The 57,671-nt window shown below is 57.1% G+C and carries 46 protein-coding genes and 2 pseudogenes (1 of these 48 running past the window's edge); 16 read left to right on the top strand and 32 right to left on the bottom strand.

Features of this window, described 5'->3' with window-relative positions; translation table 11 throughout:
• From CGA21_RS08450 to CGA21_RS08435, 4 genes are all read right to left on the bottom strand, one after another.
• Positions 1-189, bottom strand: partial view of a TRAP transporter substrate-binding protein gene (locus CGA21_RS08450; protein ID WP_020799405.1) — the 5' end (the start) only. Its footprint begins 783 nt before the window's first position; only the first 189 of its 972 coding nucleotides appear in the window; the start codon lies at positions 187-189; its stop codon lies off the left edge, out of view.
• Positions 190-256: 67 nt separating this feature from the next.
• Positions 257-1,144, bottom strand: coding sequence for an SMP-30/gluconolactonase/LRE family protein (locus CGA21_RS08445; RefSeq protein ID WP_188263975.1), 888 nt, complete (start codon positions 1,142-1,144; stop codon positions 257-259).
• Positions 1,145-1,193: 49 nt separating this feature from the next.
• Positions 1,194-2,018: an NAD-dependent epimerase/dehydratase family protein gene (locus CGA21_RS08440; RefSeq protein WP_179056806.1), complete on the bottom strand. Its 825-nt coding sequence runs from the start codon at positions 2,016-2,018 to the stop codon at positions 1,194-1,196.
• Positions 2,019-2,265: 247 nt separating this feature from the next.
• Positions 2,266-3,564, bottom strand: a complete 1,299-nt coding sequence (locus tag CGA21_RS08435) for an OprD family porin (protein ID WP_411157063.1) — start codon at positions 3,562-3,564, stop codon at positions 2,266-2,268.
• Between the two features lie 291 nt (positions 3,565-3,855).
• On the opposite strand from CGA21_RS08435, the gene CGA21_RS08430 reads away from it, so the two are divergent.
• Positions 3,856-4,476 carry a TetR/AcrR family transcriptional regulator gene (locus CGA21_RS08430; protein WP_110752012.1) on the top strand — a complete coding sequence of 207 codons (621 nt, stop codon included), beginning with the start codon at positions 3,856-3,858 and terminating at the stop codon, positions 4,474-4,476.
• A 42-nt stretch (positions 4,477-4,518) separates the two neighbouring features.
• On the opposite strand, the gene CGA21_RS08425 is transcribed toward CGA21_RS08430, so the two are convergent.
• The 5 genes from CGA21_RS08425 to hydA form a co-directional block, all read right to left on the bottom strand.
• Entirely contained in the window at positions 4,519-5,574 is a 1,056-nt protein-coding gene (locus CGA21_RS08425; protein WP_188263974.1) for an RHS repeat-associated core domain-containing protein, read from the bottom strand.
• Positions 5,575-5,717: 143 nt separating this feature from the next.
• Complete coding sequence (locus CGA21_RS08420) at positions 5,718-6,947, bottom strand: RHS repeat-associated core domain-containing protein (RefSeq protein ID WP_223194072.1); 1,230 nt, start codon at positions 6,945-6,947, stop codon at positions 5,718-5,720.
• A complete protein-coding gene (preA, locus tag CGA21_RS08415) occupies positions 6,913-8,187 on the bottom strand; it encodes an NAD-dependent dihydropyrimidine dehydrogenase subunit PreA (RefSeq protein ID WP_110752016.1) in 1,275 nt (424 codons plus the stop codon). The genes CGA21_RS08420 and preA overlap by 35 nt, the downstream gene beginning before the upstream one ends.
• Positions 8,188-9,555 carry an NAD(P)-dependent oxidoreductase gene (locus tag CGA21_RS08410; RefSeq protein ID WP_110752018.1) on the bottom strand — a complete coding sequence of 456 codons (1,368 nt, stop codon included), beginning with the start codon at positions 9,553-9,555 and terminating at the stop codon, positions 8,188-8,190.
• A 192-nt stretch (positions 9,556-9,747) separates the two neighbouring features.
• A complete protein-coding gene (gene hydA / locus CGA21_RS08405; RefSeq protein ID WP_188263973.1) occupies positions 9,748-11,187 on the bottom strand; it encodes a dihydropyrimidinase in 1,440 nt (479 codons plus the stop codon).
• Between the two features lie 547 nt (positions 11,188-11,734).
• On the opposite strand from hydA, the gene CGA21_RS08400 reads away from it, so the two are divergent.
• The gene (locus CGA21_RS08400) at positions 11,735-13,219 is read left to right on the top strand and encodes an NCS1 family nucleobase:cation symporter-1 (RefSeq protein ID WP_110752022.1); all 1,485 of its coding nucleotides are present in this window, start codon (positions 11,735-11,737) and stop codon (positions 13,217-13,219) included.
• Positions 13,220-13,354: 135 nt separating this feature from the next.
• Positions 13,355-14,638, top strand: coding sequence for a Zn-dependent hydrolase (locus CGA21_RS08395; protein WP_110752024.1), 1,284 nt, complete (start codon positions 13,355-13,357; stop codon positions 14,636-14,638).
• A gap of 54 nt (positions 14,639-14,692) precedes the next feature.
• Here CGA21_RS08395 and CGA21_RS08390 read toward each other — a convergent pair whose 3' ends face one another.
• From CGA21_RS08390 to CGA21_RS08350, 9 genes are all read right to left on the bottom strand, one after another.
• On the bottom strand, positions 14,693-15,838 hold the full coding sequence (locus CGA21_RS08390) for an XdhC family protein (RefSeq protein WP_188263972.1): 1,146 nt from the start codon (positions 15,836-15,838) through the stop codon (positions 14,693-14,695).
• Between the two features lie 131 nt (positions 15,839-15,969).
• Complete coding sequence (locus CGA21_RS08385; protein WP_188263971.1) at positions 15,970-17,358, bottom strand: amidohydrolase family protein; 1,389 nt, start codon at positions 17,356-17,358, stop codon at positions 15,970-15,972.
• Between the two features lie 12 nt (positions 17,359-17,370).
• Positions 17,371-18,732 carry a nucleobase:cation symporter-2 family protein gene (locus CGA21_RS08380; RefSeq protein ID WP_188263970.1) on the bottom strand — a complete coding sequence of 454 codons (1,362 nt, stop codon included), beginning with the start codon at positions 18,730-18,732 and terminating at the stop codon, positions 17,371-17,373.
• A gap of 247 nt (positions 18,733-18,979) precedes the next feature.
• Positions 18,980-20,026 (bottom strand): CobW family GTP-binding protein, encoded by a 1,047-nt coding sequence (locus CGA21_RS08375; protein WP_110752032.1) that lies wholly within the window; start codon positions 20,024-20,026, stop codon positions 18,980-18,982.
• A 71-nt stretch (positions 20,027-20,097) separates the two neighbouring features.
• Complete coding sequence (locus CGA21_RS08370) at positions 20,098-20,727, bottom strand: UbiX family flavin prenyltransferase (protein WP_110752034.1); 630 nt, start codon at positions 20,725-20,727, stop codon at positions 20,098-20,100.
• Entirely contained in the window at positions 20,724-22,109 is a 1,386-nt protein-coding gene (locus tag CGA21_RS08365; RefSeq protein WP_188263969.1) for a UbiD family decarboxylase, read from the bottom strand. Before CGA21_RS08365 ends, CGA21_RS08370 begins: the two co-directional genes overlap by 4 nt.
• A 133-nt stretch (positions 22,110-22,242) precedes the next feature.
• Complete coding sequence (locus tag CGA21_RS08360) at positions 22,243-23,148, bottom strand: amidohydrolase family protein (protein ID WP_008059304.1); 906 nt, start codon at positions 23,146-23,148, stop codon at positions 22,243-22,245.
• Positions 23,149-23,152: 4 nt separating this feature from the next.
• Complete coding sequence (locus CGA21_RS08355; protein ID WP_110752037.1) at positions 23,153-24,082, bottom strand: amidohydrolase family protein; 930 nt, start codon at positions 24,080-24,082, stop codon at positions 23,153-23,155.
• A gap of 311 nt (positions 24,083-24,393) precedes the next feature.
• Positions 24,394-25,284, bottom strand: coding sequence for a LysR substrate-binding domain-containing protein (locus CGA21_RS08350; protein ID WP_188263968.1), 891 nt, complete (start codon positions 25,282-25,284; stop codon positions 24,394-24,396).
• A 118-nt stretch (positions 25,285-25,402) separates the two neighbouring features.
• Here CGA21_RS08350 and CGA21_RS08345 point away from each other — a divergent pair, with 118 nt between their 5' ends.
• The 5 genes from CGA21_RS08345 to CGA21_RS08325 all read left to right on the top strand — a co-directional run bounded on the left by CGA21_RS08345 (position 25,403) and on the right by CGA21_RS08325 (position 31,069).
• The gene (locus tag CGA21_RS08345) at positions 25,403-25,867 is read left to right on the top strand and encodes a (2Fe-2S)-binding protein (RefSeq protein WP_020801001.1); all 465 of its coding nucleotides are present in this window, start codon (positions 25,403-25,405) and stop codon (positions 25,865-25,867) included.
• A complete protein-coding gene (locus CGA21_RS08340; protein ID WP_188263967.1) occupies positions 25,867-28,071 on the top strand; it encodes a xanthine dehydrogenase family protein molybdopterin-binding subunit in 2,205 nt (734 codons plus the stop codon). The genes CGA21_RS08345 and CGA21_RS08340 overlap by 1 nt, the downstream gene beginning before the upstream one ends.
• A gap of 5 nt (positions 28,072-28,076) precedes the next feature.
• Positions 28,077-28,970: a LysR family transcriptional regulator gene (locus CGA21_RS08335; RefSeq protein ID WP_110752043.1), complete on the top strand. Its 894-nt coding sequence runs from the start codon at positions 28,077-28,079 to the stop codon at positions 28,968-28,970.
• A 169-nt stretch (positions 28,971-29,139) separates the two neighbouring features.
• On the top strand, positions 29,140-30,630 hold the full coding sequence (locus CGA21_RS08330; protein WP_188263966.1) for a helix-turn-helix transcriptional regulator: 1,491 nt from the start codon (positions 29,140-29,142) through the stop codon (positions 30,628-30,630).
• A gap of 187 nt (positions 30,631-30,817) precedes the next feature.
• Complete coding sequence (locus CGA21_RS08325) at positions 30,818-31,069, top strand: DUF1652 domain-containing protein (RefSeq protein ID WP_110752047.1); 252 nt, start codon at positions 30,818-30,820, stop codon at positions 31,067-31,069.
• Positions 31,070-31,557: 488 nt separating this feature from the next.
• Here the strand turns inward: CGA21_RS08325 and CGA21_RS08320 are convergent, their stop codons facing one another.
• The 10 genes from CGA21_RS08320 to CGA21_RS08275 form a co-directional block, all read right to left on the bottom strand.
• Positions 31,558-32,325 (bottom strand): SDR family oxidoreductase, encoded by a 768-nt coding sequence (locus CGA21_RS08320; protein WP_110752049.1) that lies wholly within the window; start codon positions 32,323-32,325, stop codon positions 31,558-31,560.
• 116 nt (positions 32,326-32,441) lie between these two features.
• Positions 32,442-33,509, bottom strand: a complete 1,068-nt coding sequence (locus CGA21_RS08315) for a phosphotransferase family protein (RefSeq protein ID WP_188263965.1) — start codon at positions 33,507-33,509, stop codon at positions 32,442-32,444.
• A gap of 143 nt (positions 33,510-33,652) precedes the next feature.
• Positions 33,653-34,621, bottom strand: a complete 969-nt coding sequence (locus CGA21_RS08310) for a 2-hydroxyacid dehydrogenase (RefSeq protein WP_179054168.1) — start codon at positions 34,619-34,621, stop codon at positions 33,653-33,655.
• 161 nt (positions 34,622-34,782) lie between these two features.
• Entirely contained in the window at positions 34,783-35,379 is a 597-nt protein-coding gene (locus CGA21_RS08305; RefSeq protein ID WP_110752054.1) for a TetR/AcrR family transcriptional regulator, read from the bottom strand.
• 29 nt (positions 35,380-35,408) lie between these two features.
• Complete coding sequence (locus CGA21_RS08300; protein ID WP_110752056.1) at positions 35,409-35,792, bottom strand: tautomerase family protein; 384 nt, start codon at positions 35,790-35,792, stop codon at positions 35,409-35,411.
• Between the two features lie 818 nt (positions 35,793-36,610).
• Positions 36,611-38,479 (bottom strand): TniQ family protein, encoded by a 1,869-nt coding sequence (locus CGA21_RS08295; protein WP_188263964.1) that lies wholly within the window; start codon positions 38,477-38,479, stop codon positions 36,611-36,613.
• The gene (locus tag CGA21_RS08290; RefSeq protein WP_188263963.1) at positions 38,476-39,417 is read right to left on the bottom strand and encodes a TniB family NTP-binding protein; all 942 of its coding nucleotides are present in this window, start codon (positions 39,415-39,417) and stop codon (positions 38,476-38,478) included. The genes CGA21_RS08295 and CGA21_RS08290 overlap by 4 nt, the downstream gene beginning before the upstream one ends.
• On the bottom strand, positions 39,410-41,323 hold the full coding sequence (locus CGA21_RS08285) for a DDE-type integrase/transposase/recombinase (RefSeq protein ID WP_188263962.1): 1,914 nt from the start codon (positions 41,321-41,323) through the stop codon (positions 39,410-39,412). Before CGA21_RS08285 ends, CGA21_RS08290 begins: the two co-directional genes overlap by 8 nt.
• Positions 41,320-41,973, bottom strand: coding sequence for a hypothetical protein (locus CGA21_RS08280; RefSeq protein WP_188263961.1), 654 nt, complete (start codon positions 41,971-41,973; stop codon positions 41,320-41,322). Before CGA21_RS08280 ends, CGA21_RS08285 begins: the two co-directional genes overlap by 4 nt.
• Positions 41,974-42,324: 351 nt before the next feature.
• Positions 42,325-43,065 (bottom strand): hypothetical protein, encoded by a 741-nt coding sequence (locus CGA21_RS08275; protein WP_188263960.1) that lies wholly within the window; start codon positions 43,063-43,065, stop codon positions 42,325-42,327.
• A gap of 711 nt (positions 43,066-43,776) precedes the next feature.
• On the opposite strand from CGA21_RS08275, the gene CGA21_RS08270 reads away from it, so the two are divergent.
• The gene (locus tag CGA21_RS08270; protein ID WP_188263959.1) at positions 43,777-44,685 is read left to right on the top strand and encodes a hypothetical protein; all 909 of its coding nucleotides are present in this window, start codon (positions 43,777-43,779) and stop codon (positions 44,683-44,685) included.
• Between the two features lie 117 nt (positions 44,686-44,802).
• Here the strand turns inward: CGA21_RS08270 and CGA21_RS08265 are convergent, their stop codons facing one another.
• Positions 44,803-45,783, bottom strand: a complete 981-nt coding sequence (locus CGA21_RS08265) for a DNA-binding protein (RefSeq protein ID WP_188263958.1) — start codon at positions 45,781-45,783, stop codon at positions 44,803-44,805.
• 175 nt (positions 45,784-45,958) lie between these two features.
• Here CGA21_RS08265 and CGA21_RS08260 point away from each other — a divergent pair, with 175 nt between their 5' ends.
• Entirely contained in the window at positions 45,959-46,867 is a 909-nt protein-coding gene (locus tag CGA21_RS08260) for a site-specific integrase (protein ID WP_188263957.1), read from the top strand.
• A 102-nt stretch (positions 46,868-46,969) separates the two neighbouring features.
• On the opposite strand, the gene CGA21_RS08255 is transcribed toward CGA21_RS08260, so the two are convergent.
• A complete protein-coding gene (locus CGA21_RS08255) occupies positions 46,970-47,329 on the bottom strand; it encodes a response regulator (RefSeq protein WP_317451687.1) in 360 nt (119 codons plus the stop codon).
• Between the two features lie 281 nt (positions 47,330-47,610).
• Here CGA21_RS08255 and CGA21_RS08250 point away from each other — a divergent pair, with 281 nt between their 5' ends.
• Entirely contained in the window at positions 47,611-48,465 is an 855-nt protein-coding gene (locus tag CGA21_RS08250) for a hypothetical protein (protein ID WP_188263956.1), read from the top strand.
• A gap of 551 nt (positions 48,466-49,016) precedes the next feature.
• On the top strand, positions 49,017-49,727 hold the full coding sequence (locus CGA21_RS08245) for a hypothetical protein (protein WP_188263955.1): 711 nt from the start codon (positions 49,017-49,019) through the stop codon (positions 49,725-49,727).
• A 166-nt stretch (positions 49,728-49,893) separates the two neighbouring features.
• Here the strand turns inward: CGA21_RS08245 and CGA21_RS29935 are convergent.
• A pseudogene (locus tag CGA21_RS29935) lies at positions 49,894-50,057 on the bottom strand (integrase); the annotation flags it as partial.
• A gap of 234 nt (positions 50,058-50,291) precedes the next feature.
• Here CGA21_RS29935 and CGA21_RS08240 point away from each other — a divergent pair.
• The 4 genes and pseudogenes from CGA21_RS08240 (at position 50,292) to CGA21_RS08225 (ending at position 56,527) form a co-directional block, all read left to right on the top strand.
• The gene (locus tag CGA21_RS08240; protein ID WP_188263954.1) at positions 50,292-51,812 is read left to right on the top strand and encodes a DUF2235 domain-containing protein; all 1,521 of its coding nucleotides are present in this window, start codon (positions 50,292-50,294) and stop codon (positions 51,810-51,812) included.
• A gap of 406 nt (positions 51,813-52,218) precedes the next feature.
• Positions 52,219-52,863, top strand: coding sequence for a hypothetical protein (locus tag CGA21_RS08235; RefSeq protein WP_188263953.1), 645 nt, complete (start codon positions 52,219-52,221; stop codon positions 52,861-52,863).
• Between the two features lie 121 nt (positions 52,864-52,984).
• Positions 52,985-53,131, top strand: a pseudogene (locus tag CGA21_RS08230) (integrase); the annotation flags it as partial.
• Positions 53,132-53,350: 219 nt separating this feature from the next.
• Complete coding sequence (locus tag CGA21_RS08225) at positions 53,351-56,527, top strand: hypothetical protein (protein ID WP_188263952.1); 3,177 nt, start codon at positions 53,351-53,353, stop codon at positions 56,525-56,527.
• Here CGA21_RS08225 and CGA21_RS30355 read toward each other — a convergent pair.
• The gene (locus tag CGA21_RS30355) at positions 56,408-56,770 is read right to left on the bottom strand and encodes a DUF4942 domain-containing protein (protein WP_411157064.1); all 363 of its coding nucleotides are present in this window, start codon (positions 56,768-56,770) and stop codon (positions 56,408-56,410) included. The genes CGA21_RS08225 and CGA21_RS30355 overlap by 120 nt on opposite strands.
• Positions 56,771-57,671 lie beyond the last annotated feature (901 nt).

Here is a 57,671-nt window from a genome sequence, read left to right as displayed (position 1 = left end):
GAACATCTTGAAGGTCAGCTTGCCGTCGCTGTCGGCCACCAGGGTCTTGCCCAACTGTTCTTCAGCGACCACGGTGGGGTAGCCCGCGGGATGGATGTCGGCAAACTTGATTTCCAGCGCATGGGCGGCGCTGCTGAGGGTGAAGGCCAGAGGGAGTGCTGCGGCGAGCAAGGTGCGTTTGAAGTCCATCGGGGGTGTCTCCAGTTTTGTTGTTTTTGTTATTCAGGGCACAGCGGTGTAGCGCCAACAGTTGCGTTCATTGCTTGAAGTGCGGCTCGGGCAATCCCTTGACGCCGGGGTCCAGGGCGAACACGCCACCGGCCAGCGAATGCTCGTCGTGGTTGTCTCCCGGGCGAATCGAGGTCACGAACAAGGTGTCCAGGCGACTGCCACCGAAGGCGCACATGCTCGGTTTTTTCACCGGTACGGCAAGGGAGCGGTCCAGTCGACCGTCGGGGGTGAAGCGGTGGACCAAGCCGGCGTCATTGCCGCAGATCCAGTAACAACCCTCGGCATCGACCGCCGCGCCATCAGGGCGACCGGCATATTGATTCATGTCGATGAACACGCGGCGGCTGGAAGGGGTGCCGCTGTCGATGTCGTAATCGAATGCCCAGACCTGCTGCACCAGCGGATGGGAGTCGGACAGGTACATCGTCCGGCCGTCCGGGCTGAAGGCCAGGCCGTTGGGTACGATCAGGCCGTTCAATTGTGCCTGGAGCGGGCCTTGTTGCCCGGCGCCATATCGATAGAGCGTGCCCACGGCGGCATTGGCGCCCATGTCCAGCACCATGCTCCCGGCCCAGAAGCGGCCCTGGCGGTCGCAGCGACCATCGTTGAGGCGCATGTCCGGACGGGGGTGATCGACGTGGGCCAGGGGGGCGCTGTCGAGGCTGCCGTCGGCATGTGCATGCAGATGGAAGAACCCGCTCTCCATGCCGGCAATCCAGCCGCCATCGGGGTGACGGGTGATGCAGGCGAGCATTTGCGGGGCTTTCCAGGCGTGCACATGACCGGTTTGCGCGCTCCAGCATTGCAGGCCCCCGGCGGGAATATCGACCCAGTACAGGGCGTTTTCCTCGGGGACCCAGACCGGGCTTTCACCCACCGTATTGCGCGCATCGACAATCAGTTCGGCTTGCATGGCAACTCATTCCCTTGGCTGTTGGTGGTTGGGCTCGTGGCCGGGGCGATCAGTCGCCGAACGGGCCGGCAACGCAAAAGGCACCGCCCTGGTAGATCCGCGCCGGGTCATCGGCGGCCGGCAGCGGCTGGGCTTCGACTTTTTCACGGAACACTTCGGAAGTGTCCTGCGGGGCATAACCCAGGGCCGTGGCGTAACGGTTGTCCCACCAGACGTCCTTGTTGTCGGAGGCACCGTAGACCACGGTGTGGCCCACGTTGGGGGTGTAGAGCGCACGTTCGAGCAATTGGGTGAGGTCACCGAAGCTCAGCCAGGTGCTCATCATCCGGCGGTTTTGCGGCTCGGGGAACGAGGAGCCTATGCGCACGCTGACCGTTTCGATGCCGTAGCGATCGAAGTAGAACGTGGCCATGTCTTCGCCGTAGGACTTGGACAAGCCGTAGTAGCTGTCCGGGCGGCGAGGGGAATGGGCGTCGATGACTTCATCCTGCTTGTAGAAGCCGATGACGTGGTTGGAACTGGCGAAGATCACGCGCTTGACGCCATGACGGCGTGCCGCTTCATAGATGTGGAATACGCCGCAGATGTTGGCGCCGAGGATTTCCTCAAAGGAGCGCTCGACCGACACACCGCCAAAATGCAGGATCGCATCCACGCCTTCGACCAATTGGTGCACGGCGTGCTTGTCGGCGAGGTCGCACGGCACGACTTCTTCGCGATCGTCGATGGCGGGGGCGATGTCGGCGATGTCGGACAGGCGAATGACGTTGGCGTACGGGCGCAGGCTCTCGCGCAGGACTTTGCCCAGGCCACCGGCAGCACCGGTCAGCAACAGGCGATTGAAGGGTGTTTGGGCGGTTGCAGTGGTCGTCATGGGAATTCCTGGACAAACAGTTGTTGTTATTGAGTCGTTGTAGGTTGTCGTACGACTATGCTGAAGTATCGGTAGGCTTTCCGGTTTTTGTCAACGCGACATTGGTGGAAATTGACGGAGGGTCAACCCGATCAATGCCCTGGTAAATCTCGATCCCTGTAGGAGTTGGCTTGCCAGCGATGGCGATCTGGCGGACGCCATCGCTGGCAAGCCAGCTCCTACAGGGGCATTTGTTGATCCTCTGCTCTTACAACAACGAAATCGGATAGCTGATGAAAATCCGGTTTTCATCGAACTCGTTGGTGCTGAAGTCCTTGCGAATACTCGCATTGCGCCATTTGACGTTGAGGTTTTTCAACGCGCCGCTCTGCACCGTATAGGCCAGTTCCGATTCGCGGCCCCATTCCTTTCCGTCAGTGATGGTGCCGGTGTGCACGTTGTCACCGCTGATGTAGCGGTTCATCAGCGTCAGGCCGGGAATGCCCAGGGCCACGAAGTTGTAGTCGTGACGCACCTGCCAGGACTTCTCCCTGGCGTTGTCGTAGCTGGAGTTGTAGCTGTCGTTGGCCAGGGTGCCGCCACTGGTGCCATTGACCCGCATCCACACGTCGTCGCCGCTGAGTTTTTGCAGGCCGACATAAAAGGTGTTGCCACCGTACTTGGCCGAGAGCAGGGCGAAGGCGGTCTTGTTATCGAGGTCACCGGCCAGGGCGCTGCCGTCTTCCTTGCCGATGAAGTAGCCGAGGTTGGCGCCCAGGGTCCAGTCGCCGATTGGCTGACTGTGACTGAGGTTGAAGTACTGCTGCTGGTAGATGTCGCTGAGTTCGGCGTACCAGACGCCGACCTGGGTGCGTTTTTCGTTGAAGGCGTATTCACCGCCGCCGAAGTTGAAACGATCGGAGCTGAAGGCGGCCGATTTACCGTTCATGAACATGTCTTCCATGCTCGCGTCGTTGCGCGGGCTGTTTTGACGGAACTGCCCGCCGTAGAGCGTCAGGCCGCTGATCTCGGTGGACGTCACCTGGCCACCGCGGAAGGTTTGCGGCAGCGAGCGGCCGTCGTCGGATCGCAGGATCGGCAACACCGGCATCCATTCGCCGACCTTCAGTTCGGTTTTCGAGATCTTGCCTTTGAGGGCCACGCCCAGGCGCCCGAAGTTGTCGGCCGGGCGGCCGTCACCATGGACCGGCAGCAACTGCGTTCCCGTGGTGCCTTTGCCGCCGTCGAGCTTCTGCGAGTACAGCCCCAGCACATCCACACCGAAGCCCACCGGGCCCTGGGTATAGCCGGATTTGGCGTCGAGGATGAAGTTCTGTGTCCACTCCTCAGCCTTGCCCTGAGGGTAGGCCGGGTTGGTGTAGTTGCGATTGAAGTAGGCGTTGCGCAGGTTCAGCGTGGCCTTGGCGTCATCGGTGAAGCCTTCGGCCTGGCAGGTCATTGGCAGGGCAAGGGCCAGGCTGGTGCAACCGAACAGACTCAGCGTCTGCAAACGGGTAACGGACGGGCGTGGGGTACGGACGGACGAATCGCGGACGAGCTTGCTCACTGTGACGCTCCCTTGCTGCTTTTTGTTTTTATTGTTGTTATACGTCGTCGTACAACATTGGCGCAGATATTTGCGGGATTTTCAGGGGTTGTCAATCAGAAGTTATACGATGACTTAAGGGAGTACGTTCCACTGGGGATAAGGGGTTATCGGGGTAGAAACCGCAGGAAGGGTTGAAAGGTATGAAATGCGGTCAGAGGTGCCCTGACCATGCGCCGGAATCGACAGTCCCCTGTCGCCGCGCGGTAGAGCGGTGCTAGTCTTGTTTAATGTTGTTGTCAGGGAGCCCTCATGGGCAATCACAAGATCGAGATTCGTCGCAGTAACGTCGAGAAAATTCTGCTGGGGGCCGAGAAGGTCTTCGCCGAAAAAGGCTTTGGCAGTACCGCCATGGCCGACATCGCCGCCGAAGTGCAACTGCCGCGCTCCAACCTGCATTACTACTTCAGCACCAAGACCGAACTGTACAGCGCTGTGCTGTTGGACCTGCTGGAAGTATGGAAGCAGGACGCCCTGTGCTTCGAGATGTTCGACGACCCCCGCGTGGTGCTCAGCAGCTACATCCGCGCCAAGATGAACCACTCGCGCAGCCGACCCTACGGCTCGAAGGTCTGGGCCAACGAAATCATCCATGGTGCGCCGACCCTGGGCGCGAAGCTGGACGCGAGCCTGTACGACTGGGCCAAGATGAAGGAAGCGAAGATCCGCCAGTGGGTCGAGGATGGCCGCATCCTGCCGGTGGAGCCTTCCAGCCTGCTGTACATGATCTGGGCCTCGACCCAGCACTATGCCGACTTCGATCACCAAGTGAATATTTTGAATGATCATCAGCCGTTGTCGGACATGCAGTTCGAGCGGGCGGTGCAGACGGTGACGAGTGTGATTTTGCGGGGGATTGGGTTGGAGCCGTAATCTTCCTGCAATGGTCAAATTGTGTCATGAGGTTTCTCATTATCATCTGTGAATGTTGTCATCGAGATTCCTTATGACATGGGCTTTAAGTTTCAGCTCAATCGACCTGTAGTTTGCAGCTCGACGGTTGATATCAACTTTCGAATGAGTCCGTTCATTTGCATCTTCAAAGGCGTGTTTAGCTGATTGAAGTTTTTCCACCATTTTTCTTGGGGCCGTTGGATAAACATCAGGCTGGCTTACGTGGCGATCATAACGCTTGGCATCGGTGACTAGTTGTCGGTATACCTTGGCGTTCGTCGAAGGGTTTGAGTCTTTTGGTGCGTACCTTTGTGTTTTTCTGAGGGGCGGCACCGGCACCTCTTGAGAGGCAAGTGCTGAAGTGTTGCGGGGTTGCGAAGGCGACGCCGGGACAGATTGATTTAAAAGTGCGTTCGGTCGAGGATTCAATGCTACTTTGCCAGGATTCTTGGTGATGGCGGAAGTTGTATTCCTGGTTGTGTTCAGCGGACTTCTGATAACAGGTGTTGGAATATTCCGACCACGAAGTATGACCGCGAGTTTTATATTGCCTGTCGGATCAACGAAATTTGTCGGGTCTCCACCACAATAAGCATACTGGTTTATACCCGCTCTCTCATCAAAAGGGCTCAACTCATCCGGGCTATTAAATCGCATCAGTACAGGATTAAAAAAGCGATTGCCCTGTCCCAGTGGGTAGTGACCCGTTATAGCGTCAGGACACTCCCCGTTGAACCCGATCAAGGTACTTAAACCACTTTTGGCCGGATGATAACCGTAGGCGGCATATGAAAGTTGCTGCGGATTATTGCTTGAGAGCGTTTTCAGCAGTGAATCTGCCTGGTCGGTTGCCAGCAGCGTGGTTTCGGTCACACCGGCTTCGTTCTGTTGCTGCGCCAAAGGTTGGGCTTCACGGCGCAGGATTGTTCGCTGCGTCTGCTGTCCCAGTTCTGTAGTCAGGAGGTTATCTTGATAGAAACGCTGCGTGCTGCCGCTCGCCAGTATCCCTACGCTTGTTAGGCGGTTGAGGGGGTCGTAGTGATAGAGGCGGAGAATTTTCAACGATGAGACCGACATGACGAGTTCCACGCTTCGAATTGACTGTATTTGAGCTTCGAGGATATCTCGTGTGGCGTCTACTAGCAGAAATGATAGGTGAGGAGGATTCGGGTGTTTAGGTAAGATGATGAGCTTCGACCACCAATATCTTCAATGCAGTGTTAGTTCCTGATTTGGTGATTGAGCTTGTGTTGTTCTACGCTGAATTTCTTGATCTTGAGCTCTAGCTTTTTCAGTTGTTTCTGTCGAAGTGACCGATTGAGGCGCGGATTAGAATTTAGTTTTCTGGTTAGTTCTTCCCACTGTGTTCTCAACGCCTCCGTAGAAGTCGTTTGGAAGTCCGGATTTTTTACAAGTTCGTGGTACTCGATTTCATGCCTGTTCAGCTTGTCTGTGTATGATGTGCGCCTGGGATAGATGTTTGTGGTTTTATTGGCCGGTTGAGTAGTCTCGAGTGTGTGCGGAAACGGCTGCGCCGTACTGATAGGTGGTGACTGGTCGGATGGTAAGTTTGAGATTCCATTAATGGGATGAGTCGATAGTGAGCCACTTGCCACATGAGCTCGGCTTATGGTGGTAGATGTTGGTTTAATTTTATGAAGCGGTTTTTTGACGATGACCGCAGCGCTCTCCCAAGGTCGGAAGAAGCGAACATTTCCTGTTGGATCGTAATAATTTATCGGATCTCCCCCGCAGAACGCGTACGGATTAATCCCGCCCTGGCCAAAAGGGCTTAACTCATCCGGACTGTTAAAACGCATCAATACCGGATTAAAAAATCGATTGCCTTGGCCGAGTGGGTAGTGGCCCGTTGTAGCGTCAGGACACTCCCCGTTGAACCCGATCAATGCACTTGAACCACTAACGGGCGGATGATGACCATAGGCAGTATATGAAAGTTGCTGCGGATTATTGCTTGAGAGCGTTTTCAGCAGCGAATGCGCCTGGTCGGTTGCCAGCAGTGTGGTTTCGGTCAAACTGACTTCACGTCGATTCTGCGCCAATGGTTGGGCTTGATGGCGCAAGATTGTGCGTCGCATCCGCAGTCCCACCTCGGTAGCCAGATGGTCCTTCTGGTAGAAACGCTGTTCCATGGTGGCTTCCAGGAGCCCCACGCCCGTTAGCCTGTCCAGGGCGTCATAGGAATAGAGGCGCAAAACTTTCGGTGGTGAGACTGACATGACGAGGTCCGCGCTGGCGATTGAGTTTGTGCCAGCTTCGAAGATGTTCCCGGTGGTGTCTACTAGCACAGCTGATAGGTGAGGAGTCTTGACGCTCCAGCTGGCCTTATCGCGGGCAGCCTCGCTTGTAGGAGCGAGCCTGCTCGCGATGGCGTCATCCCAGGCGCTGAAAACGTTAAGGGCTGACGTGATACGGATTTCTCGGATCATGATTCCAGTCGAGAAACGGCTTGCCGTTCTCCATCGGGACCATCTCGATACAGTCCTGCACCGGGCAGGTAATCTGGCACAGGTTGCAGCCCACGCATTCATCCTCGATCACCTGGTACTTATGCGTGCCGTCCGCTTGCTTGATGCTGGCAACCGCCTGGTGCGAAGTGTCTTCGCAGGCGATGTGGCAGCGTCCACAACCGATGCACGCCTCCTGATCAATCTTCGCGATTACCTGATAGTTGATATCCAGGTACTTCCAGTCGGTGGTATTGCCCACCGCACGCCCCGAAAACTCGGCGATGTTGGCGTAACCTTGACTGTCCATCCAGCGCGACAGACCATCCTTCATCTCCTCGACTATCCGGAAGCCATGCAGCATTGCCGCCGTGCACACTTGCACCGAACCGCTGCCCAGCGCAATGAATTCGGCGGCATCGCGCCAGTTGCCGATGCCGCCAATGCCGCTGATCGGCAGGCCATGGGTCTGCGGGTCGCGGGCGATTTCGGCGACCATGTTCAAGGCGATCGGCTTGACCGCCGAGCCGCAATAGCCGCCATGGGTACTTTGGCTGCCGACAATGGGATTGGCGACCATGCGCTCCAGGTTGACGCTGGTGATCGAGTTGATCGTATTGATCAACGACACCGCATCCGCACCGCCACGGTGCGCCGCGCGGGCAGCTACGCGGATGTCGGTGATGTTCGGCGTCAGCTTGACGATCACCGGCAATGAGCAATAGGTCTTGCACCAGCGGGTGACCTGCTCGACGTATTCCGGGACTTGGCCGACCGCCGCGCCCATGCCGCGCTCGGGCATGCCGTGGGGGCAACCGAAGTTCAGCTCGATGCCGTCGGCACCCGTGGCTTCCACCAGCGGCAGGATGTGTTTCCAGGATTCTTCGACGCAGGGCACCATCAGCGAGACGATCAGCGCGCGGTCCGGCCAGTCCTTTTTGACCTGGGTGATTTCCCGCAGGTTGATCTCCAGCGAGCGATCGGTGATCAGTTCGATATTGTTAAAGCCCAGTACCTCCCGATTAGCCCCGAAGTGTGCCGAATAGCGCGAAGAAACGTTGACCGCTGCCGGGTCTTCCCCCAGGGTTTTCCAGACCACGCCACCCCAGCCGGCCTCGAAGGCGCGGACCACATTGTAGGCCTTGTCGGTCGGCGGTGCAGAGGCCAGCCAGAACGGGTTAGGGGACTTGATGCCAGCAAAGACAATCGACAGATCGGCCATTTATGCAGCCTCCACATTGAGCATCAGTTGAGCGTTGATCGCCTCGGCGGCGCGCTTGCCGTGCTGTACTGCCTGAACGGTGAGATCCTGGTCGAGGCTGGTGCAGTCGCCGCCGGCATACACGCCAGGAATACTGGTGCGCAGATGCTCGTCCACCTGGATGCGATCACCCTCACGCTTGAGTTCCCGGGCCAGCGGATCGCTGAGTGCGCTGCTGTCGAAGGCCTGGCCGATGGCCTTGAATATCGCGTCGGCAGCCAGCTCAAACGTTTCGCCAGTGGTTTGCAGGCGACCTTCAACCAGGTGGGTTCGAGCGAATCGCATGCCGCGCACCTGGCCCTTTTCATTGAGCAGGATTTCCTCCGGTTGGGCCCAGGTCAACAGGCGTACCTGATTGGCCTTGGCAATCTCCTGTTCATGGTGGGTGGCCCCCATGTCCTCGACACCACGGCGATACACCAGGTTGACGTCATGGGCGCCGAGCCGGGCCATCTGCACCGCCATGTCGATGGCGGTGTTGCCGGCGCCGAGCACGATGCAGTGGTCGGCCAGCGGCAGTTGGGTCAAATCGTCGGCCTGGCGCAGCTCGCGGATATAGTCGGTGGCGGCTACCAGGCCGGGCGCGTCTTCATGCAGTAGGCCAAGCTGTTTACTGGCCGCCAGGCCGAGGCCGAGGAACACCGCGTCAAATTGTTGATGCAGGTCGCTGAGGCTGAGGTTTTCCCCGAGTCTGTGCCCATGGCGGATTTCGATGCCGCCGATTTCCAACAGGAAGTCCAACTCCTTTTGTGCGTAATCGTCCACCAGTTTGTATTTGGCGATCCCGTATTCATTCAGGCCACCGGCCTTTTCCCTGGCCTCGAAAATCACCACGTCATGGCCGTGCATCGCACTGCGGTGGGCGCAGGACAACCCGGCGGGGCCGGCCCCGACCACGGCGATGCGCTTGCCGGTGGCGGCAGCGCGGGAGAATGGATGCTGGCTGAAATGCGCGTTGTCCACGGCATAACGTTGCAACAGGCCGATCAAGACCGGTGCGCACTCATGGGCGTTGTTGCGCACGCAGGCTTGCTGACAAAGAATCTCCGTCGGACAGACCCGGGCGCAACTGCCACCGAGGATGTTGGCTGAGAGGATTTTCTGCGCCGCGCCCTGTACGTTGTCCTGGTGAATGTTGCGGATGAACGAGGGAATATCTATTTCACTCGGGCAGGCATTCACGCAGGGTGCGTCGTAGCAATACAGGCAGCGCGAGGCCTCCAGATGGGCCTGGCGATCATTGAGTGGCGGCGCCAGGTCGGTGAAATGGCCGGCGAGGGCGGCCGCGTTCTCGCTGGGATGGGGGAGGTGGGTCAGGGTCTTGATCACGGTATGGGCCTCACGGTAATTGAGGTGCTGCCTCTGTTGGGCATTACTCAGTGCTACGCCATCCCCTGTAGGAGCTGCCGCAGGCTGCGATCTTTTGATCTTGATCTTGGAAGCAAAATCAAAAGATCGCAGCCTTCGGCAGCTCCTACAGGGTTCGCATTCCAGATGTGGGAGCGATCGAAGGCCTTGATTTCAGCGTTTGACCGCCACCGGCTGATTCAACTCGGCCCGCTTGCTCAGCAAATCGAACACCGCCGGGTAAGCCGGCCGTTCGATGTAGCGCCCGGCACCGCGCTCGGCCCGCAGATCGCCATCGGCCCAGACCACGCGCCCCTGGCTGATGGTGTGGCTCGGTACACCGCGAACGGTCTTGCCTTCGAAAATATTGAAGTCGACCTGCTGGTGATGGGTCTTGGCGGAAATTGTCCGCGTACCTTGCGGATCCCACAGCACCAGGTCGGCATCGGCACCGACACGGATTGCGCCTTTGCGGGGGTAGAGGTTGAAGATTTTCGCGGTGTTGGTAGAGGTCAGCGCCACGAATTGCTGCATCGAGAAACGCCCAGTGTTCACGCCTTCATCCCACAACACCGCCATGCGGTCTTCGATGCCGGCGGTGCCGTTGGGGATCTTGCTGAAGTCGTCTTTGCCGGCGGCTTTTTGCTCAGCGCAGAAGCAACAGTGATCGGTGGCGGTGGTGTGCAGGTTACCTGCCTGCAAACCGTGCCAAAGGGCCTCTTGATGACCGCGCGGGCGAAACGGCGGGCTCATCACGTAGCCGGCGGCGGTCTGCCAGTCCGGATGCTGGTAGACGCTGTCGTCCAGCAGCAGGTGCCCGGCCAGCACTTCGCCGTAGACCGGTTGACCCTTGGCGCGGGCATAGGTGATTTCGTCCAGCGCCTCTTTCGTCGATACATGCACCAGGTACAACGGCGTGCCGAGGGTTTCGGCAATGCGGATGGCGCGGCTGGCGGCTTCGCCTTCCACCTGCGACGGGCGCGACAGTGGATGCGCCTCCGGCCCCGTCATGCCCTGGGCCATGAGTTTGCGTTGCAGGTGATACACCAGCTCACCGTTTTCCGCGTGTACGGTCGGCACCGCGCCCAGTTCCAGGCAGCGCTCAAAACTCGCCACCAGGGTGTCGTCTGCCGCCATGATCGCGTTCTTGTAGGCCATGAAATGCTTGAAACTGTTGACCCCGTGATGAATCACCAGCTCGGCCATTTCTTCGCGGACCTGTTCGCTCCACCAGGTGATGGCGACGTGGAAGCCGTAGTCGGACGCCGACTTCTCGGCCCAGCTACGCCACTGATGGAAGGCCTCCATCAATGACTGCTGCGGATTGGGAATCACGAAGTCGATGATCGACGTGGTGCCACCGGCCAGGCCCGCCGCCGTGCCACTGAAAAAGTCTTCGCTGGCCACGGTGCCCATGAAGGGCAGTTGCATGTGGGTGTGGGGGTCGATGCCGCCGGGCATCAGGTACTGACCGCTGCCGTCGAGTATCTCGGCACCTGCTGGAACGTCGAGGTCTTCGCCGATGGCCTTGATCACGCCGTCTGCGCAATACACGTCGGCGCGATAACTTTCATCATGGGTAATAACGGTAGCGCCACGGATCAACAGAGACATTCCGAGTTCCTCGCAGGCATGACCGACTGATGCCGGTTCTAGATGTTTTATATGACGCCAGCGTTAACCGGATTATTCCTGTCATCGCTGTCAGGATTAAAAGCTAGTCTGAGTTATGGGAATGAGCAAGAATATTTTTTATAAGCTTATGACTGTTTTAACTATTTGATAAATAAAGTAAACATCCTATTTTCACCAAAATGGTGAGGCCGCTCACCATTTTGACGCACTTGACAGGATCTAAATATGGTCAAGATTTCTTATGTGAAATCAGCCGTTTGAGGATGGTCTATGGTTGATGCGCGACTGTGAGAAAAATATCGATGCACCAGATTGAGTCCTGACTGTTCGGACATTGGCGCAGATCGTTCCCAGTGGCGTGACAAGTCGCCGAGGGTTACCTGGTTGATCCAGTAAAACTGATAAACATCAGTTGTTTACAGAGTGTTTATGGAACTGCCCGATGCGCATGCGGGGCAACCGGCACGTTTATTGAAGCCGCCAGCCCCTGATGAGCAAAAATAATTCAAAGATCAGTGGAGCGGCCATGCAACAGATCAGATCGCAAGTGAACGAGCGCGACGGCTTGTTCGAGCTGGAAGCCGGTAGCGATGTCCTCGACAGTCCCCGTTACAACCACGACATCGCACCGACCAAGGTGCACGAACGAACCTGGAACAAATGGCACATCACGGCATTGTGGGTGGGCATGGCGATATGCGTGCCGACCTATACCCTGGGCGGAGTGCTGACGGCGTACTTCGGCCTGAGCGTCGGTGAAGCGCTGCTGGCGATTCTGTTCGCCAACATCATCGTATTGATCCCGCTTACGCTCAACGCGTTTCCCGGCACCAAGTACGGCATCCCGTTTCCGGTGTTGCTGCGTTCGTCCTTCGGCATCTTCGGCTCCAACATCCCGTGTCTGATCCGCGCCCTGGTGGCGTGTGGCTGGTTCGGCATCCAGACGATGTTCGGCGGCCTGGCAATCCATCTGTTCCTCGGTTCGGTGTTCGAGGGCTGGAAATCCCTTGGCGGCACTGGCGAGGTCATCGGCTTCATGGTGTTCTGGGCGCTGAACCTGTGGGTGGTGATTCGCGGCGCCGAGTCGATCAAATGGCTGGAAACCCTCTCGGCACCGCTGTTGGTGCTGGTGGGGGTGGGGTTGTTGGTGTGGGCCATGCCCAATGTATCGATGTCCGAGCTGCTGGCGATCCCGGCCAAGCGACCCGAAGGCGCGGGCGTGGCCAGTTACTTTGCGGCGGGGCTGACCGCGATGGTCGGCTTCTGGGCCACGCTGTCGCTGAACATACCCGACTTCAGCCGCTACGCGAAAAGCCAGAAAGACCAGATTGTCGGGCAGATCATTGGCCTGCCACTGACCATGTTCCTGTTTGCTTCCCTGGGCGTGGTGATGACCGCCGCCTCGGTGAAGCTGGTGGGTGTGACGGTGTCCGACCCGGTGACCCTGATCGGCCATATCCAAAGCCCGGTGTGGGTGGCGCTGGCCATGGCGCTGATCATCATCGCTACGCTGTCGACCAACACCGCAGCCAACATCGTGTCGCCCACCAACGATTTCCAGAACATCGCCCCCAAGGCGATCAACCGGACCAAGGCGGTCATGCTCACCGGGCTGGTCGGGCTGGCGCTGATGGCCCATGAACTGCTGAAAAAGCTCGGCCTGATCGTTTCCGACCTCAGCCTGGAAACGGTCTATTCCAACTGGTTGCTCGGCTATTCCAGCCTGCTGGGGCCGATTGCCGGGATCATGGTGGTGGACTATTTCCTGATCAAGAAACAGCAGCTGGATTTGGCCGGGCTGTACCGCGACGACGTGTATCCGGCATGGAACTGGAACGGTTTTCTAGCCTTCGGGGTGCCGGTGGTGTTGACGCTGCTGTCCTTGGGCAGTGACGTGTTCAGCTGGTTCTACAGCTATGGCTGGTTTACCGGCTCGGCCCTGGGTGGGGTGATTTATTACGGGCTATGCGCGATGCGCCCGAGCCCCGTGGTTGCCAAGTCAACCCTGTAATGATCGTTCCCGCGCTCTGCGTGGGAATGCAGCCCGGGACGCTCTGCGTCCCAAGCCTGGACGCAGAGCGTCCATGGATGAATTCCCACGCGGAGCGTGGGAACTATCAGATCCATACAGCCTCAGGAGATCCCCATGAACGCAGCCGTAGACGTTCTGCAGTCCACCCATCAGCACATCAACCGCGACCGTCTGTGGCAGTCGCTCATGGAGCTGGCCAAGCTCGGCGCCACGGTCAAGGGTGGCGTCTGTCGCCTGGCCCTGACCGACCTCGACCGCCAGGCCCGCGATACGTTCGTAAGGTGGTGCGAGGACGCCGGTTGCACCGTCAGTATCGACGCCGTCGGCAATATTTTCGCCCGTCGCCCGGGGCGCAACCCGGACCTGCCACCGGTGATGACCGGCAGTCACATCGACACCCAGCCCACGGGGGGCAAGTTCGATGGCTGTTTCGGCGTGCTCGCCGGCGTGGAAGTGCTGCGTACCCTCAATGACCTGGGCATCGAAACCGAAGCGCCGCTGGAAGTGGTGGTGTGGACCAACGAAGAAGGCTCGCGCTTTGCGCCGTGCATGATGGGCTCCGGCGTATTCGCCGAGAAGTTCACCCTGGAAGAAACCCTGGCCAAGGTCGATGCCGAGGGCGTGACGGTAGGCGAAGCGCTTAATGCCATTGGCTACGCGGGAACTCGCAGGGTCAGCGGCCACGCGGTGGGCGCCTATTTCGAGGCCCACATCGAACAAGGTCCGATTCTCGAAGACGAACGCAAAACCATCGGCGTGGTCATGGGCGCCCTCGGACAGAAATGGTTCGACCTGAAACTGCGTGGCGTCGAGGCCCACGCCGGCCCAACGCCGATGCACCTGCGCAAGGACGCCCTGGTCGGCGCGGCAGTGATTGTCGGTGCGGTCAACCGCGCGGCCCTCGGTCACCAGCCCCATGCCTGTGGCACCGTCGGTTGCCTGCAAGCCTACCCCGGCTCGCGCAACGTCATCCCGGGCGAGGTGCGCATGACCCTGGACTTCCGTCACCTGGAGCCGTCGCGACTGGACTCGATGATCGCCGAAGTGCGTGAAGTCATAGAAACCACTTGCGACGAACACGGCCTGACCTATGAGCTGATACCCACCGCCGACTTCCCACCGTTGTACTTCGACAAGGGCTGCGTCGAAGCGGTGCGCGGCGCGGCCCAAGGGCTGGGTCTGTCGCACATGGACATCGTCAGCGGCGCCGGGCACGACGCGATCTTCCTTGCCGAACTCGGGCCGGCCGGGATGATATTCGTGCCATGCGAAGGAGGTATCAGCCACAACGAAATCGAAAATGCCGCGCCGGATGACCTGGCGGCCGGGTGTGCGGTGCTGTTGCGGGCGATGCTGGCGGCTTCGGCGGCGGTGGCAAAGGGGGCTCCGGCTGCCTGAGATGCAATAGATCGCAGCCTGCGGCAGTTCCTGCAGGCTGCGATTGTTTGATCTTCAAACGGTTGCCGTATTTTCGAGCTTTTCACTGACCACAAGATCCGCATGATGAATCGGTTTGCCCCGATGCCTGAGCATCCCGCCTTGGCGTTGGTTCATCACCGCCGTCATTTCGGCGAGTATTGCCAGCGCCACGCTTTGCGGCGCATCGCCACCCAGGTCGAGGCCCATCGGGTAGTACAGTGCAGACGTGCTGGTGCCGATTTGCGCCAGCAGGCGTTCGGTACGTTCTTTGGGACCGAGTTGGCCGATGTAGGCGGGCGCGGCTTGCAGCGCCAGCCCGAGCCAATGGCGGTCCTGGCGGTAGCTGTGGGTCATTACCGCGACGGCGGCGCCATCGATCAGCGGGGCCAGGTCGAACGGGTTGTCGAGGCTGGCGAGGATAACTGCGTCGGCTTGCGGGAACCGTTCGGCGCGGGCGAAGTGGCTGCGGCTGTCGATCACACTGACGTGCCAGTCCAGCAACTTGGCCATGCGCACCAGCGGCTGTGCGTCGTGGCCGGCGCCGATAATCACCAGGCGGGGTGGCGGGGCGATGTACTCGAAAAATACTTCGACTTCACCACGGGCGTTGCTGTAGAGGCGTATCGAAGACTTCTTCTGCATCAGGGTCTTGTGCAGACCACGGCGCATGGCACTGTTCAGTTGCAGGTTGCGCAGGCTGCCCTCGGTATCCGACAGCAAACGGTCACCCACCCGTGCAGATGCATCGCGAGAGCTGGCAATCACGGTGGCCATGGCGGCCGGTAGTTGACTGTCGCGCACCCGTCGCAGCAGATCGATGGCTGGCGCAGGCGACTTTGCCCGAAGGCGTTCGAGCATGACGAATACCGTGCCGTTGCAACCCAGGCCAAAGGTCAGGGCGCTTTGCTCGTCGTCCTCGTCCTCGGTGGCGCCCGTGCTGTAGCGGCGCACCACCGGTTCACCGGAGTCTGTGAGCCACCAGGCTTTTTTCGCCAGGTCCTGCTCCAGGCAGCCGCCGCTGACGGTGCCAACGGTGCGGCCGTGTATGGGGATGAGCATCCGCGCACCGGGACGGCGGTAGGCCGAGCCTTCCACCTTGACCACGGTGGCGAGGATAGTTTCTTCGCCCTGGCGGGCGGCGGTGTCGATGGCTTGCAAGAGTTCATTGAGGCCGGACATGGAATCAGTTCCTGAATACGAAGGAGACCCTGTAGGAGCTGCCGCAGGCTGCGATCTTTTGACTTTGCTTTAAGATCTAGATCAAAAGATCGCAGCCTGCGGCAGCTCCTACAGGAATGCGGGGTGGTGGATCAGTCGTCGATGTTCATCAACTGCCGCACCCCATCCCACGCCTCGGCCCGCATCCGCTGCACATCCAGCCCCGCAATCACGCCGTTATCGACCACCACCCGACCGCCGACCAGGCTGTACTTCACTGCGATCGGCTCACCCGCCACCACTGGCGCGACCGCAATGTCGTGGAAACCGAAGAACCGCGGATGGTCGAGACCGTAGAGCACCAGGTCCGCCGCCTGGCCGATTTCCAGGGTGCCAACCGCCCCCAGCCCCAGCACCTGCGCACCCCCGGCCGTGCCCCAGTGAATGACGTCTTCGGCGGTGGTGGCCGAGGCGCCTTGCTGCGCCCGGTGAATCAGCCACGCGGTGTTCGCTTCGCCGACCATGCTGCCGGATTCGTTGGAGGCCACGCCATCCACCCCAAGGGAGATCGGCACCCCGGCCTCGAACATCTGCGGCACCGGCGCGACGCCGCTACCCAGGCGTGCATTGCTCACCGGGCAATGGGCAATGCCGGTGCCGGTTTGCGCGAGCATGCGGATTTCACCGGGCTGCATGTGCACCGCATGGGCGAACCACACGTCCGGGCCGAGCCATTCGTGTTCGGCGACGAACTCCACCGGCAGACAGTTGTATTTTTCACGGCAGAAATTCACGTAATTCTGTGTTTCAGACAGGTGCGTGTGCAGGCGCAAACCGAGGCCGCGGGCGGTGTGGGCCAGTTCGCGCAGCAGTGTCGGCGGCAACGAAAAAGTCGGGGTGGTCGGCGCGACCACGACCCGGCGCATGGCGTCCGGGGTGTCCTGGTGATAGCGGGATTTCAGTCGTTCGATGTCACCGACCATCTGGTCGAGGGTTTCCGGTTGCAGCGCGGTTTTCGAGAACCCCGGGTGGGCGCTGGCCGACTCCAGCGCGCCGCCCCGGCACAAAACGAAACGCAGGCCGAACTGATCGGCCATATCGAACAGCAGGTCACCGGTCTCGGTGGTGCCGTTGGCATGGTAGAGGTAATGGTGATCGGCGCAGGTCGTCACCCCCGACAGCAGCAGTTCGGCCATGCCCAGTTGTGCGGCGATCCGCGCCAGTTGCGGCGTGAAGCGATTCAGACGCGGGTAAGGCACGCTGGCCAGCCAGCCTTGCAGGTCCTGGTTCAGTCCTTCAGGGACGGCCTTGAGCAAGTTCTGGAACAGGTGATGGTGGGTGTTGATCCAGCCCGGATACACCACCGCGTGGCGCGCATCGATCAGCCGTTCGCCGGGTTGCACTTGAAGGCCTTCGGCCATTTCGGCGATGCGCCCGTTGACGACGCGGATGTCCACGGCGCCGGCCCGGGCGCGCGGGCCACGCAGGCCGGTCATTACTGCCTGCGGGTTCTTGATCAGGATGTTTTGCAGTTGAGTCATGGTCGGCTCCAGTCAGAGGCTGTGGGTGGCGGATTTGCTGGCGGCGGCATCAGGCACGCTGACGCCGTTGAGGGTGGCGTTGAGCAACACCGACACCAGGCAGGCGATCACCACGCTGCTGTGCAGGAAAGGCTGCGACCACTCGGGCAATTGCTTGAACAGGGCCGGGGCCAGCACCGGCACGAGGGCGGCGGCGAGGGTGAAGCCGACGATCAGCACGTTGTAGCGATTACGCTCGTAATCGACCTTGGCCAGGGTCTGGATCCCTGCTGCCGCGACCACGCCGAACATGGCGATCCCGGCACCGCCGAGCGCCGCAGTCGGCATTGAGGCAATGATCGCCCCGGCCTTGGGCACCAGCGCCACCGAGCACATGAGCAGGCCGCTGATGGCGACCACCCAGCGACTGCGCACACCGGTGAGGATCACCAGCCCGACGTTCTCCATGAAGGCAATGAACGGAAACGCCGCGAACATTCCGGCGATGGTGCTCGCCAGCCCATTGGCGCGCAGGCCGTTGATCACCTGTTTCTCCTCCACTGGTTTGTCGACGATGTCGCCGATGGCCACGAACAGCCCCATCGATTCGACCATCTGCACGATCATCACCACCACCATGGTGGCGATGGGGATCAGGCTGAAGGTCGGCAGGCCGAAGTAGAACGGGTAGGGCACGGTGAGCCACGGCGACTCCTGCACGCTGTGAAAACTGCCCATGCCCAGCCCGTAAGCCAGCGCCGCGCCCACCAGCATGCCCACCAGCACCGCCATGTTGCGCAGCATCGGGCTGCCGTACCGGTTGACCAGCAGGATGCTGAGCAACACCACCGCTGCGACGGCCAGGTACGTCGGCGCCCCGAAGTCGGTGGCATGCCGCCCGCCGCCGACCCATTCATAGGCGATCGGAAACAGCTGCAGGCCGATTACGGTGACGATGCAACCGGTGACCACCGGTGGAAAAAAGCGCCGTAATCGACCTACGAACGGTGCGATCAGCATGGTGAAAATCCCCGCGCCGATCACCGCTCCGCAGACCCCGGCGAACCCGACATCCGGGTTGGTGCCGATGGCGATTACCGGCCCGACGCTGCTGAACGCCACGCCCTGGAGAATTGGCAGGCGCACGCCGAATTTCCAGAAACCGACGGTTTGCAGCAGGGTGGCGATGCCCGAGCAGAACAGCGTGGTGCTGATCAGCACCACCGTGTCGGCCTGGGACATTTTCAGGGCGCTGGCGACAATCAACGGCACGGCAATGGCGCCGATGTACGAGACGGCCATGTGTTGCAGGCCGAGAGTGAGCATTTGCCGCACCGGCAGAACCCGGTCGACGGGGTGGATGGTGGGTGTTGCGGGGGTATTGGCTGACGACATGGGGAATCACCTCTAGCTGTTGTTATTCGGTACAGAGGGGTATTCGTTCTGATGCCCGTTCAACGGCACCTAATTCCTTGTAGGAGCTGGCTTGCCAGCGATAGCGGATTGTCAGTCGACAAAGAGGGTGACTGTTAAGCCGTCATCGCTGGCAAGCCAGCTCCTACAGGGTTTGGGTCGTTCTGAAAAATGGGCATCAGTCATTCATGTGCCCGGAACCGCCATCCACCGGCTCCGATGCCTTTTTTCAGCCTGCCAGGCAGGCGGCAAAGCCCTGGTTCAGGGCCGCGCGGTCCAGGTCGCGGCCGATGAACACAATCTTGCTGGAGCGCGGTTCGGCGCCCCATGCGGTGGAGGCACGGAACTCGACGAGGCTGTGCACCCCTTGCAGCACGTAGCGCTGGTCCTGATCGGCTACCGCCAGCACGCCCTTCATGCGATACAGGTTGTCGGCCTGCTCGTTGCGCAACTGTGTGATCCAACGATGGAAGTCGCCCAGGTTGACCGCCCCGTCCACGGTGATGCCCACCGACGACACGCTCGGATCATGGTCATGGTCGAGATCATCATGTTCGTAGTGATGGTCATCGGCGTGGTGATCGTGCTCGGCACCGATTTCCATGAGTTTCTGCGTGGACTCGAAGGCACCGATGCCAAGGATTTTCGACAGGTCGATTTCCGCGTAGCTGGAGGTCATCAGGTCCGCCGTAGCATTCAGGTTCCGAATCTTGCCGCTCAGGGACGCCACTTCATCCTCACTGACCAGATCGACCTTGTTGATCACGATGCGGTCGGCACAGACGATCTGGTCCACGGCCTGGTTGTCCACGCCGTCGAGTTGCAGGTCTTCCAGGTGCTGGGCGATGTGCCTGGCATCGACCATCGTGACAATGGCGTCGAGTTCCACTTCATCGGCGATCGGGTCATTGATGAAAAAGCTCTGGGCCACCGGGTAGGGGTCGGCCAGGCCACTGGTCTCGATCAGGATGTGATCGAGGCGCACCGGGCGCGCTACCAGTTCACGGACGATGCGCACCAGGTCTTCGCGAACCTCAGCGGTGCAGCATACGCAGCCGTTGACCATCTCGTAGATTTCTTCGGTTTCGGAACTGAGCACCAGGTCGCCGTCGATGCCGACCTCACCGAACTCATTCTCGATCACGGCGATCTTGCGGCCGTGGTTCTCCTTGAGGATGTAGTTGAGCAGGGTGGTTTTGCCGGCGCCGAGGAAGCCGGTGAGGATGGTCACCGGGATTTTGGTGTTGGGGCTTGGGGCGTTGAAGGGGGTGTTCATGTGAGGCTCCTTGAATAACTGATTGGAGTGCTTTCAACTGTGGGAGCGAGCCTGCTCGCGAATGCGGCGTTTCAATCAGCGAAGTTGGCGGCTGATTCACCGCTTTCGCGAGCAGGCTCGCTCCTACAGGGGTTTGTGGGTTCTCGCCAGCGCATTGCGGTGCCGGCGTCGAGGCCGAACAGGTCGAGGACGCGGCCGAGGCTGTGGTCGACCATTTGCGCCAGGTCTTGCGGGCGGGCGTAGAAGGCCGGAACAGGTGGGGCGATGATGCCGCCCATCTCGGTGACCGCCGTCATGTTGCGCAGGTGGGCGAGGGTCAGCGGGGTTTCCCGGGCCATCAGCACCAGCGTGCGGCGTTCCTTGAGCGTGACGTCGGCGGCCCGCCCGATCAGCCCTGAAGAGGTGCCGGTGGCGATTTGCGCCAGGGTGCGCATGGAACAGGGCGCGACCACCATGCCCAGGCAGCGGAACGAACCGCTGGCGATGCCGGCCGCTACGTCATCGGCGCGGTGGTAATGGCTGGCCAGCGCCGTGACGTCGGCCAGTTTGTAATCGGTTTCGTGGGCCATGGTCAGCAGCGCGGCGCGGCTGATGACCAGGTGGCTTTCAACGTCCAGCTCGGCGAGCAATTGCAGCAGGCGTACGCCGTAGATAAAACCCGACGCACCGCTGATGCCGACCACCATGCGCTGGCGGTTCATGATTGCAGGCCTGCGAGCAGTTGGCGGGCGCGGTCGACCGTATCCCGTTCAAGTTGCGCCTTGATCCCGTCGAAGCCTGAGCCGCGGGTAGCGTCCAGGCCCATGCGCGAGGTAGTGCCGTTGACGGACGATGACGGGTCCAGCGGGCTGCCAGGCAAGCCATCGATGACGAAGATGTCCTGGTGCGGCTGGAAGTGCGTGGCCAGCGCCCACAGCACTTGACTGTCGTCGCTGATATCGATGTCGCTGTCCACCGCGATCACGGTCTTCAGGTACGGGTCCCAGCCGAGCAGGGCCAGCATGATCTGTCGCGCTTCGCCGTCGCGGCTTTGCTCCAGCGCGACGTAGCAATGAAAATGGGTGCCCGAATTCGGGTAGTGCACCGCGGTGACGGCGGGGAAGCGCGCCTTGAGCTTTTCGCTCATCTCCGCTTCCCGGGGCAGTCGCGCCAGGGTCAGGTGTTCGGCGTAGCGGCCGCCGACCACGTCCACCAGCCAGGCGTCCTTGCGCCGCATCAGGGTATCGACCCGCAGTACATTGTTGGTCGAGCGATCCGAGGAGTAACCGCTGAACTCACCGAACGGACCTTCTTCGGCATAGGCCGTGGGATCGATCGCACCTTCGAGGACAAATTCTGCGCTGGCCGGGACGCCGATCCCGTAGCGCGGGGTCTTCACCAGCTCCAGCGGCGCGCCGAACAATCCGCCCGCCACGGCGCGCTCATCGCTGCCGAACGGCAAGCGTGCGGCCGCCGCGAGCATGAACAAAGGGTGCGCGCCGACCACCATGGCCACGCGCAATTCTTCGCCACGCTCGCGGGCGGTTTGCAGCATGCGCCACAGATGGCCCCGTGAGTGCAGGCTGGTGGCGAGGGTCTGCCGGGCGTGGCGCATCGAGCGGTGGTAGCTCATGTTGGCGATGCCGCTGAGCGGGTCCTCGGCAATGATGATCGCGTTGGTGATGTAGGGACCGCGATCACTGGCGAAATGCTTGAGCATCGGCAACAGCGCCAGGTCCACGGCTTCGCCTTCGTAGATCTCGTCCAGCACCGGGCCGCTTTCCACGTAGCGCGGGGCGATGGGGTTGTTGGCGCGTTGCTGGAACGTCTCGTGCAGTTGCGCCGGGGCAACGCCGAACAGTCGTGCGATACGGGTGCGGGAGGCAAACAGGTTGGTGGCCACTGGCACGCCGAAGTTGCCGACTTTTTCGCAAATCAACAGCGGATCGCGGCCCTGGTTGGCCAGGGCATCGACCAGGGCGGTGACGTCCTGATCGGCTGAAAGGGAATGCTGGACGGTGAGCACATCGTCCGGGTATTGCCGGCGATAGGCGTCTAGAAAAACATGAAAATCCTGGGTATCGCCGAGCGTCGAGAGGGTCATGGTTTCACCTCGGAAAATCGTTACGGTCCCCCGTAGGAGCCGGCTTGCTGGCGATAGCGCCGGGTCATTCAACGACGATGTTGACTGATAAACCGCTATCGCCAGCAAGCCGGCTCCTACAGGGGAGGCAGCGTTACAGATACGTCGTGGTCAGGCGAATGTCCGCCTCGGCCAGGTCCTTGGGTGGCGGCGTCGGTTCGATGCCGCACAACCGGGCGATGTTGTTGCCCAGGTAATCCTCAAGGTGGTCCTCGTCGATGCCCAGGCCTTGTGGTGCGGGCGAGCACAGCACCTCAAGCTCGCGCAGCCACATGCCCGGCTCGTTCGGCGGCGAGTCGGTGCCGAACACGATCTTGTTGCGTGGCAGGTCCTTGGCGAACTCGACAATCCGCGACTGGAAGCACCAGCCCGATTCGCAGTACACGTTCGGCGTGTCCATGGCCATCCAGAACGCTTCGAACGAGTAGTTGCCGCCGGTCTGGATACCGAAGTGGCCAATGATGAAATTGACCATCGGGAACTCACGGATGATCGGGTAGAACATGGTTGGAATGGTGTACGGGCCGTCACCGGTGTGGATCAGCACCACGATGTTGTACTTGGCACACACCTTCATTGCCGGACGCAGCCAGTCCAGCGCCCGGTCCGGGCGATAACCGTGCATGTTGGCGTGCAGCTTGAGCATCTTGAAGCCGTATTCCTTGATGTGGAATTCCAGCTCCGCCGCACCGTTTTCCGGCCCCCAGCGCGGGTTGAAGTTGAAATTGCCGATGAAACGGTCGGGGTATTTCACGCACAGTTCGGCGACGTAGGACATGTAGTCCCGCACACCCTCGCGGCCACGGCGGTTGCCGTCGCGGTAGCCGGTGTTGCCCGGCGGTGGCTGGATGAAACCCATGTCGATGCGGCGCGGCTTGCCGTTGATCATGTACGGGCCGTCCATCAGCTTGAGCATGCGCTCGCCGGTGAAGGGTTCGCCGGTGTGGCGCCAGGCCTCGTCGACCAGGTTGGTGGGGTGCAGATGGGTATCGATGATCATCGGTTCAGCTCCTGGCCAGTTGCGTGGTGACGGGACGCTTGAGTTGCGCCTCTGCTTCGGAAACGGAGCGCGGCGGCGGTGTCGGTTCGAGGCCGATCATCCGTGCGGTGTTGTTGCCCAGGTACGCTTCGAGGGTGTCTTCGTCGAGGTTCAGGCCTTGCGGCGGTTCGTGGCACAGCACTTCCAGCAGGCGCAGCCACATGCCCGGTTCGTTCGGCGGCGTATCGGTACCGAAGAGAATCTTGTGGGTGGGCAAGACCTTGGCAAACTCGACGATCCGCGATTGCAGGCACCAACCCGATTCGCAGTAGACGTTGGGCAACTCCATCGCCCATTGCATCGGTTCGAACACGTAGACGCCACCGGTCTGCACGCCGAAGTGAGCCATGATGAAATCGACGTTGGGAAACTCCTTGATCATCGGCACCCATTCCGACGGGATGCTGTACGGCCCGTCGCCGGTGTGCAGCTTGACCGGGATGCCCAGCTCGGCACACTTCTCGAAGGCCGGGCGCACCCAGTCCAGGGCGCGGTCGGGACGGTAGGCGTGCATGTTGGCCTGCATCTGGACCATCTTGAAGCCGTGTTCCTTGACGTAGCGCTCGATGGCCTCGACGCCGTTCTCCACGCCGCAGCGCGGGTTGTAGACGAAGCAACCGATGAAGCGATCCGGGTAGGTCTGGACCATTTTCAGCGTGTAGGCCATGTAGGCGTCGATGGATTCGCGCCCGCTGAGTTCACCGTCGGTCCAGGTGTAGATGGTGTTGCCCTGCGGGGGCTGGATGAAGGCTTTGTCGATGCGGCGAGGTTTGCCGTTGACCATGTACGGGCCATCCATCATCTGCAGCAGACGCTCGCCGGTGAACGGGTCACCGTCATGCCTCCAGGCGAGGTCCACCAGATCGGTGGGATAGCAACTGATATCGATGATCATTGAAGTCGATCTCCTGATAGCGGGGAAAGGAACCTTGCGGTTCGCTAGCAGCCACGTCCGGGCAATCGGCCATTTCTATGCGCAAAGACTCGCGCATTCCCTCGCCTGGTCGCATCCGGCTCGGAACGCTGGCTGCTTGGGGAGGAGTATTGGAAGGGGGGGTAGGGTTCGTACAATATTAATTGGGCGAGGGGTTGATATGCGTTCGATATGGGGGAATAAGTGGTGGATGTACTGGCCTCTTCGCGAGCAAGCCCGCTCCCACATTTGAAATACATACTCCTGTGGGAGCGGGCTTGCTCGCGAAGGCGTCAGTGTTGTGTACGCAAAGCCAACTGCTTGACCGCCTCAACCACCGGCGCCACTCGCTCGGCCTGGCCCGGCGGCCACACCGCATACAGGTTGTAATGCGCCGCAATCTGCGCCTCGTTCAACATCACCAGACGCCCGCTGCGCAACGCATCCGCCGCCAGCAGTCCGCGCACCAATCCTGCGCCGACCCCGGCCTCGGCCGCCGCGATCAGATTGGCCGCGTTATCGAACACCACCCTTGCCGCAGGCTCGACGGGAGGCATGCCCGCCGCGTCCAGCCAAGGAATCCAAGAGCGTCGCGTATAGCCCAGCAACGGCAGTTCGAGGATCTGTGACGGGCTCAGCGGTAACTGCAAACCGTGCCGCTCAAGTAGTCGGGGCGACGCCACCGCCATCACCCGATCCCCGCAAATCTGCGTCATCTCGCAGTCGTCCCAATCGCCATAACCGTAGCGCAGGGCCAGGTCCACGCGTTCAAATGTGCTGCGGTCCGAGCGCGGCATCGACAACAACACCACCTCATGCTCGGGCAACAGGTCCAACAGCTGTGGCAAGCGCGGATTGAGCCAGCTCTGGGCCAGTTCGCTGTCTACGTCGATCGTCAGCCTCTGCGCCACACTGCGGTTCTTCACCGAAGACAGCGCCCGGTCGATTTGCGCCAGGCCGTCGGACAGCACGCTGGCAAACAACTGCCCGGCGTCGGTCAGGTTGCTGCCACCCCCTTCGCGCACGAACAGCGGCTGACCGATGAAGTCTTCCAGGGAGCGGATCTGCTGGCTGATGGCGCTGTGGGTCAGGTCCAGTTTGCGCGCGGCGCTGGAGAAACTGCCGCTGCGGGCGGCCTGGATAAAGGCACTCATGGACTGCACCGACGGGTATCGCTTGTACATGCTGTTAGTCCTACTTACACAGGATGGCAGAAATCGTCGCTGGCCCGATTTTCACCAGGCTTCCAATAATCGAGCACCAGGCCTGCACAAAGACGGGCCGCTCTCTTGGAGCCTGACAATGATCGAATTCACGGTAAACGGCGAACGACGCGAGCTGGTAGAGACGTCCCCCTCCATGCCCTTGTTATGGGTGCTGCGTGACCATTTGAAACTCACCGGCACCAAGTTCGGTTGCGGCATGGGCCTGTGCGGCGCCTGCACTGTGCATCTGGACGGTGTCGCGGTGCGGTCCTGCCAATTGCCGGTGGCCGCCGTGGCGGGGCATCGGATCACCACCATCGAAGGCCTGTCGCCCACTGGGCAGCATCCGCTGCAACTGGCCTGGGTTGCCGAAGATGTGCCGCAATGCGGTTACTGTCAATCCGGTCAGATCATGTCCGCCGCCGCGTTGCTCAGCAGCGGTGCAGAAGTGAGCGACGACTCGATCCGCAATGCCATGTCCGGCAACCTGTGCCGCTGCGGCACCTACGGGCGGATCAACAAAGCGATCAAGCGCGCAGCCAACGCGCCGAAGGAGGCGTGATGTCGATTTCACGGATGGATCTCTCGCGACGTACGTTTCTCAAGCAAACCGCGACCGCTGCCAGCGGCCTGGCCATCGCGTTTTACCTGCCCTGCGGCTTGTCTGCGACAGACCCCATGGCCCCGGCACCGGCCAGTGACTTCGAACCCAATGCCTGGGTGCGCATCCTGCCCGACGGCACGGTGAAACTGGTGGTGCACAAGCACGATTCCGGCACTGGCACGCACACCGCGCTGGCCGCGTGCGTGGCCGAGGAGCTGGACGTCAACCCGATGACTGTGCAGGTGATCTCGCCGGAAAATCCGTTCTTCGAAACCTACATTCATCCGATCTGGAAGGTCTTCTCCACCGGCGGCAGTACCAGCGTGTCGCTGGAGTACGAGCGCCTGCGCATGGCCGGGGCGACGGCGCGCACGCTGCTACTCACCGCCGCCGCCAGGCAGTGGAAAGTCAGCGCCGACACCTGTACCACAGAGGAGGGGCGCGTCGTGCATCCGGCGAGCCAGCGCAGCCTTGGTTACGGTGAGCTGGCCGTGGTTGCCGCGCATCTGCCGGCACCGGCCAAGGTCACGCTCAAGGAACCGGCGCAGTTCAAGTACATCGGCAAGCTGCGGCACAAGCGCGACGCCCAGGCCAAGGTCTGCGGGCGCTTCAAATACAGTATCGACGTGGAGCTGCCGGGCATGTTGGTGGCGGTGATTGAGCGCGCGCCCGTGGTCGGGGCGAGTGTTGTATCGGTGGACAGCACGGCGGCGCTGCAGGTGTCGGGGGTGCGCAAGGTGATCAAGGTGCCGGGCCGTCCCGACGTGCTCGGCGGTAACGTCGAAGGCGTGGCGGTGTTGGCGGATCATTACTGGGCCGCGCATCAGGGCCGCGCGTTGCTCGAGGTGCAATGGAGCGACTCGCCGCTGGCCGGTTTCGACAGCGATGAACTGCACAAGGTCCAGGCAGCTGCGCTGGCAGACAAGGGCGCACAACGGGTCCGTGCAATGGCTGCCGGGGACGTGAGCGGACAATGGCCGAACGCCGCGAAACTGCTCGAAGCCGAGTACCGCATGCCCTACAAGGTGCAGAATCCGCTCGAGCCGATTTGTATCACTGCACAGGTCAAGGACAACGCCATCACCTGGTGGGGCGGCGTGCAGGTGCCTTCCTCGGCCCTGGAGGCGGCGCAAACGGTGTGCCAGATCGCCCAGGACAAGGTCACCCTCCATGAGTTGGTGTCCGGCGGCAGCTTCGGTGCGCGGGAAGCCAAGTACTGGTTGTTCGAAGTGGCGTACCTGGCGCAGCAAACCAGGGTGCCGGTAAAACTGATGAACAGCCGTGAAGACGAAATGCGTTCGTTGTTCATGCACCCGGCCACGCTCCATCGGGCCAAGGGGGCGCTGGACGCCCAGGGACACTTGACGGCGTTGCAGCTGGAGGCCGTGTCACCCGCCTCGCCAGAGCAGTGGGAACCGGGCTACTTCGAACGTCCCGATAAAATGGACTACAGCACTACCGAGGCCATCACTGCGTGGGATTTTGCCTATCGCCCGGCAAACCTCGACCTTACCTGGGTCAGGCACGAAACCCGGGTGCCCAGCGGCTGGTATCGCTCGGTGAGCTTCATCCCCAACGTGTTCGCCGTGGAGAGCTTCATGGATGAGCTGGCCCATGGCGCAGGGCAAGACCCGTTGGCCATGCGCCTGGCCAACATGCAGGATCGGCCACGGCACGTTGCGGTGCTCAAAAGCGCTGCCGAGCGCGCCGGTTGGGGCCAGCCCCTGCCTGAAGGGACGGCATTGGGGATCGCCACCAACCAGGGCTACAGCAGTTTTATCGCAGTGGTTGCACGGGTGTCGAAACAGGATGGCGCGGTCAAGGTCGAGAAGCTCACCTGCGTTGTCGATTGCGGTCTGGCCGTTTCGCCCGGCGGCGTCGAAGAACAGATCTACGGCGGCCTGATGTGGGGCCTGGGGCACGCCTTGTTCGATCGCCTGGACATCAGGCAGGGCAGGGTGGTGCAGAGCAACTTCCACGATTACCGGGTAGCGCGCATGTCGGACATGCCGGCGCTGGACATCCTGCTGGTCGAAGGTGATCCGGGCAAGCCCGGTGGTGTAGGCGAGCTGGGCAGCCCATCGGTGGCCCCGGCCATCGCCAATGCCCTGTTCAGCCTGACCGGCGTGCGCCAGCGCTCGACGCCCTTGAACCTGGGGTAGTTGGCATGGACTTGCGCCTGTTGCGCTACTTCATGGCGCTGGCCGAAGAGCTGCATTTCGGCCGGGCCGCCACCCGCTTGCACATTTGCCAGCCTCCGCTGAGCCAGCAGATTCGGCTGCTGGAGGAGGAACTCGGGACGCCGCTGTTCGAGCGCAGTCATCACCGGGTTGAGCTGACCGCCGCTGGGCAGGTGCTCAAGGAACAGGCACCGCTGGTGTTCGAACAGCTCAACCGTGCGCTCGACCTGACACGGCAAACCGGTCGCGGCCAGTTGGGCGAGCTGGAAATCGGCATGATCAGTTCGGTAATGGTCGGTGTGCTGCCTCGGGCCTTGCACCTGTTTCGCGAACGTTATCCGCAGGTGAGCTGGCGCCTGCATGAGATGACGCCGGCGGCGCAGGTCAAGGCGCTCAAGGAAAAACGCATCGACGCCTGCGTGTTTCGGGTCGGCTATGACGATCCGCAGTTGCGCAATGAACTGCTGATCTACGAGCCGATCCGGGTGGTCATGCCGGTCGATCACCCGTTGGCCGCAAAAGAGCTTCTGGCACCCGCGGACCTGGCGCCCGAGCCGTTCGTGGCGCTGGAGCTCAAGCAATCGCGGTTTGCCGATTTTCTCTACCAGTGCTGTATCCAGGCCGGATTCACGCCGCAGATCCGCCAGCAAGTGATCGAGGTGCAAACCTTGCTCAGCCTGGTCCGCGCTGGTTTCGGCGTGGCCTTGTTGCCGGCCTCCATCGAACAGCTGGCGCCGGCAGGCCTGGTGTTCCGGCGCCTGACCCCGGCGTTGCCGGAGGTGCCGTTGTACGCTACCTACCGAGCGGACGACGATTCACCGGTGCTCAAGCTCTTTCTCGATACGCTGCGTGAGCTGGTCTTGCAAGACCGGTTGTCTTGACACACAACCTTGTGGGAGCGGGCTTGCTCGCGAAGGCGGTGGATCAGTCCCTGAATCTGTTGAATGACACACCGCCTTCACGAGCAAGCCCGCTCCCACACGTTCTTTGCACTATCCGAAAAACGGGCGGTCGGAGACTTCACAGAGTCACCCAACTTGTGGAGTCGCAATGAGCCAGGACGTCCTGACCACCGAAACCAATCGCCGCCAGTTGCAGCAGATCATCGCCGGGCTGACCGACGGGGTTATTCTGCTGGACCCCGATCAGTGCATTCTCTGGGCCAATGACGCCGCGCTGGCGATGCACGGCGTCGAGCGCATCGGCGATCTGGGGGCCAATGCCAAGGAATATGCCAAGCGCTTCGCGTTGCGGTATCGCAATAACCATCCGGTCCCGGCGCACAGCTACCCGATCAACCGCGTGGCACGCGGCGAGACCTTCAACGATGTACTGGTAGAGGTGACGCCAGCGGCGGATGACGGGCCCATGTGGGTCCATCGCGTGCGCAGCCTGGTGCTGGCTGACAACCGAGGCGAGCCGGAATCGCTGGTATTGATCATGGACGATGTCACCGACTGGGCAAGCGCCGAGCAGCGTTTCGAAAAAACCTTTGCCGCCAACCCGGCGCCCGCGGTGATTTGCCGTCTCAGCGATTTGCGTTATATCAAGGTCAATCCGGGGTTCCTCGAGATGACCGGTTATGCCCGTGACCAGGTGATCGGCACGTCGACCTACGAGCTGGATGTGCTGGCACAGGCTGAAAACAGGGATCTGGCGAAACAATGCTTACGCGACGGCAGCACGATTCCCCAGATGCAGGCCGAATTGCAATTACCCGCAGGCGGTAACAAGCAAGTGATCGTCGCCGGCCAGCCCCTCGAGCTGCATGACGAACCCTGCATGCTGTTTTCCTTCGTCGACATGGAGCCCCGGCGCAAGGCCGAAGTGGCCCTGCGCCAGAGCGAGGAGCGGTTTGCCAAGGCCTTTCGCCTGACGCCGGTGCCAACCTTGGTGTGCAGCGCCAGCGACCAGGTGGTGATGGATGTCAATGACGCGTTCCTCGATACCCTTGCGTACTCCAGCGACGAGGTGTCCGGCAAAACCATCGCCGAGATCGAGATCTTCCATGATAAGGGGGCTCGCACGCGGTTCTTTACCACCCTGGAGAAAACCGCAAGGCTGGACCGCGTTGACGTGCGTGTGCGCAGGAAAGACAACGAGCTGATCGATTGCGCCGTTTCCGCCGACACCGTGAACATCCAGGGTAGTCCTTGCTACCTGTTGGTGTTGATGGACATCACCGAGCGCAAACGCACCGAGCTGGAATTGGTGGCGGCCATTGAGGAGGTGATGAAAGATGCCTCGTGGTTCAGTCGCACGCTGATCGAAAAACTCGCCAACGTGAAGAACGTCAACGCACCGCAGTTACCCAGCGTCTCCTTTACCGACCTGACAGCTCGGGAGCGCGACGTGCTGGAACTGATCTGTGCAGGCCTGGCGGACAAGGAAATCGCCGCGCGCCTGAAACTGGCGACGAATACCGTGCGCAACCACGTTGCGACCGTGTATTCCAAGCTTGACGTGCACAGCCGCAGCGAGGCGATTGTCTGGGCGCGCGAACGCGGACTGTTTTCCAGTGCATGGCGTCCAAAGCCTTGAGGGTAAGGTGCAAATGCACTACTCGAGGGGGTGCAAACTCAGGTTCTGGCAGGCAGGTGGCAAGCCTTAGGCTAGGAGCGGGCGAATGACGTTTACAGATCATTCATCCTCCCCTGGTCGTAAAAGGAACAGCCATGCTCGACGAACGCATTACCCACGCACTGGATGGCCGCGGTGGGCTGTCGCAATGATTTATGTGGCGCAGCTGCGCACGCAGCTTGAACGGACCTTTTCGCCATTGGCCTGTGAATGCAGTATCACTGGCGATCATACCTTGACCATCAAGCTCTACCACCCGGTGTCGGGACAAGTCGATCTGGTGGTCAGCGGATTGAACGTAACCCTGCTGCAGACGCCCGAATCGGTGGCGACGCTTATCGAAGAATTGAGGTATGAACTGGAGTGCAACAGCCTGCAGCGCCCGGATCCGGTAGTGTAGGAATTGCCAGCTTTGAGATGCCCGGACGAGTGAATACGCGATAAAACTGTACAAAAGTGATTTTTCTCCAGCCGCGCCGTGAACTTTCCAGCGGTGTTCTGTTGTCACACAAACGTGTACATCCTTTTTCGCGGGTCAGCCTATGAAAAGTCTTGGGAAACGCGTTTTTGCTCCTGTGGCACTGTGTGCCGTGATTATCGGTGGCTGCTCCAGTCCGCCGCCGCCTCCACCTGCTGCACCACCACCGCCGCCTGAAACGACCTGCCAGACCTCGGATAGCACCCAGGTAATGGGCGATATGCGGGCGGAAGGGGAGGTAAAACGCGAAACAACCGTGACGCGGTGCGTCACCCAGTAAAAACGTACATCCCTCCTGTAGGAGCGAGCATGCTCGCGATGGTCGTTAACGATAACGTTGGGAACCTGACAACCCGTGTCGTTCTCAGGTCCATCGCGAGCATGCTCGCTCCTACAGGGGATGCATCAGATCAGGACAGGAACCCACCGTCGACGTTCAGCGAAACGCCCGTGGTGTAGCTCGATGCGTCGCTCGCCAGGTACAGCACGGCACCGGCCATCTCGCTTGGATCTGCCACGCGCTTGAGCGGGATCTGCTGCAGCGCAGTGTTCAGGATCGCCTCGTTCTTCACCAGCGCCGACGCAAACTTGGTATCTGTCAAGCCCGGCAGCAGGGCGTTGCAGCGGATGCCAAACTGCGCGCATTCCTTGGCGAACACCTTGGTCATGTTGATCACGGCTGCCTTGGTCACCGAGTAGATACCCTGGAAGATCCCGGGAGAGACGCCGTTGATCGAGGCGACATTGATGATGCTGCCGCCGCCGTTTTCGCGCATCAGCTTGCCGGCTTCCACTGACATGAAGAAGTAACCGCGGATATTGACGTCGACGGTCTTCTGGAAGGCGCTGAGGTCGGTGTCCAGCACATTGCAGAATTGCGGGTTGGTCGCGGCGTTGTTGACCAGGATGTCCAGGCGCCCGAACTGCTCCTTGATGTCGGCGAAGACCTGGCTGATCTGTTCCATCTCGCCGATGTGGCAGGCAATGGCGGTGGCTTTGCCCCCGGCGGCGATGATCGCGTCCGCCACGTGCTGGCAGCCCTCGAGTTTACGGCTCGAGACGATCACGTGGGCGCCTTGCTGGGCCAGCAGTTTGGCGATGGCTTCACCGATGCCGCGGCTGGCGCCGGAGACGAATGCGATCTTGCCGTCGAGGTCGAACAACTGAGTCTTGGACATGATTTTTCCTTGTTATGGAGCCGAAATCGCCTTCTGTAGGAGCCCGGCTTGCCGGCGAAGGCGTACCTGATGTCGCCTTCGCCGGCAAGCCGGGCTCCTACAAGTGGTGTGGGGTATCAGAGGCTGGATGTGTCGATGACCTGCAAGCTCATCTGCTCCAGCAGTTTGTTCATGTGAATGAACTGGGCGAAGCGTTTGTCCTGGGTCTGGCCATGGTAGAAGCGGTAGTAGATTTGCTGCACGATACCGGCCAGGCGGAACAGGCCGTAGGTGTAGTAGAAATCGAAATTGTCGATTTCGATGCCTGAACGCTGGGCGTAATAGTCGACGAATTCGCGACGGGTCAGCATCCCTGGTGCGTGGCTGGGCTGACGGCGCATCAACTGTACCGGCGCCGGATCACCGGCTTCGATCCAGTAGGCAAGGGTGTTGCCCAGGTCCATCAACGGGTCGCCCAGGGTGGTCAGTTCCCAGTCGAGCACGCCGATGATCTGCATCGGGTTGTTCGGGTCGAGGATGACGTTGTCGAAGCGGTAATCGTTGTGCACGATGCTGGAGGTCGGATGATCGGCCGGCATCTTGTCGTTGAGCCAGGCTTTCACTGCTTCCCACTGCGGCGCATCGGAGGTCAGCGCTTTCTCGTAACGATCGCTCCAGCCTTTGATCTGCCGCGCCACGTAGCCTTCGGGCTTGCCGAGGTCGCCCAGGCCGTAGGCGTTGTAGTCGACACGGTGCAGTTCGACGAACTTGTCGATGAAGCTCTTGCACAGCGCTTCGGTCTTTGCCGAGTCCAGCCCCAGTTCCGGCGGCAGTTCGGAGCGCAGGATGATGCCGTTGACCCGCTCCATCACATAGAACTCGGCACCGATCACCGCTTCGTCCGTACAGTGCACGTAGGCTTTCGGGCAATACGGAAAACCTTCGCGCAGTTGATTGAGGATGCGGAATTCGCGCCCCATGTCATGGGCAGACTTGGCTTTGTGACCGAAGGGCGGGCGACGCAGGACAAACTCCTGTTCGGGGTACTCCAGCAAGTAGGTGAGGTTGGACGCACCGCCCGGGAACTGGCTGATCCGTGGCAGGCCGCTCAAGCCCGGAATATGGGCCTTGAGATAGGGATCGATCAGGCTGGCATCGAGTTCTTCGCCGGCGCGGGTGCGGGTGGATTGGTCAGTAAGCGTCATGCTTATCCCTTCTGCTTATTCTGGAGGCCTGAAACTATTGGCTAATCTAATGCGCGCACCCGGCACCCACAACCTCGAACAGCCCTTATAGGTGAGCGTGTTGCCGGGCAATCATTGCTTTTGATACACCTGTTTGAATTGCTTTACTGGACGGCTTGAGTAACCACACCCTGGGGCAATTCGATGGGGGTCAGCACGGGCTGGCCGGAAAAATACGCCACGAGGTTGCGCCCCACCAGTTCCACGGTGCCTTGGGTGGCCTCCGGGGAAAGCCCGGCCACATGCGGGCTGAGGATGACGTTCGCCAGGGCCTTGAGGGCATCAGGCACCTTGGGCTCGGCATCGAAGACATCCAGCGCGGCACCGGCGATCCGTCGCTGCTCAAGTGCGGTAATCAGGTCGGCTGTGACCACTACGCTGGCGCGGGCGATATTGACGAAAAATCCGTTCGGCCCCAGGGCCTCGAGCACCTGCCGATTGATCAGGTGCTTGGTGCCCAGCCCTCCCGGGGTGGCGGCGATCAAAAAGTCCGAGGCACGGGCCAGTTCGGTGGGTGTCGAGCAGAACTTGTAGGGCACATCGCTGCGGTGCTGGCGGTTGTGGTAACTCACCGTCATGTCGAAGCCCGCGGCGGCACGTTTGGCGATGGCCATGCCGACCGCGCCGAGGCCCAGAATGCCCAAGCGCTTGCCGGCCAGGGAAGGGCGCATGATTTTTGGCCATTCACCCCGACGTACCGCGGCATCGCAGCGGGGGATATCGCGCACCAGCGACAGCAGCAATGACATGGCATGGTCTGCCACCGAGGAGGCGTTGACCCCGGCGCCATTGGTGACGGTGATGCCCCGGTCGGCGGCGGCTTGCAGGTCGACCTGTTCGTATCCGGCGCCAATCACGCAGATGATCTTGAGGTTGGGCAGGGCGGCGATTTCATCGGCGTAGAGACCGAGAGGGCCCCGGGTCAGGACGGCGTCGATCTGGCCGCTGTGTCGGGTGATGGCCTCGGCGCGCTCGGCGGGCGTGGGCGCCAGGATCAGGTGAAAGCCCTGATGTTCGAGAATGGGCAAGTAATCATTGATGGTTTCAACCAGTACCAGAACGGTTGCAGGCATGCTTTGCTCCTGTGGGCAGCGGGCAGTCGGGCGCGAACGTCGGTCGAGAGTGCTGGTTGCGAACCATTTTGGCAATCTCACTGGCGTCGCTCCTCAGTGTAGGAGCTGGCGAAGCTTGCGATCTTTTTAAGGCAGCGAATATTTTTGATGACACCGAATATTCAATCCGGGGCAGGGGGCTCTGTCAGAAAACTCTGGGCTGCCTCGAGGATTTCCTCCGACAGGGCGTCGCCCCGGGTGGCCCGCGCCAGTGTCAGCGCGCCGACCATCAGTGAGTACTGCACCAGCGCCTGCTGCCGGTTTTCGGCGGCATCGTCCGAATCCATCAGTTCGCCCAGGGCATCGAGCAGTCGGTTCAGGCCGGCCATGAACGGCTCGCGCAGGCTGCTGTCGGCGTGCTCGTGGCACATGTCGCCGGCAAAGGCCACCACCGGGCAGCTTTCACCGGGGTTATCGCGGCTGTAGACCGACAGGTAAGGCTTGATCAGTGCCTGGCGCGCCGCCGCCTTGTCGTCGCCCTGGGTGATTCGTTCGCGCCATCGCGTACCCACTTCTTTGAATGCCCGCTCGCTGGCCTCCCTGGCCAGCGCTTCCTTGGACTGGAAGTGACCATAGAAACCGCCATGGGTCAGCCCCGCCGCCGCCATCACGTCGACGACGCTGATCCCATGCAGGCCACGTTCACGAAACAACCGTGTGGCGGCCTCGACGATGATTTCACGGTTGAGGTCGGCTTGTTTGCGGGATACGCGGGGCATGGGCGGCTCACAGGGCAATAAGTTGGCGATCAGAGTGCGTATTGGGCAATGCCATTGCCGAACGACCAGTTCTCTTTCTTCACTTCCACCAGATTAATGAAAACATCCTCCAGGCGCACGGCCAGTTGCGTGTTGAGGCTTTCGACGATGGTTTTGTAGAGCAGCTTTTTCTGCTCCAGGGTTCGGCCTTCGCTCAGGGTGATCTGGATCACCACCAGGTTGTCGGTGCGCTGGATACCCAGGTACTGGGGATCGAAGATGAAATGCTGTTCGTCGTGCTCGGCGAGGATCTGGAAGTTATCGTTTTCCGGCACGCCAATCGCGCTGCGCAAGGCAGCGTAGATCAGTTGTCCGACGCGTTTGGCGTAGGTGGGGTCCTGCTGTTTCTTGAGGTCGACGCGAACCAGGGGCATGGGATGACTCCAGAGGGTTGACAGGTTCTCTAAAAATACATGATGAACGACCTTTATCCAGCGCATATCGTCGTCTAGCCTAGATTGCGAAGCGTTTCATTTTTTGTTGGTATGGGTAGTGACAAAATAGGGGCGAGACGGAGCTATCTGTCATCGGTGATGGATTTCTTTTTCAAGAAAATTGGTACCAGATTTTGGTTTGGCATTTTCCGTTTGTATGCCGTAGCAGTGGCTTGTGTCGACGCGCGTCTGGCACAGGAAAAAAGCCTTGTGCTGAATACGGAGTGACAAAGAATAGGAAGGGGTTGTTGAACAATCGTAATTAGAAGAGAGAGGCATACCGCAAAAGGACGGCTGTGAGACAGGCTTTGGGAGTCGACTAGGCTTTGTGCAGGCTCTTTTGGCTGGAAGGGCGTTCAAATACCCGCCGCTTGCGCTAAAGACATCAATCTTTACGTGTTTTTATGAATAGATGAAGTTGTTATGTAAGCTAGATCGGGAGTTAGGCTTGTTGTGTTGTTCCAGAAACCTAGCACTGGACTATTTGTTTGGTGAAATGATTAACTATTTATAATAAATGCTTTTCTAGGAAAGCCCTTCAGCTATGTCGATCAGAAGCATTTAAAATTCTGATGTCGTTTCATATTAGATATAGGTCCCCGGGAGCGCGAAAAATTTTCATACTGCCTTTCGTAGCGAAACATTTAAGATCTGAGTGTGCGGAAAATCCAGTTGACCAAAAATAAGATATAGGTTTGATTATAAGGTCGAGTATTTGTTGCATGCTCAATGCGTGGTTACGCAAAAAAATACAAAGCTCAATCGCTTGCGTCGCTCCCCGGTTTTGGTGGAGATGTTGTTGTTTTTATTTGGGCTCTTAAGGAACTTATAGTGGCGTTGGGGAAGCTGCTTCTTTTATAAATGTGGCACTGTCCAGAGTTTACGAGAGGACCGCTTATTGGCGATATTCCGGCGGAGCTAAGCAGTTTCGAGACTTTTTTTGCAGCTATGTTAAGTTTTTTTGATAGTTCCGAAACTCGAATATGGTTGTTGTTGAAGTTTTCCGCTTCTTGCTTGGAGATTAAGTATTGGCCGTGACTGCCTTTGCCATGGCATGTTATGATTCGTTCTCGGATCATAATTTTTATATCGCTTATCGGGATGGATAGTAATTTTGCACATGCCTCGCTAGTGAGGAAGTTGTCAAGGTCCGCTGGTCTAATGTGAGGGGCGTCAAGCCGTTTTCTGCAATGAGCATGATAGGGTTCGGGGTGAGATTTTTTCAATATTTCAGAAAGTGTAAATAATAAATTTTTTTTAACGATTAGCGTTTTTTGAATTGGCTCGTATCTTTTTTCTTGAAAGTGGTTGGATCGTATTGCGTCGTTGATAATCGAGATTGGGGTGTTCCATTCTCGCGCTAAAAATTGGCTGCATACGTAGTAAGTATTGAATGTATCAATATTTTTTCGGGCAAATAATAGCTCTGATCCTTTTTCAATTTGTTTGGTGTAGCATTTTTTCGAACCCAACAGGTTAGTGTTCAGCGCTAAGGCCTTAATCGCTTCCTCCGGAATATCGGTTAGGTAGTTAACCGCTCGGATAGAGAACATCTGCCTATGCCTTTGATTCGAGCTTTTTTGATCTAGGCTGGGGTCAAGTTCTCTGTAATGATCCAAAGTCTTCTTAAGATCTATAGCATCTTTTAGGCTGATTTTAGCTTGGTGGCCGATCCCTTTAAAATAAGAGTGACGATATGTTAATTTGTACCAGGTTCTTCGAGAGACTTTTATGTAGTTCAGTAGCGTCTCTATGCTGAGTGTGATTTGTGCTACAGAGGCTTTCTGTTCAGATGTTGTAGATAGTAGTCTCTGTCGAAGCGTGGTAGCGATAGGTTCGCTGAGCTCAGTGTTGAAGATAGTTAAGATAATATTGATCTCTTCTGCGGAACTGCATGGGAGACAGTCGTGTATTGCGGTTGTCATGCTTTCCACATCCTGATGAATAATAGCTTTGGCCAGCGAGCGCCGCGCAGATTTCACCTTGTCGTCGGTGGTGTGCGTTTCACGCTCTAGAGTCCGAAGCATCCGTTGTATAGATGTTACTTTTTCAACGTTGCCTGATTGAAATAATTGAAGTAAATAGTGGTCGAGCGTCATTTCTGAGTTCGGCACTTTGGGGCTAACCAAGCGTTCGCCGCACTTGCAAAAAATTGTGAGCTGTGTCTGCCATTTGATTGTGGTGTTACAAGTGGGACACCTAAATAGGAATGCACGGTTGTGGAAGGGGCAGTTTGAAAAGAGCCTTATGTCTTTGGGGAATCTTTCATGTTCCTCCTTTAAGCAGTCTGTACAAAGTGCAGTGCCTTCGCATCTCAAATTTGAATACGAGATTTCTACGCCATTTACTAACGCGTTAGAGTGCTCTCGTAGTGGGTGAGTTGATTGGTAGAAATTTAATTTAGTTCGATTGGCGTGGTCTGGTATGCAAGCCTGCAACGCTCTTGATATATTTGAGTTGTCCAGCAAAAAATTACCGTAGGCGGATTGAGACGTCGCCTTGCTAAGGTAGGACAATAAGCCGTAGCATGTTTTGAAGCCGTTGGCTCTGGCTGTGCGCTGAATGGCGCTGATCGGGCTTTCGTCGGGCAAATGGAGTGGAACAAAAGATAGGATGGAAATTTTCATATTACACCTGTTGCCTTTTCGAGCATCAAGCTACTGGAACTATCGAAGGGATTCTCATTTGGAAGTATGCAGTTGTCGTGCCGTGTAATTTCGAAAGCATACGCAAAGTCCTCACGGCGCAGGGTTTCATCTGCGCGGTAGAGTGCGAAGGTAAATGCATTCGATAAATGCAATCTTAAATCCTCCATTATTCCTCCGCAGGCAGCAAATAATGGAAGCGCAATCTCAGGCTCATGCAAATGCACGCCTTTCTTGAGGTGTCCAATTTCATATATTTTTTTGTCCAGGCCGCGTAAAACAAGCTGCAAGTCTGAATTTGCATTTGTCAAGTTTAGCTGTAGTGGCGAAAGTTGGGCAAAGAATGGAAATCGGCGGCGAAGCAAGCCTGCATTTGTATAGAAAAAATCCGCAATGTCCGGTGTGCCGAGCACGACGAAAGGAATACCGGTGCGATCGACAAGCCGTGCGATACAGTTCATTACATCAATTCGTGCTTGTTCCGCTTTTTTGTCTGCGAGCATCTGGAACTCATCCAGAAATGCCACCTCTACGTTTTGTTGTTGGATTTGCCGGATAGCACGCTGAGTCAACTCGAATGCATCCCCGGAATAGGCTTCGACCTCCAAAGCTCCCAAGAGGGCTTTGGTGAATGACTTGATTGTCGCTTTGCTGGGGAGGCCACAATACATCGTAGGGCGTTTCCTCCATTCACCCTTTTCATCTTCTCCGGAACTCTCGATAGGGTAGGTTGAGATGATTTGTTGGGCCAGAGTGCTCTTTCCACATCCAGATGGGGCTACGAGCACTACGCAAGACGGAATCCCACGCATCTGTGTAGCCTGAATAGATCGCATGATAGTCATATAGGCAAGGTTATAGGCCTTGTAATTGATGATCTGAGCTTCAAATGTCTTCAGTTGGTGAGTGATATCAATCATTTTTCATAACCTCCGAGATGTCGCCAACAGCGGGGGCCTGGTACATGCCGAAGAATTTCTCGACGTCCTTTGTTGGCGGTGAGGTATTCAGAGTGGGTTCTGGAGAATGCTGAGCGTACGAAGACGGGCGAGACTGATCGATTTTTTCGGCCGTTTGCGCGGCCTTACGGCGCCCACGTTTGTGTTCGAAGTCATAGCGCTCTTGCATCATGCGAGTTCTGTGATCGCGTGCCTCTCTGAAATCGAAAGTTTTGGTCTCAGCGTTTTGCGCTGCATTCAGCAGGAGATGCAAATCCAGCGTGAGGCCGTCCTGATAACTCATTTCACAGCCCTTGGCGTGGAAGACCTTTTCGGGATAATCAGGGTGTGTGACCAACACACACCCCAAGTCACTCTCATCATAAAAAATAGTGAGAAGCTGCCCTTTTCCTCCTAGTTCGTTGAGGTTTTTGAGCTCACCGCAGCTCCATTGAAGGTTTTTATAACGGACTCTGCCCCCAACTAGTTTGGAGCTTGTCTGACTCAGGAAGAGGCGCGACATGTCTTCGGACGCGATTCGTCGTAAAGGTGGTTGCTTGTCTGCTAACTTGGCCCACATTTTTTTCGGCGATGTTCCTATTCCCCGATGCCGACGCTTGTGATAGACATTTTCCAACCAATTCTCGAAGCGTTGCTTGATCACTTTAACGGTGTAGATCGCCTTTTTCTCTGAAGGGTAATCGCCACATTCGCCGGGGTTCGAAAAGGTAGTACCGCGCAGGCGGTGGGTGAGCCCAGTGGTCAACGTCTTGAACCATCGCTCCACGTAAGGTTTTTCGTTGGGACGGCGTACGCGGCAGTATGTGATATTGGGTCCGAGCAGAGGGAAGAGTCCGTCGAGCGCGTCTTTCTTGGTGTTTTCCGGACCATTGTCGAGCCGGTACTCTTCACCAATACCCACCCGGTGGATTGAATCCTTCAGCGCACGGATTGTTTTCTGTGCCGAGGGAGGGTTGATCGAGATGTCCCAGCCAATTACTCGTCGGGACGCAACGTCCAGCAGAATGGTGAGAGCGGCTTTGCCAATGGTCTCCCCAGTCTCGTTTACCAGTTCGATGTCCAGGATGTGGGTATCCCCCTCAATACGCTGCAAGAGGCGATACTGATTTCTGAGTTTTACGCTCCAGCGCATGGCCTTGACTGCTGCTGGGCGACCCTTTTGCTTCAGCAGACGGCGGAACTCCCCGTTTTCCTTGATTCGTCGACGGAGCGTGCTGGAGGAGGGGATGACGATCTGGTCGGTCAACGGCCGAAGGGTGTTGTATTTTTCAAGCTGGGATTGGATTGCTCCGACTATATCGCTGACCGATTCAGGCTCTCGTATGTAGTAGTACTTCTCCAGGCAGTCATCAATTGTCTCGCGTGTGATTTCCGGTAGTCGCTCCCACTGATCCTTGTGCAGTTTTTTCAGTGGAATCAGCGCGGTCACGGACTCATTGCGCTCCAGATACCGGTGTACCCAGTTGCGCAGCGTGTTGAAGCATGGTCCGCGAATGTCACCTATCAACACTTTTACTTCGGCGATTAGCGCTTCGCAACCTTTCCTCGGCAATCGACTATTAAATCGTTCGACGGCAGCGCGCACGTATTCAGTGCGGCGATCAAGTGCCGCACGGCTTTCCTCATCAAGGGTCGCCACAATTTGGTGATATCGGCCGGAGAAGGGGGCCTCACGTACCTGAACAAACCGTTTGCGTTTAGCCGCTTGCTCCAGGCGTTCGAGCGTCTGCACGCGGATATCCGATGGATGTGTGGTGCTGTGCAGCTCAACGAATCCACGCGATACACCTGCGATCACATAGACATGCCCGTTGTAGCGATATTCTTCGCCTGCGATGAGCGCAAGCTCACCCGCTTCACGGTTCATGGCCGTACCTCGGGCAAGGCAATGCGCGTCGTACGGGTAATAGGAAGACGCAGGTCAGCAATCGCATTGCCGTAGAACAACTGGTATGCAATGTCGCTGAAATCCGTACCGGTGTTCAGGAGATCCTGAATTGTGCAGCCGTCGCGATGCTTAAGGGCTACCTGCACCAGGCTGGAGTCGTGTTCCTTGGAGCTGAATGAATAGCTGTAAAGGTAGCGCCATTGCAGCAGTTCACAGTAGCTGATGTTTGCGCTGGGTTGACAGGGATAGAAGAGATAGCCCATCTCACCAAACCAGTCTTCATGACGAACTAGTTCGTCCTCACACCCATCCGACATAAACCGGCTGGTTTCAAAAAAAATCAGCCCCACTTCATCACCATAAGCGCACACGGATGGGGTGTACCGAAATCTTCGGCTCGGCTGAACCAGGGTGTAAGGGGTCGGTTGGTAGTAACGAATGTCGCGTCTGCGTTCGAGCATGAGGCAGAAGTCGAGCAGGCTGGGTGAAAGTCTGAGGCAGGCGTCATTCTTCCTCGACTGGATCACCACCAACTGCTGAAAAGGTGATCCGCAGCGTCGTGGTTTGATCGGACGCACTTCCACGTCGCGTACTGACTCGGGTTGTCGAAAGAACAGTTCGGTCTTCATCGTTTGAACCTCGTCGAGGAAATGAGGACGTCAGCGATAAACGCTTCGCTTGGTTTCGTTGCCACTTCTGTCAATCTAAGAGTGTTGAAACAGGACTAGCGCAGTGAACTGTGTGCTTGTCCTGAGTCATGTCAACAGGGCTGAATGCAGCAGATGGCTGCATGGCCGTTTAAACGACGCGACCTAATCGGAACAGCCGCAACGTCGGTCCCATTTCGCCATATCAATTGCCCTGACTTTCAGTGAGCACAGCGCACATCATCGGTAAGTCGGTTTTGTTTGAACCGGACCTGCCACTTCACATACCTGCCCACCTGCAGCAGTCGCAAGGGGCAGGCAGTTATGTGGCGGCTACTGTTCAAGCTCCGGCGACAACTGTTCTGCCGGGTGGAGTGTCTGCTGATCAAGCGGCTTGCGACTCACACCTGCGAACTCCTTGACGATCGAGCGCCTGGAAGCGAGCCCATCGGACAGTGCACGGGTTAGGTACTCGTCGATGAACAAGGACATTGTCTTTTGAGACGGAATTTTCAGATGGTCATCACTCCGTCGAGAAAGATTCATAATCTGAATTTCCGACTGCATCTGCCTGCTCGCTTCAACCTTTTTCATGCCTGCACCGAAATACATCGATTCGGCGTAAAAGCCAACCAGACGTTGAATTGCGGATGGCTGCTGCGTAAGTGACGCATTGGACTTATGCAGAACGTGGGTTTGGACGGGCTCTTCGCGAACCTTTGCTTTCGCTGCCACCGGCCGCAACCAGACGCAGCCATTGTGAATAGCCGACACTTCGTGGCGGACACCATGGTATTGGTACCAGTGTCTGAGATGGCACCGGCTGGAGTTGCTGTTAAATCCGCTAAGGGGCTTCGCCAGAATTTCCGGCGACCTGATCGTTGCCTCGGCCAGCGTTCCACCACAGGAGAGACATTGGTCAATTGGATGGTCGTGTTGCAGATCCCATGCCGTCGAGATGAAACAGCGCAGGCCAGGAATGCCATTAGCTTTTTCCAGATTTGACGTGATCTGTCGGGTCTCGATGAGAATGGTGGCAGATCGGTTGTGTTTGCGACCGTAATTCAAACTCATGATGCGAGGACTCCTTAAATGAGAGGGCCTACTCATGCTCTCGGCTGATAAAAGCGCAGCCGTCGCGATGATGTCCCGCAGCACACCCATCGGGCGTGCCGTGTTGCGATCGTGTAGGGTCAGGCCCATTACGCCGATCATTGCCGGGTGTCAGGCAATGCGCTCACCCGATGTTTGCTTCTCATTGCCATGTTCGTTTTCGAACCTCAGGTGCCATCATTGGCCGGGATAGGGAAGGTATGCTTGTCAAACAGGTACAGGGTGAGCGCGACTGTCATCGGGACGATTTGAAGTCGTTACCACTGTCGCCTCCCGATATACGAACCAGATAACGCCGTATTGCAACTGCTGCCGAGGTCAATAGACGTCGCAGCAAGTACACTGCCATTACCGTCCTACTACTCATCTGCATTTTCCACGGTGTAGCGCTGGCAACCCGTTCAGGTTGTACGGAGAGATTATTTGCTGTTGTGTGCCAGTAAGAAATGGATACAACGAACCGCAACAAACAAAAATATATAGCGATTATCCGATAGGATACGCCGGAATGTACTTGGTTTTTTTCATTTTCGCAGTTTATAACTAATATTTAACGGAATTGAGCCATCTGTGCTTCTGTGAATCCAACGCCACTATTTTGCTTCCATCAAATTTTATTGATGCAGCGCAGGCTATGATGTTCGATAAAACGAACACGGAGGAAGGTTAAAAATGACCAGCCTCGAACATTGCCTTGCTCATAAGCTGAGGGCGATTGTTTTTATCAATCACCTCATCCTGTTGGCTAACTGTGGGTGGCGCCCGACCGATCTGGAGCGGTGGGGTGAAGCCTTCGAAGTGCGGGCGGGACTCGTTCGGCCTGGGGGTGGGTTTACAAACAAGTGGAAGAGATACCTTCTTGGCGTTATGCCGGAACCAAAGTTGCAGGCTGCCTTGATCGCAGCGTTTCCAATGCTGCAGCAGGTGTTGGACAACCCGCTCTGGGAGGTTCTGCAGCTGCTGGAGGTGTCGAGCGATCATGGTCGCACATTGGTCTCGCAGTTCAGGCTAGACGGAAAGCCTCTGCACGGACACCATCGTAAGCGGCTGCAGCGCCGAATATCGACTGCCGATTGGCAGGATTTCGTGTGGTGGTTAGTAATTCTGGCCAGTGATGTTGATAAATACAGTTGGGCGCGCAACTTTGTGCGGGAGCGCTTCATCGTCTATCTCCATTTGATCTGCGTGCAGCCTGAATTTGCCGGCGCCATAAAATGGCTGTACCCGCTGCTAGATCATCATTTCCGTGAAGGGCATCTTGCATTGGTGGCAGGGTGGCCGGTTAGTGTTGAGATTTTTGCAAGGCACTCTCACTTATTGCGTTTCTTGCCGCGTACGGTAATGCAATTGGGTAATATCGAACGTGAAAAATTCGAATTTGGTTTCCTCTGTGCTGATCCGGATGGTGTTGAAGCGATGACCTTCGGCTTCGGCTTTTACTGGGATGTCGATTGGAACAGGAGAGAGTTGACACCCAGGGAACTGCGCTACTTCTATCCAACCCTGCAAATTAGCCTTGAAGGCATTCAAACCGACAGTAAACGACGGCGCCGAACGGCAAGCGAGAAGAGGGCTGCTTGATGAGGCGGGCGCGCTGCGTGCTATTTATTTCGGCGAGATTTCCGGGTGCTTGGGTGCCAGTACCTTGGGGCTGCTAAGCAGTGCTGTATATGGATGGGACCGCGGCACGCACGGAGCTCAATCGGGATCTGTCGGCGCTGATCGAGTCAAGCGCTCCACCAGCATCTGCAGTTGGCTGATCTGGTGTGCCCGGGCCCGCAGCTCACGTTGGGTTTGCCGCAGTTTGAGCAACTGCTGTTTCGTCTTCTCGCGCAAGGCCGTCAGCTTGTGGGCTATGGCCTGCATCTGCCGCAGATCGCGTTGGTGTTCGAGGTCGGCTGCTTGCACCTGCTCCTCGGCCGATTGCAGGGCCTGTTCCAGGCGGCGCGTCTCCTGATGCTGGCGTAGCTGTTCGCCGCTCATCCGCTCCAGATCACGGTACAGCTGGCTTAATTCTTCCTGTTTGCTGAGCAATTGGTCGCGGATTGTCCGTGCTTCACGCTGCAATTGCTGGAGTTGCTGATCGTGACGTTGGATTTCCTGTTCGCGCTGCAGTAGGTGCTGTTCCCGATAGTGGTCCAGGGCCTCCTGAGTCAGGCGGTGTTTGCCCTCCAAGGAAACGATCTGCCCCGCCCGGTCCTCCAGCAGGCGCAGTTGTTGCTCACGGGCCTCCTGCAACCGCTGGCGTTCCAGCTCACACGCCTGTAACTGGCCACTCAGGGCCTGTTCGTGGACCAAGCCTGCCTGTCGGGCTTGAACCAGGGCGGCGTGAGTCTGTTGCAAATGCTCCAAATGCGCCGCTTCCACCTCCCGTTGTTGCCGGGCCGCCAGTTGCTGACGGTCAAAGGCCGCTCGATCGGTCGCCAGCGCCTCTTCGGCTCGCTGTTGGATGCGCGCGCCTACACTGGCGATATAGCGACTGAGCTCTTCATCCAGAGGCATCTCCGGCGCTGGCGCTTCGGCTTCCCCAAGCTCCTTAAGGTAGCGCTGGATCGTGGTCTTCGAGCCGGTATTGCCCAGCTCCACGCGCACCGCGTCGATGCTGGGGTGCAGCCCGCGGGCGAGCAGGGCGTTGCGCGCGATCTGGACCACCGCCTTATTGATGCCGCCGCGCGCCATGCCTGTCTCCGACGATTTCGTGGTGTTTTACGCAGTATGGAAGTACAGGTGTACAAATGCCCGGAATACAACGGGCGGGGCGACGAAATAGCTCTGGAGAATGCTGATTTCTCCAGAGTTATGCACCAGTTTTTCGAAATGGGGCTTTTTCGCCGTACGCGAGGAGGGGAATCCCATGACAGACCCAGCGGATCGTTATTTACGGCCCGTACAGCGGGATAGCACCCAGCGGCGCTATCAGGGCGTGCTGAGGTATTTCGAGCAGGGGTGGGGTGCTTGCTTGCCAGCGTCCGGTGACACGGTGGTGCGGTATCTGGTCGAACATGCCGCAACGCTGTCCAGCAACACGTTGGGCCTGCACCTGGCCGCGCTTGCGCAGTGGCATCAACGCCACGGCTTTGACGATCCCACCAAAAACGCCAAGGTGCGCCAAGTGCTGCGGAATATCCGTGCGCAACACCCACGCCTGGTCAAACAGGCCGAGCCTCTGCCGTTGATCGAGTTGGAGCGCTGTGTGAAAGGCCTGCAGGAACTGATCGCCAGTGATCACCCGGTGGCACGCCTGCGTGCTTACCGTGACCAGGCGCTGATTTTGATGGGCTTCTGGCGGGCCTTTCGCGCTGACGAGTTATGTCGACTGCGGGTGGAGCACAATACGTTATGTCAGGGGCAGCAGTTGGAGGTGTTTCTGGGCAGCAGCAAAACTGATCGAGAAAATCGCGGGCAGGTAGTCGTGTTGCCGGCATTGAAGCGTTTGTGTCCGGTGCAGGCCTACGAGGACTGGCTGGCGATCAGCGAACTGCAGGAGGGACCGGTATTTCGTCCGATCAACCAGTGGGGGCAAATCAGCCCCCAGGGGCTCAAGCCCGATGGCGTGACCTATGTGCTGCGGGAGGCGTTTGCTTGCAGCGGTCTGGATGGTGCTGCCTACACCGGGCATTCATTGCGCCGTGGATTTGCGACCTGGGCAAACAATGACAACTGGAGCACCAAGCAACTGATGGACTATGTCGGTTGGCGGGACGTGAAGTCGGCCATGCGTTACATCGATACCACTGCGCCCTTTGGAGACCTGCGCCGTTAGCGGTGTAGGTGGTTACATAACCCTGCGACGCTCGATTATGAGAACTCCGCTGCTAAATAGGCCCGGCAGTGTTTCCAGGCTGCAGCAGCGTGGCCACCGAAATCACCAGGTCATCCAGGGACCAAGGCTTGTGCAGATAATTGTATGAATTGGTAAGTCGCTTGGATCGATCAAATAACCGGAGGTGAGGATGGAGGCGATCCATGGCAGACGACTCTGGATCATCTCAATAAACTCCATACCCTGGATCTGCCCTGGTAGCGCCTGATCCACGATCACAAGCGGGCAGTGAAAAGTATTTTGCAAAAAGTACGTCAGCGCGTCGTCTGCAGTCTCGAACGCCAGAGACTGGGCGCCAATCTCGGACAGAATGTCCGTCATCAGTGATCGAAGGGTTGGATCATCCTCAACAACGATCACCATACCTTCGATCGGCAGCATTCCGTCCCAGTTCACGTTCACACGTCTTGTCCTTCAAGGTCAGGTTTTTTGCCACATCGAAAAGACAGCATAGGACGAAACCCGCATGGGCGAGCCTGGGATTCACAACGAACGGCGCGGTACCATCAGTAAGTGCCAAGTGTAGGTGTCGTCTGCTGAGGCGCGAAGTCGACCCTTTGCAGCCGTTCGAGGTGTCTACGAAACCAGGGGCGATTCAGATCAACCACTCCAGCCCTGGGAATTCTCTGCTCATTCGTGACAACCTAAAGCCCGCCACCTTCCAAGACTCAAGAGAACTCTGAATGTCGCTACCGACCAAAACGCCCATTCGCAACGTTCACATGCGAGCATTAGCTAGCGTCAACGACCAATTGTGCCTCACCCTGTTTATGCACGAAGATGTCGCTGCGCGATGGCAGGAGTTAGCGACGTTGCGCCCGACTGAATTCACGAGCGAAGTGTTCCCTGACAACGAGTTCGCCGAGCGAATACACGTTCCTATGACACGCCTGTTGTCGTTTCGTGATGCTCAACTCAATACATCGCTGGGAGTGAGCTTCGCTTTCGCAGTCGAGCAATTGCTTCTCTTCATCGAGGCTGCTTTACGGCACTGGGGAGATATAGCTGAAACCCCCATTACACTGGCTGATCCCATTGATGAAACGTTGAATCAGCATTTGGTGAAGCATACTGTGCCAATAGAGCCCTCATTACTGAGGACGGTTAAATACCTGAGATTAAGGCGAAACCACGTAATCCACGGGGCGACCGAGCTTTCGAGCGAGTACTCGAAGCTCCTGAAGCACGACGCACCAGGTCTTCAGAGATTCTGGGAGGCACGTTCATCCATCCCCGGCCTGATTTTCGGAGATAAATCTCCAACAACCTTTTCTCCGAGTGAGACGATTACGTTGGTCAAGCTCGTCAGGGTGTGCCTTGAAGAGATTGATACTAGCGTTGCCGGTCAGCTGCGGCCAAATTGGATCTTCAGATCAATCAATGCGGGGCTTTTGAAGGATCGTCATGAACTACGCGTGAGAAATCCGGTGGTGGTGGGCCGAAGAATCCGAAAGATCAAACATCATTCGGGCTCGATGTATGGTCTGCACGTTCAACCTTCAGATATTGCGAGCGCTCTGGGAGAGCCACTCCAATAGATAAGTCAAAACGATGCAAAGGTCTGTCATATAGATTCCGTTGATAGACCGCTTTTGGCCGATTGTGTTGAAAAAGTCTGCCACGGTTCCACGGCACAAAAAGTACGCGCTTGAGATTGAAATCTTTACTTTGAGCAGAGGGTTCCGGGCCTAGATTTCGCGTAGCTGCGCGCAAAAAAGGCATTTTCAGCAGTCAGTACGAGGGCTGCCTGGAAGGACCGACTTTTTCAACACAATCGGCCGATTTCTGCCGGTGCTGAGCGGCAGCTTCACGCCCTGAGGAAGTCAGCCACGATTTGCTTGTAGCGCTTCTGATATACCGCATAGGGGGGCTGCTGTTCCAGCTGTTTTATCTTTTGTTGGTATTCGTCTTTTGTCATGTGGGCTTTAGGTTCTTTAGGTTCTTTAGGACTAGGCCCAAACGCGCACTTGGCTTTGCCATTAGGTGGCTATACTCCTACCGCCACAATCGGGCCCACGAGCCAATATGCATACGGCTGTGCGGTTGAAGCAAACCGGTCTGCGCATCGCACTATATGCGGGAGGCTGAAGTGAACTCGCAGCTTAGATCAATTCTTGTACGCGTCGGCGCGACAATGGCGGGGCTCATCGTTTTCGTCATCGCATTACTGATTATGCTGATTGGTTCAGACGTTTTTACTATTGTTCTGCAGCGTGCCACCCCCCTGGTCGCTATCCTACTTTCGCCAACCAATTGGCCGATTGTTCCTGGTTGGAAGTGGATAGGAGGGATCGTTTTTTGGGCGTACCCAGCTTGCGCAGGAGTCCTCACCATGGCTTTTTTCTGGCGAGGCTGGCCTAACGCATGGAGGCGAGCATTAATCTATTTGTCTTTAATTGTGCTGATTGCGCCTATGAGTTGGATCAACTACTCGGCGTCCGATCAATGGCTTAACGTTTGGGTGCAGGCAGCGCTCAATCTGGGAATGGCAGTATTTTTTCTCACGATTGTCTATAGCCTACGAGAAATTAACTCCAAGGCCCTCGACATGAAGGCAATACAAAGTATCAGCATTCTAATGCTGACATCATTCGGAGTATTCCTTCCACTTTTCTACACCTGTGTATTTTTGGCTTATGCGTCCGGGATGGTCACGCACGATCAGATTCAAAAGATTAATGATCAAGTACCGTTGCTGTTTGCCGGCGGGGCGGGTGCCGTCGTAACGTTCTTGAGTAATCTTGAGAGTCTTAGAGGTAGGCCGGTTCATGATGAGAAGCCCAAATCAGGTAAAGACTGACCTGGGGCGATTGATCAAAAATTCGTCAAGAGCGACCGGCGCATAGTCGATGGCAAACACATAGTTTTCCTCTGGCAACGACAGCTATTGGCCGATTTCTGCCTGTGGCGACCGACCTCTATAGTTCGAAAAGCGACGGTTTAGCATCGACCGTGACTAGGTATGGTCAGACTTCCGTGTGCTCCGCCATTTCCAGAGCATCATCAACTTCGATTCCCAGTTGCCTGACCGTGCTTTCAAGCTTCGTATGACCAAGTAGGAGTTGGAACGTTCTCAGGGTTCTCGTCCTGCGATAGATCAGCGATGCTTAGTTTTCCGGAGCGTGTGAGATGCTTGAGCCTCGCTGCGAAGCGCTTCTGGCCAGATGCCGCGGACGAGACGCTATTGTTTTTAGCTGATGCAGCTTGACGCCCTCATGGAGCTGATCTTGAATCATGTTTGCCGCTGGGTTTCCGTGGTCAGCAGCACTTTCCGACAGACGTACCTGGTACTGCTCGCAGCAATTAGCCAGACCCGCCGTCGGGCTTCTTTAACCGGCTCCTCAGCCGGGAAAAAGGATCTGCCATGTCTAATCTGGTTATTTGCTGCGATGGCACCTGGAACACCCCCGACCAACTGGATCAGGGCGTCCCCGCACCCACCAACGTCGTGCGGTTGTACAATTCTATAGCTGATTTCGACGCCCAGGGCGCAGCGCAAACCTCCTACTATCACCCCGGCGTCGGCACCAATGGCAATTGGTGGGATAAGGCCGTTGGCGGCGGCACAGGTGCCGGCCTTGACGACAACATCATGAGCGCCTACCAGAAGCTCTGTTACTGCTACCAGCCCGGCGATGCCATCTACCTGTTCGGCTTCAGCCGCGGTGCCTACACGGTGCGCAGTCTTGCCGGGTTCATTGGCCGCTGCGGGCTGTTGAAGATCGCCGGGCTACCACCCGCCGATGTCTGGGCGCGCATCCAGACCCTGCTCACCTATGGCTACCGACGTAAAACTGAGCAGCGCCAAGACTGGACCGCTCAAGGCTGGCAGTTCCACAACACGGCAAACGCGTCGATCCCAATCCATTTCATTGGGGTATGGGACACAGTCGGTGCGCTGGGCATCCCCGATGACATGGCATTGCTCAATCTGCTCGACAATCGCCATCACTACACCTTCCACGACACCACGCTGCACCCCTCGGTAAAGCACGCCCGCCACGCGCTGGCGATGGACGAACGCCGTGCCTCGTTCCAGCCGACGCTGTGGAGCGATCCACCGAATGGCACCAAGCTCAAACAAATCTGGTTCCCCGGCGTGCATTCAGACGTCGGCGGTGGCTACCGGGAGTGCGGCCTGGCCAATGGCGCGCTGATGTGGATGCTTGATGAAGCAAGCGCGGCCGGACTGAAATTCGACCCGAATATTGTCGGGCAGATCAAGCCAGACCTCTACGACACCATGCACGACTCGTGTGATGGGGTTTTCAACGTGCTGGCGACTCAGCCGCGGAGCGTGGCCGACATGACCACACAACCGGCGCTGTTCCACAGCTCAGCATTGGACCGGCAGAAAACCCCACCCATCACCCAATCTCCCTACCGCAAAGCGCGCTTACTGGCTCCGCCTATCCCGCTGGTGGTGGACATCTCCGCGCGCTCGCCGTGGAACGAAATCGGTCTGTGGCTTAACGCTGGCACCGCTTATACCTTCTGTGCCAGCGGTGAATGGCTTGACGCCTCGATCGTTTGCGACCCTGCCGGGCCAGTGAGTAACAATTTCCAACCCGGCGAACTGGCATACCTTGCCGGCACTGCGCTGGGGAAACTGGAAACCTGGTACGGAAAGCTATTTAACAACAGCAACGCAAACTTTTATTTCACCCGCCGCCACGAGAACTACCCTTGGTTCAGTCTCGTCGGCGCAATCGCCAACAGCGATGGTGTCGATGCCAAGGGCATTCTGCTGAAACCGGAAACTTTCCTCATCGGCCACGGCTGTACGTATACGCCGAAGCGCTCGGGGTATCTCTATGCCTATGCCAATGACGCGTGGAATTGCTATGGAAATAACAAGGGGCATGTGGCGTTGACGATTCGGTAATTCGCTGAGCAAACCAAACACTCGCGCTTGGCGAAAGAGCTTGACACAGGATTACGAGATATCGATGGCCAAGTAATAAAGTAGTACGATTGAAATCATGCATGTGCATTAATATTGGACTTTGAGCTTTTTTGCTTGATATAAGCGTGTCTATACCGTGTTCGGTGGATCTGAGATGAAAATTGTACATCCGATGTTTTGTGCAGTGATGGAATAGTTAATCTATATCCAAAAGCTAAAAATTCGCAGAGCACTATTATTCTCAGAGCAGGCTCGCACTATAGAATCGAAATGCCCTAGTTATAGGTTTGAGTCATTAGCTTGTTTACTGTGGACCGGCTAAAATCGGCACCTTAACTAACTGTTGGGTATCTCAATCCTTTGACATCTGGCTCGGAGTAAAGCTATGAACGAAAGCGAAAAACAAACGCCTTCCGGCACAGCAGCCACGTCCGCTTCGGCTACAAAAGACCCCTCGAAGACAGTTGCTGCGGTTTGGATTCCAATTATCGTTGCCGTTTCCGTCGCCATCGGTGGTGGTATAGGTTGGATCTACGACAAGAAAGTACAAGCTGCCCATGAGGTAGCAGAGATCCAACAGAAGGTGCAAACTGAGAACCAGCGCCTTATTACTGAATACCTCTCGAAGATTCAGCTAAAGTTAGAGGAAACAAAATCGCTTTCTGAGCAACTTAACCGTGATTACCTTGTGCCCAGCTGGGGAATCTTGGAGTCGTACGTTTTGAAAGCTAGGGAAAATGGCCACGACAAACATGTACTAATGTATGGATTGATTAGCACGCTCGTTCAAAAGGACTCAGAGCTTGTAACTTTGCTTGAGGGCTACGAGCCATATGCCCTTTCGAACGAATTCAAGATGCAAGCTGCCGAATTCAGAGAGCATGCTAGAACATACGTCATTCGCTTTGAAGCGATCCCGAAGACAGTTGTAACCGGCCAGCAATTACCTCCTTGGAAGGTATTTCCCGTTGGCTTTCCTGGTGCTCTCCAGAAAGAAATTGCGGCACGTAAGGCCTTGAGTTCTTCATGAACCGCACACTCCATCATGCCACTAGATTCTATGGCCGCTATGGGTCGGTTTCAGCCGGTCTTGGAAGGCACAAATCGGCCAAAAGGGGTCGCTCACTATCTAAGAAATCCGGGGCGATTCAGACTGCCTTTTCCCGAGCCGACTAGGTACTTCCGACCATCTCTCCACTCGGCAATACGCCCGTATTGTCAAAGCATCGGTGCATGCCATTGGCCTTGATCCAGCTATGGATGCGACTCACACAATGAGGCGAAAGAAAAAGAAAATTTATACAGACTCAGCGCACTACCAAGATTCGCTCATCTAGCTTTCATCCAAGTACGAACCAATAGCTCCTTCGAGCTTTGGTATGGATGATGTGATTCGATAGTTGACATTTTTTAATTATGATTAATTAGCCGACTACTCTATTGGTAGATGCCTTTTGAATTCGTGTTGACCTAGCCTCAGTCGAATAATTGCTCTCACTATAAAGCGGGGCCCATGAATGATTAGCCTAAGTGATTTTCATAAGAAATATCAGATGCTTATCCGGTTTTCCGTAAAGGTTACGGTAGGTTTTGCGATGGTTTTTACTTCTGTTCAGGCATTGGGATCCAGTTCAAGTTGGGGAGGGTGTTTGATTTCTGTTGGTACTGACACCGCGACGAGCCCCGTCACTGAGATGCTAAATCTGCCGGAGAATAAAGAGGAGCTGATCGCTACGTGGAGCGGTTTGTTCCTTTTCGATAATAACCTGAAAAAAATCGACATAGTTAATAGTGAGGCGACTGACGCAGTGAGAGCGATGCAAAATTTGCCCGGCATCCATCAAGTACTTATTGGCGCGATTAATGGTGTATTCCGATATGACGTAAAGCTGCGGAAAGTGTTCAAGGCCGACGGAGAGAGGACAGTACCCGTGATTGGGCTGCACCCTCTGCCTGACGGTAAGGGGGTCCTGATTGGTACCTGGAATGGCCTGTTTTTGTTCGATATAGGGTTGGAAAAGGTGGTGATGGTCGAGGGGGAGAGGACGGGGCCAGTAGTCGGGATGTATAACTTAGCAGGAGGCAATGGCGTACTGATCAGTACTTGGGGGGGGGTGTTCCGGTTTGATCCTGGATCGAAAAAAGTGGTGATAGTTAGCAAAACTAAGGTCGGCAAAGTAGCTGATACTCTTGCCCTGCCAGGAGGCAGCAAATTAGATGATCCCAAAATTCTGCCAGAAGGCGACAAAGCACTCATCGGGGCCGAGAATGGTTTATTTCTCTCCGAAAAAAGCCCTGTAGAAGTAGTTGAGGTCCCAGGGTCCAAGATAAATTCAGTAACCGCGATACATGACCTGCCTGGTGGGCCTGAGGTACTCATCGGCGCTAAGAATGGCGTTTTTTTGTTTAATAAGAATTCATCCACTACAAAGTCTGCTGATGGTGTGTACACCGGATCTGTCTACGATACGCAGGATCTGCCGGAGGGCAAAGGGATAATCATCGCTGCGGCGAACGGCTTTTTCTTGTTTGATAAGGCATTGGGAAAAATCGTTCTGGCTGACGGGGAAAAAATAGGCCATGTGTACGTAATGCACGATCTGCCCGAAACCAATGGAATACTCATCGGTGCGGAAAAAGGGTTATTCCGCTTCGATATCGCATCAACTAAGGTCGTTTCGGTGGGGGGCGCGAATACGGGGACTGTGTACGAAGCGCATGACTTGCCGGGCCGTAACGGATTGTTGATCGGCGCTTCGAACGGGTGGTTTCAGCTCGACACATCATCGCTGGAGGTTGTCCCTGCGGGGGGTGAAAGAACGGGACCTGTGTTTGCGATAGATAAATTGCCTGAAAGCGATACGATGTTAGTCGGGGCGCAGAATGGCCTCTATAAAATCCCTTCTTTGCCGCTGAGTAAAGCTAGCGTTGTACCCATCTCGAAGACTCCGTTCCTTAAGGATGTGGCTCAGGTGGTTAACCTACGTATTTCCCACCCTTGTGCATCTCAGAGTAATGAACTTGGACTGATCCTGTCAGTTTCCCGGAACGGCGTTGAACAGAAGACGGAACAATGGGGTGAGATTAATCGTATTAAGAAGACGGAGATGATGCCTGAATCCGCTGAGGTGACTTCCACTGTGACATTCAAGGAAATCGGTGACTGGCAGCTACAATTGTTTCAGGCTAAAGGAGCAGTGGGAACTCCTGTCCGTATCTCGGTCCGAGGGCAGACATGGATCGAGTATTTTATGTCGGTCTGGCCTCAGTTAATGTTTATGCTCAGCGCGATATACATCATCCTGTTTTTGGCTTTGCTAGCGTTCTCTCATTACTCACTCACCGTGTTTCGCATGCTCACGGACCCAGCGTGGGGCGCAAAACTGTTAACCTGGCCCTTTTTTTTGTTGCGACATGTGCCGGCAATGCAGCGTTGGATGTTGGAGCCCTGGTTTCAGAATGTCCGACGCACATTACTGGCTGCTGAAGCGCCCCCTTTCCTTGATCCACCTGTGCGAAATGCAAAGGGGGAGATGCTGACGTCATCAGCCTTGCTCAGCGAATTAACCTCCAGAAAGCGAGTGTGGTTGCACGGGCGCATTGGAATGGGAAAAAGCGCTATCTTTATGTCGTGGGCGAGGGCCTACTACTGCGACCCGGAAAATACAACGCTCGCGGATATAGTTCGTAAGTATGGTTTTATATTAGTTATGTTGCCAGTCAGGGATTATGCAATGATCCAGCCCCCTGACTCGGGTAATCCTGAAAGTTGGGTAATTGAAGTCATCAGTAGGCGATTCAAGCAATTTGGGCTGCCGCTTGGAGATGCCACTTTACTGACTGCTATGCTACGTGCGGGTCATATTGCTATCGCGCTCGACGGTACAAATGAAGCTGATTGCAATCAGGCGATTACCTCGTTTGGAAGCCAATACCCTCAAGTAAAGATTGTTGCTACTTCGCAATCTGATGCACAAGAGAACTGGTCTACCTGGTATTTACCGAAAACGATTTCTGAACAGCGCACAGGGTTGCTGACGTTATGGTTTAAAAGTATCGAATCCGGCAGGGCGCTGGATGAGCGTCTGGCGTCGGAGGGTAACGTTGAAATCGTGTCAGGCTATGACCTTCGACTCCTGTTTGAACTCATGGAAAGCGATCCCTCTAGGACACCAATACCGGATGGCCGGATCGGACTCTATTGTGCGGTGCTTTCCAAGGCCACACGCGGTGACGGTGATCAGCTTGATCTGGTTCCACTCCGGCAACTAGCGGTGCAAATGATCGTCGAGGGACGCCGTGCATTTTCGGCCGAGGAGGGAGATGCACTTGGCGATGGCGTAACAGATATTCTGTCTAAAGACAGCCCAAGGGCGATACGCAAGGCCAGAAAATCCTGGGAGTTTCGTCATGACCAAATGCGCGCTTTCCTTGCTGCCTGTTCATTGGCGGAGGACTCTCCAACGATGAAACAACTCATTTCTCGCGTAGAAGAAGGCGGAATGTTTCGGTTAAGGAGGGATGACCAGGAGGCTCTTTGGGGATTTCTGGCTGACTTACTCAGCGATAAAAATTTAAGGGCTCTGTGGATTTATGCGCAGAGCGAACCTGAGGAGAGGGGATTGTTGCAGGGCGCTCTTCAGCGCATAGCCGATCAACGTAAAATGCAACTGTCGAGACCGGTAGCAGGCTAAGTGCCGTCTTAGAAATTGGTCTTGATTTTTAATATATTGATTAACAGGTGTTTTATTATAGATTTTTAATTTTGCTCCCTCAATTGTATCCTTGTTTCTGATTGGTAGGCAAGGGAGAATCGAACATTGGAAATGTCCCTGGAAAAGTGCTGGATAATGCTTGGCGACGAGGTCGTTCATCTTATCAATCAAGCTAGGGCGTTTAAAGTTGATGTGTCTGGTGCCTGTCTGGAAGTTGCCTATCTCAATATACTTGTCTTATACAACAGATGAGTGCTGTCTGCTAATCAGTGCATCCAGCCTGACGGAAAGATCGTTGCATGCTCTGGAACCGCTTTACCATTCAGCAGATTCAACATGCGATCCAGATCGGGTAACTGTCTATAATAGAAAAAGACTTTCTATCAGCTTACTTCTAAAGTGTTATGAACCGTTCTGATCGGCTGCATGCCGTGCATTGGTAGCGTCCACTTTTCGCAATGAGACGAGGGCCCACTGCGAGTTAAATTTCTTGGTCCTTCATCCAGATGGCTATCTGTTGACGCTCACTTAAAGCTTGGAGTTCAGCGCGGTCAAACGTTATGCGATAGCCTGAGCAAATGATGTTGCGTAGCGCGAGATCTGAGCATATTAATGTCCGATTTTGGCTGCCCTTGGCGAGAGACAGCTTTTGGTCGATTGCTGCCCGACGAGAAGGGCTGGCCTTCATTAGCCAGTCCCAAGTGATGAGGGATCCGATCATTCAGACCTTAAGAACGCACTTTTGGCAGTTATTTGCCTGTCACGACCGCAGGCAGCTGCCGGAGCGTGTATTAACCCGAGACGCACACAGTCATTTCTGATGCCCATTGAGTCAATTCGATTTCCAGGTGCATCCCATAGAACGCTTCTGTCCGTAGGGTGCCTATCGAGTCGGACTACTTTCAAACGCAAGTTATCGGCGAGGTACTTTATGAGCAACTGCTAGCAAAATTCGCATCTGATTCACTTTCAGCAGATGCACGAAATGGGCGGAGTGGCGGTCTCAAGGAGTAAGTGCAATACCTGATGTAAGGTGTTGCCATGTCTACCCAATACAAACACTTGAGTACCGAGGAACGCGTCACCATTATGGTGATGCTATTTCAACGACAGACACTGCGAG

It is taken from the genome of Pseudomonas sp. PSB11 (genome assembly GCF_014596605.1).
Taxonomy (GTDB): Bacteria; Pseudomonadota; Gammaproteobacteria; order Pseudomonadales; family Pseudomonadaceae; genus Aquipseudomonas; species Aquipseudomonas umsongensis.
Note: the sequence above shows the minus strand (reverse complement) of the source record. Positions and strands in the feature narration are given on the sequence as shown.

What these genes read in the sequence shown, in the direction of transcription:
- CGA21_RS08445 (WP_188263975.1), bottom strand. Translation starts at nt 1,144, where the DNA reads ATGCAAGCCGAACTGATTGTCGATGCGCGCAATACGGTGGGTGAAAGC.
- CGA21_RS08440 (WP_179056806.1), bottom strand. Translation starts at nt 2,018, where the DNA reads ATGACGACCACTGCAACCGCCCAAACACCCTTCAATCGCCTGTTGCTG.
- CGA21_RS08430 (WP_110752012.1), top strand. Translation starts at nt 3,856, where the DNA reads ATGGGCAATCACAAGATCGAGATTCGTCGCAGTAACGTCGAGAAAATT.
- CGA21_RS08425 (WP_188263974.1), bottom strand. Translation starts at nt 5,574, where the DNA reads ATGTCGGTCTCATCGTTGAAAATTCTCCGCCTCTATCACTACGACCCC.
- CGA21_RS08420 (WP_223194072.1), bottom strand. Translation starts at nt 6,947, where the DNA reads ATGATCCGAGAAATCCGTATCACGTCAGCCCTTAACGTTTTCAGCGCC.
- preA (WP_110752016.1), bottom strand. Translation starts at nt 8,187, where the DNA reads ATGGCCGATCTGTCGATTGTCTTTGCTGGCATCAAGTCCCCTAACCCG.
- hydA (WP_188263973.1), bottom strand. Translation starts at nt 11,187, where the DNA reads ATGTCTCTGTTGATCCGTGGCGCTACCGTTATTACCCATGATGAAAGT.
- CGA21_RS08400 (WP_110752022.1), top strand. Translation starts at nt 11,735, where the DNA reads ATGCAACAGATCAGATCGCAAGTGAACGAGCGCGACGGCTTGTTCGAG.
- CGA21_RS08395 (WP_110752024.1), top strand. Translation starts at nt 13,355, where the DNA reads ATGAACGCAGCCGTAGACGTTCTGCAGTCCACCCATCAGCACATCAAC.
- CGA21_RS08390 (WP_188263972.1), bottom strand. Translation starts at nt 15,838, where the DNA reads ATGTCCGGCCTCAATGAACTCTTGCAAGCCATCGACACCGCCGCCCGC.
- CGA21_RS08385 (WP_188263971.1), bottom strand. Translation starts at nt 17,358, where the DNA reads ATGACTCAACTGCAAAACATCCTGATCAAGAACCCGCAGGCAGTAATG.
- CGA21_RS08380 (WP_188263970.1), bottom strand. Translation starts at nt 18,732, where the DNA reads ATGTCGTCAGCCAATACCCCCGCAACACCCACCATCCACCCCGTCGAC.
- CGA21_RS08375 (WP_110752032.1), bottom strand. Translation starts at nt 20,026, where the DNA reads ATGAACACCCCCTTCAACGCCCCAAGCCCCAACACCAAAATCCCGGTG.
- CGA21_RS08370 (WP_110752034.1), bottom strand. Translation starts at nt 20,727, where the DNA reads ATGAACCGCCAGCGCATGGTGGTCGGCATCAGCGGTGCGTCGGGTTTT.
- CGA21_RS08365 (WP_188263969.1), bottom strand. Translation starts at nt 22,109, where the DNA reads ATGACCCTCTCGACGCTCGGCGATACCCAGGATTTTCATGTTTTTCTA.
- CGA21_RS08360 (WP_008059304.1), bottom strand. Translation starts at nt 23,148, where the DNA reads ATGATCATCGATACCCATCTGCACCCCACCAACCTGGTCGACGAGGCC.
- CGA21_RS08355 (WP_110752037.1), bottom strand. Translation starts at nt 24,082, where the DNA reads ATGATCATCGATATCAGTTGCTATCCCACCGATCTGGTGGACCTCGCC.
- CGA21_RS08350 (WP_188263968.1), bottom strand. Translation starts at nt 25,284, where the DNA reads ATGTACAAGCGATACCCGTCGGTGCAGTCCATGAGTGCCTTTATCCAG.
- CGA21_RS08345 (WP_020801001.1), top strand. Translation starts at nt 25,403, where the DNA reads ATGATCGAATTCACGGTAAACGGCGAACGACGCGAGCTGGTAGAGACG.
- CGA21_RS08340 (WP_188263967.1), top strand. Translation starts at nt 25,867, where the DNA reads ATGTCGATTTCACGGATGGATCTCTCGCGACGTACGTTTCTCAAGCAA.
- CGA21_RS08335 (WP_110752043.1), top strand. Translation starts at nt 28,077, where the DNA reads ATGGACTTGCGCCTGTTGCGCTACTTCATGGCGCTGGCCGAAGAGCTG.
- CGA21_RS08330 (WP_188263966.1), top strand. Translation starts at nt 29,140, where the DNA reads ATGAGCCAGGACGTCCTGACCACCGAAACCAATCGCCGCCAGTTGCAG.
- CGA21_RS08325 (WP_110752047.1), top strand. Translation starts at nt 30,818, where the DNA reads ATGATTTATGTGGCGCAGCTGCGCACGCAGCTTGAACGGACCTTTTCG.
- CGA21_RS08320 (WP_110752049.1), bottom strand. Translation starts at nt 32,325, where the DNA reads ATGTCCAAGACTCAGTTGTTCGACCTCGACGGCAAGATCGCATTCGTC.
- CGA21_RS08315 (WP_188263965.1), bottom strand. Translation starts at nt 33,509, where the DNA reads ATGACGCTTACTGACCAATCCACCCGCACCCGCGCCGGCGAAGAACTC.
- CGA21_RS08310 (WP_179054168.1), bottom strand. Translation starts at nt 34,621, where the DNA reads ATGCCTGCAACCGTTCTGGTACTGGTTGAAACCATCAATGATTACTTG.
- CGA21_RS08305 (WP_110752054.1), bottom strand. Translation starts at nt 35,379, where the DNA reads ATGCCCCGCGTATCCCGCAAACAAGCCGACCTCAACCGTGAAATCATC.
- CGA21_RS08300 (WP_110752056.1), bottom strand. Translation starts at nt 35,792, where the DNA reads ATGCCCCTGGTTCGCGTCGACCTCAAGAAACAGCAGGACCCCACCTAC.
- CGA21_RS08295 (WP_188263964.1), bottom strand. Translation starts at nt 38,479, where the DNA reads ATGAAAATTTCCATCCTATCTTTTGTTCCACTCCATTTGCCCGACGAA.
- CGA21_RS08290 (WP_188263963.1), bottom strand. Translation starts at nt 39,417, where the DNA reads ATGATTGATATCACTCACCAACTGAAGACATTTGAAGCTCAGATCATC.
- CGA21_RS08285 (WP_188263962.1), bottom strand. Translation starts at nt 41,323, where the DNA reads ATGAACCGTGAAGCGGGTGAGCTTGCGCTCATCGCAGGCGAAGAATAT.
- CGA21_RS08280 (WP_188263961.1), bottom strand. Translation starts at nt 41,973, where the DNA reads ATGAAGACCGAACTGTTCTTTCGACAACCCGAGTCAGTACGCGACGTG.
- CGA21_RS08275 (WP_188263960.1), bottom strand. Translation starts at nt 43,065, where the DNA reads ATGAGTTTGAATTACGGTCGCAAACACAACCGATCTGCCACCATTCTC.
- CGA21_RS08270 (WP_188263959.1), top strand. Translation starts at nt 43,777, where the DNA reads ATGACCAGCCTCGAACATTGCCTTGCTCATAAGCTGAGGGCGATTGTT.
- CGA21_RS08265 (WP_188263958.1), bottom strand. Translation starts at nt 45,783, where the DNA reads ATGGCGCGCGGCGGCATCAATAAGGCGGTGGTCCAGATCGCGCGCAAC.
- CGA21_RS08260 (WP_188263957.1), top strand. Translation starts at nt 45,959, where the DNA reads ATGACAGACCCAGCGGATCGTTATTTACGGCCCGTACAGCGGGATAGC.
- CGA21_RS08250 (WP_188263956.1), top strand. Translation starts at nt 47,611, where the DNA reads ATGTCGCTACCGACCAAAACGCCCATTCGCAACGTTCACATGCGAGCA.
- CGA21_RS08240 (WP_188263954.1), top strand. Translation starts at nt 50,292, where the DNA reads ATGTCTAATCTGGTTATTTGCTGCGATGGCACCTGGAACACCCCCGAC.
- CGA21_RS08235 (WP_188263953.1), top strand. Translation starts at nt 52,219, where the DNA reads ATGAACGAAAGCGAAAAACAAACGCCTTCCGGCACAGCAGCCACGTCC.
- CGA21_RS08225 (WP_188263952.1), top strand. Translation starts at nt 53,351, where the DNA reads ATGATTAGCCTAAGTGATTTTCATAAGAAATATCAGATGCTTATCCGG.